At 72.1% G+C, this 57,166-nt stretch carries 55 protein-coding genes, 1 tRNA gene and 1 pseudogene (2 of these 57 running past the window's edge); 31 read left to right on the top strand and 26 right to left on the bottom strand.

What is annotated here, in order from left to right; translation table 11 throughout:
* Positions 1-504 (top strand): IS3 family transposase gene (locus LCG91_RS09200; protein WP_411955802.1); it begins 668 nt to the left of the window's first position. Within the gene, positions 1-504 belong to an annotated coding region that runs on past the window's edge; the region does not span the whole gene.
* A gap of 716 nt (positions 505-1,220) precedes the next feature.
* Here LCG91_RS09200 and LCG91_RS09195 read toward each other — a convergent pair.
* Positions 1,221-1,493, bottom strand: coding sequence for a DUF4190 domain-containing protein (locus LCG91_RS09195; protein WP_224441189.1), 273 nt, complete (start codon positions 1,491-1,493; stop codon positions 1,221-1,223).
* A gap of 83 nt (positions 1,494-1,576) precedes the next feature.
* Between LCG91_RS09195 and LCG91_RS09190 the strand changes: the two genes are divergently transcribed.
* Positions 1,577-2,161, top strand: a complete 585-nt coding sequence (locus LCG91_RS09190) for a recombinase family protein (protein WP_224441188.1) — start codon at positions 1,577-1,579, stop codon at positions 2,159-2,161.
* Positions 2,162-2,628: 467 nt separating this feature from the next.
* Positions 2,629-3,399, top strand: a complete 771-nt coding sequence (locus tag LCG91_RS09185; protein ID WP_224441187.1) for a hypothetical protein — start codon at positions 2,629-2,631, stop codon at positions 3,397-3,399.
* Positions 3,400-3,575: 176 nt separating this feature from the next.
* Here LCG91_RS09185 and LCG91_RS09180 read toward each other — a convergent pair whose 3' ends face one another.
* From LCG91_RS09180 to LCG91_RS09160, 5 genes are all read right to left on the bottom strand, one after another.
* Complete coding sequence (locus LCG91_RS09180) at positions 3,576-4,109, bottom strand: GNAT family N-acetyltransferase (protein ID WP_224441186.1); 534 nt, start codon at positions 4,107-4,109, stop codon at positions 3,576-3,578.
* A 245-nt stretch (positions 4,110-4,354) separates the two neighbouring features.
* Entirely contained in the window at positions 4,355-4,858 is a 504-nt protein-coding gene (locus LCG91_RS09175; RefSeq protein ID WP_224441185.1) for a ribonuclease E inhibitor RraB, read from the bottom strand.
* Positions 4,827-5,003, bottom strand: coding sequence for a DUF695 domain-containing protein (locus tag LCG91_RS09170; protein ID WP_224441184.1), 177 nt, complete (start codon positions 5,001-5,003; stop codon positions 4,827-4,829). The genes LCG91_RS09175 and LCG91_RS09170 overlap by 32 nt, the downstream gene beginning before the upstream one ends.
* Before the next feature lie 158 nt (positions 5,004-5,161).
* A complete protein-coding gene (locus LCG91_RS09165) occupies positions 5,162-5,524 on the bottom strand; it encodes a GNAT family N-acetyltransferase (RefSeq protein ID WP_224441183.1) in 363 nt (120 codons plus the stop codon).
* A 90-nt stretch (positions 5,525-5,614) separates the two neighbouring features.
* Complete coding sequence (locus LCG91_RS09160) at positions 5,615-6,136, bottom strand: DUF4265 domain-containing protein (protein WP_224441182.1); 522 nt, start codon at positions 6,134-6,136, stop codon at positions 5,615-5,617.
* A gap of 434 nt (positions 6,137-6,570) precedes the next feature.
* Here LCG91_RS09160 and LCG91_RS09155 point away from each other — a divergent pair, with 434 nt between their 5' ends.
* Genes LCG91_RS09155 through LCG91_RS09145 form a run of 3 tightly spaced genes read left to right on the top strand, consistent with a single transcriptional unit; the run spans position 6,571 to position 8,698 of the window.
* Complete coding sequence (locus LCG91_RS09155; RefSeq protein WP_224441181.1) at positions 6,571-7,164, top strand: NAD(P)H-dependent oxidoreductase; 594 nt, start codon at positions 6,571-6,573, stop codon at positions 7,162-7,164.
* Positions 7,161-7,862 (top strand): HAD family hydrolase, encoded by a 702-nt coding sequence (locus LCG91_RS09150; protein WP_224441180.1) that lies wholly within the window; start codon positions 7,161-7,163, stop codon positions 7,860-7,862. Before LCG91_RS09155 ends, LCG91_RS09150 begins: the two co-directional genes overlap by 4 nt.
* Before the next feature lie 20 nt (positions 7,863-7,882).
* Positions 7,883-8,698, top strand: a complete 816-nt coding sequence (locus LCG91_RS09145) for an ornithine carbamoyltransferase (protein WP_224441179.1) — start codon at positions 7,883-7,885, stop codon at positions 8,696-8,698.
* Between the two features lie 8 nt (positions 8,699-8,706).
* On the opposite strand, the gene LCG91_RS09140 is transcribed toward LCG91_RS09145, so the two are convergent.
* The 3 genes from LCG91_RS09140 to LCG91_RS09130 are packed head-to-tail and all read right to left on the bottom strand — an operon-like array spanning position 8,707 to position 11,724.
* Positions 8,707-9,375, bottom strand: a complete 669-nt coding sequence (locus LCG91_RS09140; protein WP_224441178.1) for a response regulator — start codon at positions 9,373-9,375, stop codon at positions 8,707-8,709.
* On the bottom strand, positions 9,372-10,754 hold the full coding sequence (locus LCG91_RS09135) for a sensor histidine kinase (RefSeq protein WP_224441177.1): 1,383 nt from the start codon (positions 10,752-10,754) through the stop codon (positions 9,372-9,374). Before LCG91_RS09135 ends, LCG91_RS09140 begins: the two co-directional genes overlap by 4 nt.
* Positions 10,741-11,724, bottom strand: coding sequence for a CPBP family intramembrane glutamic endopeptidase (locus LCG91_RS09130; RefSeq protein WP_224441176.1), 984 nt, complete (start codon positions 11,722-11,724; stop codon positions 10,741-10,743). The genes LCG91_RS09135 and LCG91_RS09130 overlap by 14 nt, the downstream gene beginning before the upstream one ends.
* Before the next feature lie 121 nt (positions 11,725-11,845).
* Between LCG91_RS09130 and LCG91_RS09125 the strand changes: the two genes are divergently transcribed.
* Entirely contained in the window at positions 11,846-12,760 is a 915-nt protein-coding gene (locus tag LCG91_RS09125) for an NmrA family NAD(P)-binding protein (RefSeq protein WP_224441175.1), read from the top strand.
* 11 nt (positions 12,761-12,771) lie between these two features.
* Positions 12,772-14,211: an amidase gene (locus LCG91_RS09120; RefSeq protein ID WP_058729852.1), complete on the top strand. Its 1,440-nt coding sequence runs from the start codon at positions 12,772-12,774 to the stop codon at positions 14,209-14,211.
* Between the two features lie 181 nt (positions 14,212-14,392).
* Here LCG91_RS09120 and LCG91_RS09115 read toward each other — a convergent pair whose 3' ends face one another.
* The 6 genes from LCG91_RS09115 to LCG91_RS09090 form a co-directional block, all read right to left on the bottom strand.
* On the bottom strand, positions 14,393-15,175 hold the full coding sequence (locus LCG91_RS09115; RefSeq protein WP_224441174.1) for an ABC transporter ATP-binding protein: 783 nt from the start codon (positions 15,173-15,175) through the stop codon (positions 14,393-14,395).
* The gene (locus LCG91_RS09110; RefSeq protein ID WP_058749179.1) at positions 15,172-15,984 is read right to left on the bottom strand and encodes an ABC transporter ATP-binding protein; all 813 of its coding nucleotides are present in this window, start codon (positions 15,982-15,984) and stop codon (positions 15,172-15,174) included. Before LCG91_RS09110 ends, LCG91_RS09115 begins: the two co-directional genes overlap by 4 nt.
* A complete protein-coding gene (locus LCG91_RS09105) occupies positions 15,981-16,904 on the bottom strand; it encodes an ABC transporter permease (protein WP_224441173.1) in 924 nt (307 codons plus the stop codon). Before LCG91_RS09105 ends, LCG91_RS09110 begins: the two co-directional genes overlap by 4 nt.
* Positions 16,901-17,854: an ABC transporter permease gene (locus LCG91_RS09100; RefSeq protein WP_137767499.1), complete on the bottom strand. Its 954-nt coding sequence runs from the start codon at positions 17,852-17,854 to the stop codon at positions 16,901-16,903. The genes LCG91_RS09105 and LCG91_RS09100 overlap by 4 nt, the downstream gene beginning before the upstream one ends.
* 97 nt (positions 17,855-17,951) lie before the next feature.
* On the bottom strand, positions 17,952-19,475 hold the full coding sequence (locus LCG91_RS09095; RefSeq protein ID WP_058749181.1) for an ABC transporter substrate-binding protein: 1,524 nt from the start codon (positions 19,473-19,475) through the stop codon (positions 17,952-17,954).
* A 60-nt stretch (positions 19,476-19,535) separates the two neighbouring features.
* On the bottom strand, positions 19,536-20,480 hold the full coding sequence (locus tag LCG91_RS09090; RefSeq protein WP_058749182.1) for an alpha/beta fold hydrolase: 945 nt from the start codon (positions 20,478-20,480) through the stop codon (positions 19,536-19,538).
* A gap of 83 nt (positions 20,481-20,563) precedes the next feature.
* Here LCG91_RS09090 and LCG91_RS09085 point away from each other — a divergent pair, with 83 nt between their 5' ends.
* The gene (locus LCG91_RS09085) at positions 20,564-21,493 is read left to right on the top strand and encodes a siderophore-interacting protein (protein WP_058749183.1); all 930 of its coding nucleotides are present in this window, start codon (positions 20,564-20,566) and stop codon (positions 21,491-21,493) included.
* A gap of 32 nt (positions 21,494-21,525) precedes the next feature.
* A complete protein-coding gene (locus LCG91_RS09080; RefSeq protein ID WP_411955839.1) occupies positions 21,526-22,314 on the top strand; it encodes an ABC transporter ATP-binding protein in 789 nt (262 codons plus the stop codon).
* Positions 22,315-22,529: 215 nt separating this feature from the next.
* On the opposite strand, the gene LCG91_RS09075 is transcribed toward LCG91_RS09080, so the two are convergent.
* The 5 genes from LCG91_RS09075 to LCG91_RS09055 all read right to left on the bottom strand — a co-directional run bounded on the left by LCG91_RS09075 (position 22,530) and on the right by LCG91_RS09055 (position 28,191).
* Positions 22,530-22,886, bottom strand: coding sequence for a hypothetical protein (locus tag LCG91_RS09075; protein ID WP_058750713.1), 357 nt, complete (start codon positions 22,884-22,886; stop codon positions 22,530-22,532).
* Positions 22,887-22,888: 2 nt separating this feature from the next.
* Positions 22,889-24,292 (bottom strand): dihydrolipoyl dehydrogenase family protein, encoded by a 1,404-nt coding sequence (locus LCG91_RS09070; RefSeq protein WP_058730164.1) that lies wholly within the window; start codon positions 24,290-24,292, stop codon positions 22,889-22,891.
* Positions 24,293-24,427: 135 nt separating this feature from the next.
* Entirely contained in the window at positions 24,428-25,249 is an 822-nt protein-coding gene (locus LCG91_RS09065) for an arginase family protein (RefSeq protein WP_224441171.1), read from the bottom strand.
* A 45-nt stretch (positions 25,250-25,294) separates the two neighbouring features.
* A complete protein-coding gene (locus LCG91_RS09060; RefSeq protein WP_058730162.1) occupies positions 25,295-26,020 on the bottom strand; it encodes a PspA/IM30 family protein in 726 nt (241 codons plus the stop codon).
* Between the two features lie 125 nt (positions 26,021-26,145).
* On the bottom strand, positions 26,146-28,191 hold the full coding sequence (locus LCG91_RS09055; RefSeq protein ID WP_224441170.1) for a TPM domain-containing protein: 2,046 nt from the start codon (positions 28,189-28,191) through the stop codon (positions 26,146-26,148).
* A 205-nt stretch (positions 28,192-28,396) separates the two neighbouring features.
* Here LCG91_RS09055 and LCG91_RS09050 point away from each other — a divergent pair, with 205 nt between their 5' ends.
* Entirely contained in the window at positions 28,397-28,600 is a 204-nt protein-coding gene (locus LCG91_RS09050) for a hypothetical protein (RefSeq protein WP_058729997.1), read from the top strand.
* 43 nt (positions 28,601-28,643) lie between these two features.
* Entirely contained in the window at positions 28,644-29,285 is a 642-nt protein-coding gene (locus LCG91_RS09045; protein ID WP_224441169.1) for a 4'-phosphopantetheinyl transferase superfamily protein, read from the top strand.
* On the opposite strand, the gene map is transcribed toward LCG91_RS09045, so the two are convergent.
* Entirely contained in the window at positions 29,266-30,036 is a 771-nt protein-coding gene (gene map / locus LCG91_RS09040) for a type I methionyl aminopeptidase (protein ID WP_224441168.1), read from the bottom strand. The two genes, LCG91_RS09045 and map, sit on opposite strands and share 20 nt — an antisense overlap.
* Positions 30,037-30,081: 45 nt before the next feature.
* Here map and LCG91_RS09035 point away from each other — a divergent pair, with 45 nt between their 5' ends.
* Complete coding sequence (locus tag LCG91_RS09035) at positions 30,082-30,387, top strand: helix-turn-helix domain-containing protein (RefSeq protein ID WP_224441167.1); 306 nt, start codon at positions 30,082-30,084, stop codon at positions 30,385-30,387.
* On the opposite strand, the gene LCG91_RS09030 is transcribed toward LCG91_RS09035, so the two are convergent.
* The 4 genes and pseudogenes from LCG91_RS09030 to LCG91_RS09015 all read right to left on the bottom strand — a co-directional run bounded on the left by LCG91_RS09030 (position 30,384) and on the right by LCG91_RS09015 (position 36,826).
* On the bottom strand, positions 30,384-31,709 hold the full coding sequence (locus LCG91_RS09030) for a M1 family metallopeptidase (RefSeq protein WP_224441166.1): 1,326 nt from the start codon (positions 31,707-31,709) through the stop codon (positions 30,384-30,386). The genes LCG91_RS09035 and LCG91_RS09030 overlap by 4 nt on opposite strands.
* Positions 31,706-35,670 (bottom strand): annotated as a pseudogene (locus LCG91_RS09025) (Pls/PosA family non-ribosomal peptide synthetase). Before LCG91_RS09025 ends, LCG91_RS09030 begins: the two are co-directional and overlap by 4 nt.
* 376 nt (positions 35,671-36,046) lie before the next feature.
* A tRNA-Arg gene (locus tag LCG91_RS09020) sits at positions 36,047-36,118 on the bottom strand.
* Between the two features lie 135 nt (positions 36,119-36,253).
* Positions 36,254-36,826: a hypothetical protein gene (locus LCG91_RS09015; protein WP_058749847.1), complete on the bottom strand. Its 573-nt coding sequence runs from the start codon at positions 36,824-36,826 to the stop codon at positions 36,254-36,256.
* Positions 36,827-36,998: 172 nt separating this feature from the next.
* Between LCG91_RS09015 and argS the strand changes: the two genes are divergently transcribed.
* The 9 genes from argS to prmC all read left to right on the top strand — a co-directional run bounded on the left by argS (position 36,999) and on the right by prmC (position 49,219).
* Entirely contained in the window at positions 36,999-38,570 is a 1,572-nt protein-coding gene (argS, locus tag LCG91_RS09010) for an arginine--tRNA ligase (protein WP_224441165.1), read from the top strand.
* A gap of 541 nt (positions 38,571-39,111) precedes the next feature.
* On the top strand, positions 39,112-39,867 hold the full coding sequence (locus tag LCG91_RS09005; protein WP_224441164.1) for a DUF2993 domain-containing protein: 756 nt from the start codon (positions 39,112-39,114) through the stop codon (positions 39,865-39,867).
* A 78-nt stretch (positions 39,868-39,945) separates the two neighbouring features.
* Positions 39,946-41,346, top strand: a complete 1,401-nt coding sequence (gene lysA, locus LCG91_RS09000; RefSeq protein ID WP_224441163.1) for a diaminopimelate decarboxylase — start codon at positions 39,946-39,948, stop codon at positions 41,344-41,346.
* Between the two features lie 55 nt (positions 41,347-41,401).
* A complete protein-coding gene (locus tag LCG91_RS08995; RefSeq protein WP_058729225.1) occupies positions 41,402-42,721 on the top strand; it encodes a homoserine dehydrogenase in 1,320 nt (439 codons plus the stop codon).
* A 50-nt stretch (positions 42,722-42,771) separates the two neighbouring features.
* Entirely contained in the window at positions 42,772-43,851 is a 1,080-nt protein-coding gene (gene thrC / locus LCG91_RS08990) for a threonine synthase (RefSeq protein ID WP_058749850.1), read from the top strand.
* 32 nt (positions 43,852-43,883) lie between these two features.
* A complete protein-coding gene (thrB, locus tag LCG91_RS08985) occupies positions 43,884-44,840 on the top strand; it encodes a homoserine kinase (RefSeq protein ID WP_058729247.1) in 957 nt (318 codons plus the stop codon).
* 120 nt (positions 44,841-44,960) lie between these two features.
* The gene (gene rho, locus LCG91_RS08980; RefSeq protein ID WP_411955801.1) at positions 44,961-47,228 is read left to right on the top strand and encodes a transcription termination factor Rho; all 2,268 of its coding nucleotides are present in this window, start codon (positions 44,961-44,963) and stop codon (positions 47,226-47,228) included.
* Positions 47,229-47,231: 3 nt separating this feature from the next.
* Positions 47,232-48,314 (top strand): peptide chain release factor 1, encoded by a 1,083-nt coding sequence (gene prfA / locus LCG91_RS08975; RefSeq protein WP_224441161.1) that lies wholly within the window; start codon positions 47,232-47,234, stop codon positions 48,312-48,314.
* 14 nt (positions 48,315-48,328) lie between these two features.
* The gene (prmC, locus tag LCG91_RS08970) at positions 48,329-49,219 is read left to right on the top strand and encodes a peptide chain release factor N(5)-glutamine methyltransferase (RefSeq protein WP_411955838.1); all 891 of its coding nucleotides are present in this window, start codon (positions 48,329-48,331) and stop codon (positions 49,217-49,219) included.
* A gap of 51 nt (positions 49,220-49,270) precedes the next feature.
* On the opposite strand, the gene LCG91_RS08965 is transcribed toward prmC, so the two are convergent.
* Positions 49,271-49,924 (bottom strand): HAD-IA family hydrolase, encoded by a 654-nt coding sequence (locus LCG91_RS08965; protein ID WP_224441160.1) that lies wholly within the window; start codon positions 49,922-49,924, stop codon positions 49,271-49,273.
* A gap of 37 nt (positions 49,925-49,961) precedes the next feature.
* On the opposite strand from LCG91_RS08965, the gene LCG91_RS08960 reads away from it, so the two are divergent.
* The 9 genes from LCG91_RS08960 to LCG91_RS08920 all read left to right on the top strand — a co-directional run.
* The gene (locus LCG91_RS08960) at positions 49,962-50,636 is read left to right on the top strand and encodes an L-threonylcarbamoyladenylate synthase (protein WP_058729230.1); all 675 of its coding nucleotides are present in this window, start codon (positions 49,962-49,964) and stop codon (positions 50,634-50,636) included.
* Positions 50,633-51,859 carry an MraY family glycosyltransferase gene (locus LCG91_RS08955; RefSeq protein ID WP_058749855.1) on the top strand — a complete coding sequence of 409 codons (1,227 nt, stop codon included), beginning with the start codon at positions 50,633-50,635 and terminating at the stop codon, positions 51,857-51,859. Before LCG91_RS08960 ends, LCG91_RS08955 begins: the two co-directional genes overlap by 4 nt.
* Positions 51,856-52,335 (top strand): hypothetical protein, encoded by a 480-nt coding sequence (locus LCG91_RS08950; RefSeq protein ID WP_224441159.1) that lies wholly within the window; start codon positions 51,856-51,858, stop codon positions 52,333-52,335. The genes LCG91_RS08955 and LCG91_RS08950 overlap by 4 nt, the downstream gene beginning before the upstream one ends.
* A 179-nt stretch (positions 52,336-52,514) precedes the next feature.
* A complete protein-coding gene (gene atpB, locus LCG91_RS08945; RefSeq protein WP_111226179.1) occupies positions 52,515-53,300 on the top strand; it encodes a F0F1 ATP synthase subunit A in 786 nt (261 codons plus the stop codon).
* 56 nt (positions 53,301-53,356) lie between these two features.
* Positions 53,357-53,593: an ATP synthase F0 subunit C gene (gene atpE / locus LCG91_RS08940; RefSeq protein ID WP_027465781.1), complete on the top strand. Its 237-nt coding sequence runs from the start codon at positions 53,357-53,359 to the stop codon at positions 53,591-53,593.
* A gap of 9 nt (positions 53,594-53,602) precedes the next feature.
* Positions 53,603-54,157: a F0F1 ATP synthase subunit B gene (locus tag LCG91_RS08935; protein WP_058729233.1), complete on the top strand. Its 555-nt coding sequence runs from the start codon at positions 53,603-53,605 to the stop codon at positions 54,155-54,157.
* Positions 54,158-54,159: 2 nt separating this feature from the next.
* Positions 54,160-54,954: a F0F1 ATP synthase subunit delta gene (locus LCG91_RS08930; RefSeq protein WP_224441158.1), complete on the top strand. Its 795-nt coding sequence runs from the start codon at positions 54,160-54,162 to the stop codon at positions 54,952-54,954.
* Positions 54,955-55,064: 110 nt separating this feature from the next.
* A complete protein-coding gene (gene atpA / locus LCG91_RS08925; RefSeq protein WP_058729235.1) occupies positions 55,065-56,693 on the top strand; it encodes a F0F1 ATP synthase subunit alpha in 1,629 nt (542 codons plus the stop codon).
* Positions 56,694-57,166, top strand: the 5' portion of a protein-coding gene (locus LCG91_RS08920) for a F0F1 ATP synthase subunit gamma (RefSeq protein WP_058729236.1). 430 nt of this gene lie beyond the right edge of the window; the window shows 473 of its 903 coding nt (coding positions 1-473); the start codon lies at positions 56,694-56,696; the stop codon falls past the right edge of the window.

Raw genomic sequence — 57,166 nt, 5'->3', positions numbered from 1 at the left:
GATCTGGACCGGTTGTGGTTGACGGACATCACGGAGCATCCGATCGGTGAGGGCAAGCTCTACCTCTGCGCGGTTAAGGACGCGTGCTCACGGCGCATCGTCGGGTACTCGATCGGTGACCGGATGCGGTCCTCACTTGCGGTCGCGGCCTTGCAGATGGCAGTGCATCGCCGGAACCCGGCCGGGACGGTTGTGCACTCGGATCGAGGGAGTCAGTTCCGGTCGAAGAAGTTCGTCCGGGCGCTCGATGACGCCGGCCTGCTCGGATCGATGGGCCGCGTCGGTGCGTGCGCGGACAACGCGGCGATGGAATCGTTCTTCGCACTCCTCCAGAAGAACGTCCTGAACCGGCGACGATGGGCCACCCGGGAAGAGCTCCGGCTGGCGATCATCACCTGGATCGAGGGCACGTACCACCGGAGACGCCGTCAACGTGGTCTCGGGAAGTTGACCCCGATCGAGTACGAGACGATCATCAACCCACGGGTCGCACTCGCGGCCTAGACGAATGAGTCAACTCAACCTGCAGCAGTCCCGGAGAACAGCCGCACGCGAGACGGCAGCCCCTGGATTCAGTCAAGATAACGGTCGGGCAGTCGACCTGTCACCGAAATCGCTAGCGTGTGACAGGTCGGGTCAGGAACACCGCCACCATCGGCGTACTGGTCGGCTGCGTCGTGCTCCTGGCCGCCGTCGCTGCCGTCGCCTGGGCAGCAGGCGCTTTCCGGTGTTGGACGAGCGACCGTTCACCGCTGCATCGACCGCCAAGCTCACCCCGACCACTGACTGGCCGATTCGCTCTCGGACACACGAGTCCGAGAGCGGATCGGCCATCGGAGTGAGGCCAACTACGCCTCACTCGCATCAAGTCGATCTGGTTGGGTGGAGTCCATGTGGATCCCCGGACTCATCGCTGGGCCGGCAATCGTTTCGGTAGCGGTCGCCACGTTCGTGCGTCCGGCGCCGATCGCGCAGTACTTCGTTGACACACAGCGGAGCAGCCGCGGTCCGCAGAGTGCCATGACTCCGGGGCTGGTCCGTGTGCTCGCTGTAGGGCTGGCGATGATCGGCATCGTCTGGGTACTCCTATCCATCTTCGGTCACCCCGAGTGACTGGAGAGTCGCAGGCGCGACCGAATCGAGTCCGGTAGGCGATCGGTTACCGGACTGGTCCTGGCGGCGCAGCCGCACACACCCAGGTGACCGCGCGGGGTCGAGGATCAGCAAGGGTAGGTGCAACCCTGCTGATCGATGATCGAGAAGAAGATGGCGACCGCCACGCCGACGAAGGCGATGGCGAGGATGCTTCCGATCACGATGGCCGCCATCGCGAGCTTTCGACCGCGCTGACCCGTCTTCGTGATCTGGTGAAGCGCCACAGCACCGAGAACGACCCCCACTATGCCCGTGACGAAGGCCAGAACGAATGCGAGGACCGCAAGCTCGTTGAAAGGCGCTTGCTCGCTTGAGTCTGGCACTGCTGTCGACGTCACCGCTCGAACCTATCGGCCTGTTCCCGATCAGCAATGGGAAGTGAGACGACGCAAGCCCGACGCAGCAAGCCGATCCTCTCGCCATGAATGATCTCCTCATCGGGTACGCCCGCGTCTCAACCTACGAACAAGACCTCACCGCCCAGCGCGTCGCGCTCGAACGGCTTGGAGTTCTTCCGACCAACATCCACACCGACCACGGCTTGACCGGCACAAATCGTTCACGACCCGGTCTCCGCGAAGCGCTCGCTTCCTGCCGTGATGGAGACACGCTGGTTATTGCGAAGCTGGACCGGTTGGCCAGGAGCCTCCGCGATGCGAAGGACATCGTCGACGAACTCACCGCGAAGAACGTGAAGCTCAACATCGGGGGCTCAGTTCACGATCCAAACGACCCCGTGGGCCGGCTGCTGTTCAACGTTCTCGCAATGGTGGCTGAGTTCGAATCAGACCTGATTCGAACCCGAACGCGCGAGGGTATGCAGATCGCCAAGGCCAAGGGGCACCTCCGCGGCCGACAGCCCAAGCTCAGCGCCGCTCAGCAACGACATCTCCTCGAGGTACACGAAGCCGGCACGCACTCGGTCGCCGAGCTCGCCGAACTGTTCGGAATCGGACGAGCAACCGTCTACCGATGCATCGGCCGCCAAGCTCACCCCGACCGCTGACCAGGCCGATCCGCTCTCGGGCCAACGCGTCCGAGAGCGGATCGCTCTCCGGGACTTGTGCTTGAGAGGATGACAGCGTGCGCACCGCTCCTTGGCCCGCTCAGAGCGGGGCCCTCCTCCTCCGCGACCCCGGCCCGAGGACGCAGACCAGCTCGTCGCGCTGCGCAACAACCCGGTCGTCGACCGGTTCATGCTCCGTACTCGCGTCGACCCGGACGCTCACGCCCGAGAGTGGGCGAGCATCGGCTATCAAGACGGCTGGAGCTCGACAGCGGCCCCGCGAAGACTCTGGAAAGGGCGCGTCTCGTGGGAGCAGCTCCGGTCGGTGTGGTCCTTGTGGCAGGCCTCCGGGCCGTGATCCTGCTCGCGACGGTGCCCAGAATCATCGCGGGAAGAGAACTCAAAGGTTTGGGGATCTTCCATTGCCTGCGAGCGCGATGCGGCTGGTCAGGTGGTCAGGTCCGGATGTGAGCGAACAGCTGTCGGTTCCCGAACTCGCGGCACGGATCGGTGCTGACCCGAAGCAGATGCGCGGTTGGATGCGTCGCCAGGGCTGGCGGCACCCAAGCCAGAGCGGACAGTCGTGGAGCCTCACTTGCGAGCAGATCGCGATCCTGACAGCCCGATTCTCGGAGAGCACTGACGCATCCACCACAGAGCCGATCCTGCGGACGGAGAGAGAACCAGCATCGTCGGCGGGGACAGAAGACCTCGGTGGCATGGACGGCGAGGAAGAGACGCCGCTCGCCCGCCTGAGCGTCGGGGAGTTACTCGGCACGTACACGAGTGTCCTCGCCGAGCTTCGCACTCGGCACCTCATTCGAACGAACAACGCACCCATCGGGGACCTCGCCGAGTACTGCGCCGCGATCGTCTGCGACGGGCTGCTCGCGCCGAACTCGGAGAAGTCCTACGACCTCACCGCTGCCGATGGGCGCAAGGTGCAGGTGAAGGTGCGACTGGTTCGGCCCGGCGCGGCAAGCGGCGCCGTCTTCTCGCCGATCCGATCGTTCGACTTCGACGTTTGCGCCTTCCTCGTCGTTGATGACGAGACTGGGGGAGTCGTTGCGGCCCGGGAAAGGACGCCGGATGAAGTGCGCGGGCACGGGTCCTTCAAGAAGCACACCAACGGCACGGTCGTCACCGTGTCCCAGGTGCGCTCGTCGAAGGCCCGCGGACTCGACCGGACCGCAGACTTCGACGCAGCCTGGCGCGACTTGCTCAGCCAGACCCGGTGAGCGCTGAGTCTGGGGCAGCCGCGGGCCACGAGATGCGATGATCCCGGGGTTCGTCCATGTGCTTGCAGGAGAGCTCGCGATGATCGGCATCCTCTGGACGCTCTTGTCGATCTTCGGTCATCCCGAGCGACTGAAGAATCGCAGGCGCGACCAAGCGCGGTCGGGTCGCCGTTCGCCTAACGGGCGAGCGCGTCGGGCAAGGTGACGGCGAACTTGAACCCGACGTGGGAGTCGATGAAGCCGAGTCGACGGTAGAAGCGATGCGCGTCGGTACGCGCAGCGTCAGAAGTCAGCTGCACCAGCGGAGTCCTGAGTTCGACCGCGGCCTGCTCGACAATCCATCGCATCAAGGCCGTTCCGACGCCGGAAGACCGCTCTGCGCTGGCGACGCGTACTGCCTCGACCAGCAGTCGGGCACTGCCTCGTCGAGCCATCCCCGGGATGGTCGTCAGCTGCAGCGTGCCGATGACGGCTGTGTGATCGTCTTCCACGACGAGTACATCATTGCTCGGGTCGTCGATGATGCGTTGCAGCGCTTCCGCGTAGGCCACCTCGTCCGCAGTGCTCGCTACGTCGCCGCGCCCGGCGCTGATCGGGTCGTCCGACAGGAGCCGGACGATCGAATGCAAATCCGCGGCTGTGGCCCGTCGGAGCAGCAGCTCGTCGTCACGGGAGGTGATGGTGACGGGAAGGTTCAATCCAGAGATCACACCGCATTGTCGCTGACGTTCGAGGGTCAGGAGGTAGACCGCCGATGTACGGGCCGGGTAGGGGTGAAGGGTGCAAGGCGGCCCGCTCGGCGAAGAGTCGAGCCACCTGCGTCTCGATGCCGGACTGGCCGGATGCCGATCGTTCGGCGGGGAAAAACGCCCGCCGAAGTCCGTACTCCCTGTCGTTGAGCCGCAACGACGACGAGTACCCGCGCGATCCGGGCTGGCTCGGATCTCGACGCTGGTCAGCGCCCGACCGCACAACCCCATCCGTCGTACACACCATCGTTCGGCTCGATGGCCTCGAGGATCTCAGCGGTGAAAGCGTCGGGGCGGCCGCCGTCGCAGCGCTCCTTCCGGTGGAAGCGCAACGCCCAGGAGCCAGACTCGTCGGATCCTTCGAGTTCGTCGATCCTGAACCCTCGGCGCCGCAGTGTCCGCGCCGCCTCCTCGGCGGACACCGCTGCGCGGAAGAGCGCGACGTGGTCGATGACGCGGCGTCTCTTCAACCGGTCACCCATCCCTCGGAGTTCTGCCTGGAGAGCCCGATTGGTCATCGTGTGCTCGTGGAAGGCGCTCGGGTAGTGCTGTCTGTAGAGCTCCCACTCCGGGTCAGATCGGAACTTCGGTTCGACGGTGTACCCGGGTACGGACAGGAACGGCCGCAGTTGTTCGAACAGCGCAGGGCCGGCTTCACCCTCGAGTTGGAAGATGAAGTCAGTCGCGCCGCGGGAGATCTGCCGCCCCAAGTATCGGTACGTGGAGGAGCATGACGGTGGGGTGCGATGCGACCGGCGCGTGCTCGAGCGCCGCCATGTCGACGACCACCGATGCGGGCCAGCCGTCGTCCACGGCGATGTAGAAATCGAACTGCTGCGTCCACGGCGCTCCCACGCCGTGAGGCTACTGCGTGGAACGCCGAGGCGCATCGCTCACGAGACTCCGTCCAGATCGAGGCTGCCCCGCTTCGTCTCCCCATGCGCCGTCATCGGCATGACGTTCCGTCTCAACGCGGCCACTCGCACAGGTCGCGTCGCCCCGTCGGGGATCGACTAGTGGATACGCATCATCAACTTGGACGGATCAGCGAGGGGTGCGAAGCCGTACTGCGCGTAGAGCCCGTGCGCATCCCCTGTCGACAAGAGTGTGCGCTTCAGGTCGAGAGGTTCAAGGTCCTCGATCACGGCAGCGAGGAGCATCTTGCCCAAGCCTCGCCCACGAACTTCCGGCGCTACGAAGACGTCACAGAGCCACGCGAAGGTCACGCCGTCGGTCACCACGCGGGCACAAGTGAGCCGAACACCGGTGTCCTCGTCGTAGACGCCGTAGTTCCGCGACCCGTCGATGGCGGCGTCCTGCGTCTCACGGGAACGTCCCCGCGCCCAGTACGACTGCTGACTCAGCCAGGCATGCACCCGCGTTCGATCCACGCGCGCCGTGTGGGCAGAGGTGCCGTACCGCTCAGTCCTGTCTTCACCGTAGTGACCTGTTCGCTCGCCGATCAGCTATTGGACGGGGTTGGTATGGGTGCTGTCTTCCCAGATCAGCGCTGTCGTCTGCTCCTCGTGGACGAGCAGGTCGCGGATCAGCGGTGCGTTCTCGACTGGGCAGGACAGGGCGATGAGGTTCGTCGAGATCGCGTCGACGAGGCAGCCGCGCTGCCCGTAGCGTCCGGCGATCGACTGCCATGCCGCGGCGAGGTCCGGGTCTTCGCCGAGCCAGAGTCGGAAGGTGGCCTGGTTGCCGCGCTGACTGACGTTCGTTGCCACGATCGATCCTTCCGCGGATCTGACGGTGGCCACTGTGTCGTCGAAGTTCACCCCGTACACCCACGCGGGTACTGCACGGATCTGCACCAGGTCCGGCCCGATCGTCTCCGCGTGCAACGCTTCCCAGAGCACATCACCGGAGTCGGAGGGAACCGCGAACCAGACCTCAGTGTCTGCGTCGGATGCCGATTGTGTCGGCACGAGCGAGGATCCCGCCCATTCGGCCGTCCGACTGGGGTGCTGCCGGTACTCACTCACGGCGGCAATCTATCCCTCGCTCCGCAACCCACCGCTCTCGGCTTCGGTCAGAGAGGCGTCGAGACAGAACGCCACCACGGGGTCGATCCCCAGCGACACTGCGTGACGCAGCACTCCACCGAGCGCCCACGTCGCCACACCTCGCCCCCGCGCGGACGGGCGAAGTCCGGTCCGATGTGACCGAGGCGCCGCACGCGCTCGTCATGAGCAGCACGGAGCGCGTCACCACCGAGGACTTCCCCGTCTTCGACGATCCGCCACAGCTCGGTCGGGCCCCGCTCGATCCGGGCCACCCCGTCTCGGTGACCGAGCGGCAGCAGAGTCAGGAACGATGGTTCCTGAGCAGCTGGACCGTCCGGTCCGACTCGCGGAGCCGGACGCTGTCCAGAACGCAGTGCCGGTTTCCGCGCACCTGCTGCTGGCAGGATCGAGCCGTGTCGACGCTGATCGTGACCGCCCACCCGGACCCCGCTTCGCTGACGCTCGCCGTCGCCCACCGTCTGCAGGCGGCGCTCGCCGCCGACGCGGGACCGGTGACGGTCGCGGACCTCGCCGCCGAGGGCTTCGACCCGCGGTACACCGCCGCCGACCGGCAGACCTACCGGACGGGGACCGACCCCGCACCGGACGTCGCGGCGGAGCAGGCGCGTCTCGACGGGGCCGAGCACCTCGTGCTGGTGTTCCCGGTGTGGTGGTGGTCGCTCCCGGCGCTCCTCAAGGGCTGGCTCGACCGGGTGTTCGTGAACGGGTGGGCGTTCGGCGTCGGGGAGGACGGCCGCATCGACCGCCGACTCGGGCGGCTCACCGTGCACCTCGTGCCGATCGCCGGCGACGACGCCGGGGTGTACGAGCGGCACGGGTACGAGCACGCACTGCGGACGCAGCTCGAGCACGGCGTGGTGGACTTCTGCGGCGCGGTCCGCGGCGCGACGGCGTTCGTCCACGAGTCCGAGCACGAGGACCCTGCAGTCCGCGAGCGGGCGGTCGCGGCCGCGGTCGAGCGGGTCGTCGCCGCGGTGCGGGGATGACCTCTCCCGTCCGTGCCGTGGTCTTCGACCTGGACGGCACCCTGTTCGATCACGCCGGAGCGTCGGCGCGGGCCGTGGACGACTTCCTCCGAAGCGTCGGTGTCGCTGCGACTCCGACCCTGCACGCCGCCTGGGCCGAGGCGGAAGCGCGACACTTCGAGCGGTGGCGGCAGGGGGAGGTCAGCTTGGCCGAGCAGCGTCGGGCCAGGCTCACCGAGGTCCTGTCCCTTGCCGGGATCCACCCGCCGCGTGACTCGGACGAGCTCGACGTGCTGTTCGGTCGGTACCTCGCGGCGTACCGCGCCGCCTGGTCGCCGTTCCCCGGGAGCGCGTCGCTCGTCCGCGAGGTCGCTGATCTCGGGATGGCGGTCGGTGTCCTGACCGACGGGACCGAGGAGCAGCAGCACGACAAGCTCGCGGTCACCGGGCTCGGCGACCTCGTCGACGTGGTGTGCACGTCCGAGCGCATCGGGGTGGCGAAGCCGGACCGGCGCGCCTTCCAGCGGGTGGCCGCCGAGCTCGGTGTCCCCGTCACCGCATGCCTCTTCGTCGGCGACGACCCGCAACGCGACGTCGCCGGTGCACGCGCTGCCGGGATGCACGCGGTCCTGGTCGACCCGGCTCGCGACGGCGATGCCGTGGTCCGGACCCGCGTGCTGTCTGCCCTCGGCGGGGAGTCGGAGACGGGTCCGCGGTGACGCACCCCTAGCGTGGCGGGGTGCGCCACCTCCTGCGACTCGACGACTGGACCACCGACGACGCCGAGGCGGTGTTCGGACTCGCCCGTGCGTACGAGCAGGGGTCCGGGCCTCTGCTGGACGGGGCCGCAGCGATGTTCTTCCCCCCGACGAGCCTGCGGACCAGGACTTCCTTCGAGCGCGGCGCGGCGCTCGCCGGGCTGCAGCCGATCGTGTTCCCGCCGGAGTCGCTCGACAAGGACGAGGCGCACGACGATGTCGCCCGGTACCTGGCGGACTTCGTCGACGTGCTCGTGGTCCGCCACCCCGACCTGTCCGTCCTCGAGGCGCTCGCCGGTGCGGACGCCGTCCCGGTCGTGAACGCGATGACGAGCGAGAACCACCCGTGCGAGGTGCTCGCGGACCTCTGGACCCTCACGCGCGGGCACGAAGTAGGCTCGCTGCGGGTGCGGTTCGTCGGTGCCGACGGCAACATCGCCCGAGCGTGGGCGGAGGCCTCGCGGCTGTTCGGCTTCGACCTGGTCCAGTGCTGTCCCGATGGGCTCGCGGCGCCCGACGTGCGGTGGACGGACGACCTGACGGGAGCGATGGCGGACGCGGACGTCGTCGTGACCGACGGGCCCGGTCGGCACGCCGCTGCGCTCGCGCCCTACCGGGTGACCGCGGACGTCCTGGCGCTCGCCCTTGCCGGTGTCCGCTTCGCCCCGTGCCCGCCGTTCGTCCGCGGGCGCGAGGTGAGCGCCGATGCGCTCGCGAGCCCGGCCTTCGTGGGGCACGACGCGAAGCGAGCGCTGCTGCCGGTGCAGCAGGCGGTCCTCGCGCACTGCCTCGCCTGAGGCCGTAGCTACCCCTCGGGGACCGCCACGACGCGGTTCTGGTACGCCCAGACCACGGCCTGCAGGCGCGACCGCACCCCGAGCTTCGGCAGCATCCGCGCCAGGTGCGACTTCACCGTGGAGACCTCGACGACGAGCGCAGCGGCGATCTCCTCGTTCGACATGCCCTGCGCCAGGAGCAGCAGCACGTCCCGTTCCCGGGCGGTCAGCACCTCTGACGCGCGGTCACCAGTCACCGGCTGCAGGCTCCGCCGCGACACGAACTCCCGCAGCACCCGCCGCGTCAGGCTCTGGTCGATCGTGCCGTTCCCCGCCGCGACCTGGCGCACGGCGTCGACGATCACGTCCGGTTCGGCGTCCTTGAGCAGGAACCCGGACGCGCCGGCCTCGAGCGCCCCGAACACCAGGTCGTCGAGGTCGAACGTCGTCAGCACCAGCACGGGGACCGCGGGGTCGGCGTCCGGCGCACAGAGCTCCCGTGCGACCTCGATGCCGTTCCGGACCGGCATCCGGATGTCGAGGACCGCGACGTCGGGCCGGGTGCTCCGCGCCAGCGCGAGCGCCTCGCCGCCGTCAGCAGCGACCGCCACGACGTCGACGTCCGGTTCGGCGGCCAGCAACGCGGAGACCCCGGCTCGCACGAGCGGCTGGTCGTCCGCCACCAGCACCCGGATCACGGGGCCACCTCCGCAGCCTGCCGACCCAGGCCGAGCGTGACGGACCAGCCACCGTCGGCCGTCGGACCGGTCTGGAGGCGCGCCCCCACCAGCTCCGCCCGCTCACGCATGCCACGCAGTCCGTTCCCACCCGCTGCCGGGCTCCCCAGGACCGGGTCGCCTGCGCCGGCCCTCGCCGAGGGGTCCCGCGGCGCGGTGTTCTCCACGTGCAGTTCCAGGTGGTCGGCGGCGCGGTCGTCGATCGTCACCGTGACGACGGCGCCCGCAGCGTGCAGGGCGGCGTTCGCCAGGGCCTCCTGCGCGGTCCGGTAGGCGGCGAGCTGCGCCAGGGGTCCGATGCCGTCCGCGAGCGGGTGCTCGCCGGGCAGGACCTGCAGGCGCACGTCGGACCGGTACCGGGCGCGCTCGACCAGGTCGACGATCCCCGCGACGGTCTCCACGGCGCGTTCGGCGGGGGCGTCGTCGCGGAGCAGCCCGACCAGGCGCCGGAGGTCCTCGAGCACGGCGGTGCTCTGCTCCCGGACCTGCCGGACGCCCTCGTGCGCGGCCACCGGGTCGGTGTCGATCTGCCGGTCGATGACGGCCGACATGAGCGCGATCCCGGACAGGTGGTGCGCGGCGATGTCGTGCAGCTCCCGGGCCATCGCCGCCCGCTCGCGGGACACGGCGGCGTCGACGCGGGCGTCCTGCTCCCGGACGACGGCGGAGGCCTCGGCTGTTCGGGCCACGAGCTCGGCGTCGCGTGCGGCGCGGACCTCGCGGCGGGACCGCACCACGAGGGTGACCACGAGGGGGATCCCGACAGCGCCGACCGCCTGCGTGATGCCCTGCGCGGTGCCGTCCGCCAACCCTCGTGCGACCTGCCCGCCGCGGAACGCCCCGTTCGCCACCGCCCAGTGCCATCCGGTACCGAGCGCGACCAGTCCCGCGGTGAGGACCACGCACGGCCACGCCCGCACCAGGGGGACCCGGAGGGCGACGAGGACGACCGCTACGACGACGGGGAGTGCGCTGAGGCCGAAGAGGTCGAGGACCTGCGGTGGCAGCACCGCGACGACGACCGGCAGCGCTGCGGCGACGACGGGGACTGTCCGTGGTGCCCGTCGTGCCGCCAGGAGCGTCGCGGACTGGGCCAGGAGGACGAGCGCGAACAGGATCCACGCGGGACTGCCGACCGCGGGGGCGACGAGGGCGCGGCCCAGCGTGTCCGGGTCGACGGCGTCGAGGTACGGCAGGCCGAGCAGCAGCCCCAGCGAGACCACCGCGGTCGCGACGGCGACCAGGACGTCGGTGCGGCGCGTGCGGCGGTCGCCGTCGACCTCCCGTGCGGGACGAGGGTCGGCGGCGACGCGAGCCGCACTCGCATCAGCGGGTGCCATCGTCCGATCCTACGAGGCGGGCGGCAGCCGGTGCGGGGAGGCGATCCGTGCCTCCCGGCCGACGGTCGTACCCGAGCCGACCCCGGGTCGCGACCAGCAGGACGGCCGCGGCCACGGTCGAGACGATCGCGAGCCCGTGCATCATCGTGCCCGCCGTCATCCCCGGGTACATGTCCGCCCACAGGGTCGAGATCGTGTTGTTCACCCCGACGTGCAGCAGCAGTGCGATCGGCAGGCTCTCACCCGTGCGGTTGAACACCCAGGTCATCACGACGTTGAACGTGATCGTGAACAGGGCGAACACCAGCGGCTCCGACCAGTGCGCCTCGGGCCACCCACCCCAGTCGGACAGGTACAGCGGCATGTGCCACAGCGCCCAGAGCGGGCCGAGCACCGCCGCCGCCCCGAGGGGGCCGTAGCGCTCCTGCAGTCGGGGGAGTGCGAAGTCGCGCCAACCGGGCTCCTCCGACAGCCCCGTGGTGAACAGCTGCACCACGAGCCCCGGCACGAGCGCCAGCAGGGCGAGCGTGCTCGGTGCCTGGACCTGACCGCCGGAGAACGGCAACCCGGTCACGACCACCAGCGCGGGCACACCGACCAGGGCGAGCGCGTACCAGTACCAGGACACCCGCCAGCGCCAGAGCCGTCCGACCCAGCGGCGCAGGCCCGGTCGCCCGTCCGCCAGCGCGGTGACGATGAACGCGCCGCCGAGCGGACCGAGGAGCGCCCCGGGCAGGATGCCCGTGAACTGAGCGGTGCCGAGGAACTCGGGGAAGTGCAGGTCCCAGACGCCCAGGCCGTGCGGGCTCAGGACGTACGGGATCCACGCGAGCCAGCTCAGGCCGAGCGCGAGGGTCGCGAAGGATGCGAGGGGGTGCCGGGACACCACGCCCCGGACCCCCGTCGCACGGGGTGCAGCGGTGCCGGCAGCGGTGTGGTCGCCGGGCCGGACGTCGGTCGTGTTCGTCATGACACCGACGCTAGGAACGATGGCGCCCAGGGACGACCGGCGGAGGGACGCACCACGGGGAGTTCCCCCGAAGGATGCAAGGGCCGGACCGGACCGACCAGCCGTGCGTAGCGTCGGGGGCATGACCAGCAGCACCGTCCTCGTCGCCGGCGCCACGGGGGACCTCGGCTCCCGCGTCGTCCGCGCGCTCCTCGACGCCGACCCGGGCGTCCGGGTGCGCGCCCTCACCCGTGCCGCCACCGGCCCCGCAGCGGATCGCCTCACCGCGCTGTCCGACCGGGTGTCCGTCGTCACGGCCGACTACGACGACCACGACGGACTCGTCACGGCGCTCGCCGGGAGCGACGTCGTCGTCTCCGTGCTGAGCGGCACGAGGTCCGTGATCGTCGACGCCCAGACCGCCCTGCTCCGAGCCACGGTCGCCGCCGGGGTGCCCCGCCTCGTCCCCTCCGACTACTCGGCCGACTACCGGGCGATCACCCCGGGCACCAACCGGAACTTCGAGCTCCGCCGCGAGTTCGCCGCCACGCTCGACGCCGCACCGGTCCGCGCCACCTCGGTGCTGAACGGTGCCTTCACCGACATGCTCACCGGCCAGGCCCCGATGATCTTGTTCGACCGCCGGAGGGTCCTGTACTGGTCGTCCCCCGACCAGGTGCTCGACTTCACCACGAAGGACGACACCGCCTGGGTCACCGCGCGCGTGGCCCTCGACCCGGACGCCCCGCGCGTCGTCGAGATCGCCGGGGACCGGGTGACAGCGCGGAGCGTCGCCGACACCCTGTCACGGCTGACCGGCACCCGCTTCCACACCCAGTGGGCCGGGACCGCGGGGACCCTCTCCGCGATGGCCCGCATCGGGCGACGGCTCTCGTCGGCCGACGACACCGAGCCGTTCCCCGCCTGGCAGGGGATGCAGTACTTCGTCAGCATGTTCAGCGGCGAGGCCGAACTCCACCACGTCGCGAACGACCGCTACGGGCCGCACGACTGGACGACGGTCGACGACGTGCTCGCCGCGCACCTGCGGGCCTAGGCTCGGGGACCGTGTTCGAACTCCACCACCTCTCGGCGCAGGAACTCTGGGACTGGATCCGACGGGGGGACACGACCGCGCTCGAGGTGACCGAGCACTACCTCGCCCGCATCGAGCGGCTCGACCCCGCACTCGGCGCGTTCGTCACCGTCACCGCCGACGCCGCACGGGAACGCGCGTCCGCCCTCGGGTCGCTCGTCCCGACCTCCCGGCCGCTGTGGGGACTCCCGACCGCCGACAAGGACCTGTACGACCGCGCCGGGGTCCCCACCCGCCACGGCTCGACCGCGCTGCCGGTAACGTCAGCGACCGTCGACCACCCGCTGGTGGCAGCGCTCGCCGCAGCCGGCACCGTGAGCCTGGGCAAGACGTCCTCGCCCGAGTTCGGCATGTCGTCGTCCTCGGAGACCCGGATCGGCACGACCCGGAACCCGTACGACACGACGCGCGCGCCCGGCGGGTCGTCGAGCGGCACCGCCGTGGCCGTCGCCGCCGGACTCGTGCCGGCGGCGGTCGGGACGGACGGGGGCGGGTCCGTGCGGATCCCAGCCGCGGCCACGGGTCTGGTCGGACTGAAGCCGAGCCGGGGCCGCGTGCCGTCGATGCCAGGACGGTCGGGCGTCGGCGGGCTGGGCGTCGCCGGGCCGATCACCCGCAACGTCGCCGACGCCGGGATGCTCCTCGACGCCCTGGTCGCACCGACCGGGTTGCCGGAACCGTCGCCGTACGCGCTCGTCACGCCCGAGGTCGGCGAGGGACCCTTCACCGCGGCGGCCGTGCGGGGCGAGGGACGGTTCGTCGTCGGGTTGCTCGACGGGTCGCCCTGGGACGAGGCGGTCGACGTCGTGGTCGACCCTGCCGCCCGGGCCGCCGTCGAGACCGCTGTGCGGGTGCTCGGCGAGGTCGGGCACGGGGTCGAGGACCTCGCGATGCCCCGGCTGCCCTACGCCGACGCGTTCCGGGTGGCGTGGGAGTCGAGCGCCGCCGGGCTGCCCCGCGTGCCCGGCATCGACCTGTCTGCGCTCACCCCGCTCGTGGCGTGGTTGGTCTCACGCGCCGAGCACCTGACGGCGACCCGGGTGCTCGATGCGATGACGACGCTCGACGCCTTCTCGGTCGGGCTCATCCGGGCCTTCGACCGCTTCGACGCCGTGCTCACCCCGACCCTGGCGCTGACGCCGCGGCCGCTCGGCTGGTACGGCGACGACCCCGAGGAGGACTTCCGGCGGCAGTGCGCGTACTCGCCCTGGACCTCGATGGCGAACGTGTCGGGGTTGCCCGCGATCACGCTGCCGGTCGGGGTCACCGAGGACGGGCACCCCGACGGCGCGGGCCTGCCGATGGGCGTGCAGCTGATCGGGCGTCCGGGTGGGGAGCGTGTGCTGCTCGCGATCGGGGCGCAGCTCGAGCGACGGCTGCGGTGGCAGCGGCGGCACCCGGCGGTGTGGTGACGCGGGGCTGAGGCCGCGCGGGTCTGACGCCGCGCGCGTGGCTCGCGACTGCGACAAGACACGCGTCGATCGACCGGTGTGACGTCGCTCGATGCGCACGCACCGGATGCAGGCGCATCGGACGACACCGCACGCGTCGATCGACGGGTGCGATGTCGCGGACGGCGCGCAGCCCCGGGCGCTACGGCAGCGTCGGCGCCGCCGCCACCAGCGCGCGCGTCACCGGGTGCCGCGGATCGTCGAGCAGCGACACCGGCCCCTGCTCCACGATCCGCCCCTCGGAGAGCACCGCGACGGTGTCGCACAGCCGCTGCACCACGCCGATGTCGTGCGACACCAGCACGAGCGTCAACCCGAGGTCGTCGGCGAGCGAGCGGAACAGGTCGATCACGCGGGCACGGACCACCACGTCGAGCGCGCTCATCGGCTCGTCCCCGAACAGGATCCGCGGCGCGTGCACGACCGCGCGGGCGATCGCGATGCGCTGCCGCTGCCCGCCGGAGAACTCGTGCGGGTACCGGTCGGCGGCGTCCGCGGGCAGGTCGACGCGCTCCAGCACCGAGGCCACGAGCACCCGGTGATCGCCGGGGACCTGCAGTGCACGGAGCGGCTCGGCGACGATCGTCCCGACGCGCATCCTCGGGTCGAGGGACGCGTACGGGTCCTGGAACACCACCCCGGTCTCGCGACGGAACCAGCGCATCGCACGTGCCGATGCCGACGCGACCACGGGACGACCGCCGGCCGACACGGTGCCGGCGGTGGGGGCCTCCAGGCCGGCGAGCAGCCGCACCAGCGTCGACTTGCCGGAGCCGGACTCGCCGACGATCCCGAGCCGCGCTCCGGAGGCGACCGTCAGGTCGACCCCGTCGACGGCGGTCCGCACCGGGCCGGGCTCGAAGGGTCCGCGGCGCGGGAGGCGGTAGGTGCGGTGGAGTCCGCTGGCGTGCAGCGCGTCGGTCATGCGGGGCCTCCGGTCCGGCGGGCGGTGGCACGCGCGGCGTCGACGAGGGCTGCCGTCGCCGGGTGCTGCGGGGCGTCGAGCAGCGCGCGCACGGACCCCTGTTCCACGACCCGGCCGTGGTCGAGCACGACGGCCGTGTCGGCGATCCGTGCGAGCACCGCGAGGTCGTGCGTCACGAAGAGCATCCCCGTGCCGCGCTCGGTCGAGAGCCGTTCGAAGAGCTCGAGGATGCGCGCCTCGGTCGTGACGTCGAGCGCGGTCGTCGGTTCGTCGGCGACGAGGTACGCGGGGGAGCCGGCCATCGCCATCGCGATGCAGATGCGCTGCCGCTGCCCGCCGGACAGCTGGTGCGGGTACTGCCGGAGCAGGGCTGCGGGATCGGGCAGTCCGACGGCGTCGGCCAGCGCGACCGCCGCGGTGGCGGCCGCACGGCGGTCCAGACCGCGGTGCAGTCGGAGCGGCTCCGCAACCTGCGCGCCGACGCGGCGGAGGGGGTCGAGGGCGGTCGCGGGCTCCTGGAACACCATCCCGATGCCCGAGCCGCGGTGCCGTGCGCGGTCGCGGTCCCGCAGGCCGACGAGCTCGGTACCGTCGAGGCGGATGCTCCCGCGCACCTCGGCGCCCGTCGGCTCGAGGCCCATCAGGGCGAGCGAGGTCATCGACTTGCCGGAGCCGGAGGCGCCGATCACGCCGACGCGGCGGCCGGGAGGCACGGTGAACGTCACGTCGTCGAGCACCGTCCGCCCCGCGATGCGTACCGTCAGGCCGGTCACCTCGAGTCCGTCGCGTCCGGTCCGATGGTCGCTCACGCCGTCACCCCCGGGGTCGTGGTCGTCGTCGTGCCGTCGGGCCCGCTCCCGTCCGCGGCCGCCCGGTCACCGGTGTCTCGGTCCCCGCTGGCTCGGTCGCCCGTGGTCAGGCGCGGGTCGGACGCGTCGCGCACGGCGTCGCCGAGCAGCGAGAGCGCGGCCACCACGAGGGCGATCGCGGCGCCCGGCCAGGTCGCACTCCACGGGTGCACGCCGATGTACGTCTGCAGGTCCGCGAGCAGGTTCCCCCACGACGCCGTGTCCGACCCGGCGCCGTAGCCCAGGTAGGACAGGCCGGCCTCGGCGAGGACCGCCGTCGCCATCGCGAGCGACAGCTGCACGGTGAACAGCGGTGCCGCGTTCGGCACCAGGTGACGGGTGAGCACGCCGAGCGGCCCGACGCCCGAGGCCCGGGCAGCGACGACGTAGTCGCTCCGGGCGATGCGACGGATCTCGCCGCGGGCGACGCGGGCGATCGTCACGCCGAAGGAGAGCCCGACGCTCACCACGACGATGCCCAGCGACCCGCCGAACACCGCCGTCAGGAGCATCGCGGTCAGCAGCGTGGGGAACGCGACGAGGATGTCGAGGAGCACGGCGGTGCCCTCGCGGACCCACCGTGCGGTCAGCGAGCCGACGGCGGTCAGGACGATGCCGACGACGCTCGCGACGACGCCGGACCCGACCGCGACGAGCACGGTCGTCCGGGTGCCGGCGAGCAGGTAGCTGGCGATGTCCCGGCCCGAGGCGTCGGTGCCGAACCAGTGCGCCGGGCTCGGTGCCGCCCACTGCCGGAACGGGTCGGCGCGGAACGGGTCCTGGGGCGTCCAGAGCAACGAGACCGCGGCGAGCACGACGAGGAGCGCGAGCACCACGACGGCGAAGCACCCGGTCGGTCGGGAGACGATGCGGCGGATCACTCGCCCACCTCCCGCTGCCGGGGGTCGAGCGCGCGGTGCACGACGTCGACCGCGAAGCCGACGACCAGCACCAGCCCCGTGAGCACGAGGAGCTCCGACTGCACCTTCGTGATGTCGCGTCGTCCGACGTCGGTGACGAGCATGCGCCCGACCCCGGGGAGCGAGAACAGTTGCTCGACGACGACCGCGCCCACCAGGAGGCCGGCGATCTGCACGCCGAGGACCGCCAGCACGGTGAGGGCCACCGACGGCAGGCCGTGCCGCAGGAGCGCGCGCGTCCGGGTGAGGCCGATCGCCGCCGCGGTGCGGACGTGGTCGGCGTCGAGCACGGCGAGGGTGGCGGAGCGGGTGAAGCGCAGGATCACGGCGCCCTCGACGGCACCGATCGTGAGCGCGGGGAGCACGAGCGACGAGAACGCCCGTCCGGGTTCGTCCCACCCGTCGAGCGGGAAGCCCTGCGTCGGCAGCCAGTGCAGCGTGACGGCGAACAGCGCGATGAGGAGCATGCCGGCCCAGACCACGGGGACCGCCGCGACCGCCTGGGCGACGAAGCCGATCACCGCGCCGCCGGCCCGGCGACGGAGCACCGCGGCGAGCACGCCGAGCGGGACACCGAGCACGAGGGCGGCCACCAGGGACATCCCCGCGAGCGGCAGCGTGACGGCGAGCTTCTGCGCGATCTCCGGTCCCACGGCGCCGTTGGTCACGAGCGACCGGCCGAGGTCACCGCGGAGCACGCCGCCGATCCAGTCGAGGTACTGCACGACGACGGGCCGGTCGAGGCCGAGCTGCTGCCGGAGCTGCTCGACCTGCGCCGGCGTCGACTGGGTGCCGGCGACGATCTGGGCGACGTCGCCGGGAAGCACGCGCAGCGTGGCGAACACGATGATGCTCGCCACGAGCAGGCCGACGACGAGCAGCAGCAGTCGCCCGACGAGGAACCGGGTCACGCGTCCGATGCTACGGGGGCGGCGGCGCGAGCCCGGACCGCAGCGCCGGGCGGCGCTCCGACCCGGGACGGGCCCGCGGCAGCCGCGCGGGCCGAGGTCACCGGACCGCCAGCCCGGCCAGGTCGAGGCGCGAGTTGCCTCCGTCGACGGGGAACCCGGTCACGCCCTTCCGCACGGCGGTGATCTCCGTCGCCGTGTACAGCCACTCGCCGGCGGCGTCCTCGCTGACGATCCTGGCGGCCTCGCGGAGCGCCTGCTCCTTCTCGGTCTGCGAGGTCGCGGCGATCGACTCGGCGTAGAGCCGCTGCACCTCGGGGTTGTCGTACCCGAAGTAGTAGTCCGGGTTCGCCCAGTTCCCGAAGTCACGTGCCTCGACGTGGTCCACCATCGAGAGCTGGAAGTCCTTCTTCGTGAACACCTGGTCGAGCCACGTGGCGAAGTCGACCCGCTCGACCTTCAGTGTGATGCCGACCTCGGCGAGCTGCGACTTCAGCACGTCGCCGATGGTCGCCGGGTACACGTTGGCGTAGGTCAGGGTCAGGTCGAGGTCGGACTGCCCGGCCTCGGCCAGGAGCTTCTTCGCGTTGTCGGGGTCGTACGCGTCGATCGACGTCAGGTCCTGGTACCCGGGGTCGAGCTCGGGGATGGGGCCGCCCTGCTCGACGCCGGTGCCACCGATGGCCTTGATGAGCGCCTTCGGGTCGATCGCCTGCCGGATGGCCTGCCGCACCCGCTTGTCCGTGAACGGCGCCTGGGCGTCGTTGAACGCGAGCGTGTACTTGTCGGTCGTCTTGCCGCGGTGCAGTGTGATGTCCTGGTTGCCCTGCAACTGGCTCGCGAGGGTGCCGTCGACGGGGTTGAGCACGTCGAGGTCGCCGTTCGCCATCGCGTTCACGGCCGTCGACGGGTCCGTGATGTACCGGAACACGATCTTCGCGACCTTCGGCTCGGTGCCCCAGTAGTCGTCGTTGCGGCTGAAGGTGAGCGAGTCGCCCTGCTTCCAGGACGACACCTCGTACGGGCCGGTGCCGTTGGCGCTGTCGGACAGGTCGTTCTTCGCGGCCTGCTCGAGCACGAGCCCGGCACGGCCGGTCAGGGAGAAGAGCAGGTCGGAGTCCGGCTGCGCGAGCTGCAGCTCGACGACGCGGTCCGACGGCGACGTGATCGACGTGACCCCTGCGAGCTTCGCCGAGTCGACGTACGACGCGTTGTCCTTGGCCTGCTGCAGCGACCAGACGACGTCGGCGGCGGTGACCGGCTTGCCGTCCTGGAAGGTGGTGCCCTCGCGCAGCGTGAACGTGTAGGTCTTCCCGTCCGCCGACACCTCGTGCCGCGACGCCAGCACGTCGCGGATCTCCCCGTCCGCGGTCCGTCCGACCAGGCCCTGGTACACGTTGTCGATGAGCACCTGGTCGAGTGCAGCGCCGGACTGCGTGCGGATGTCGAGGCTCGTGGGTTCGAGGACGAGGCCGACGCGCACGGTGGCGTCGTCGCCGCCGCGGTCGCTGCTGTCCGAACCGGAGCAGGCGGTGAGCGTCAGGGCCGAGGCGACGGCGACCGCGGTGGCGGCCAGTGCGACGCGCGCCGTGCGGCTGCCGCGTCGGGGGAGGAGCGGACTCATGGGTGTGGGTTCCTTCCGGGCGCGTGGGGGCGACGGTCGTCGCATCGCGCGGGGACGAGGTTACCGGCGATCAGCGCCGTGTGACGGTTGTTGGACCGGGTGCAACAACGTGTGACGCTCGCCCCATGCCCGGATGGCCGACGCCAGTTCGAGGGGTGCCTGGTTCTGCACCGCGTGCCGGGCGGTCACCGTGACGACCTCGGCGTCCGGCAGGCGCTCCGTGAAGCCCGCGTGCAGCTTCGGCGAGACGTAGCCACGGTCGCCCCGGACGAGCAGGAGCGGCACGTCCAGTGCCTCGAGGTCGGGCCACGCGTCGGCGAACCGACCGACCGAGGCCGTCCGACCCGCGGGCAGGTGCGGGAAGTGGTGTCGGCGGACGAGCCGGCCGTCCTCGCCGAGGCGGGTGGTGTGCCGGGCCTCGCGGAGGAGCACCGCCCGGTCGTCACCGACGCGGGCCTCGACGGCACGGTCGACGACCTCGTCGAGGGACGCGAACGGCGTCTCGTCCTCGAGCGCCCGGGCGATGCGGTCGACCGCGCGCTGCGCGAAGTCCGGGGACATGTCCACGAGCACCAGACCGGTGACGCGCTCCGGGGCCGTCGCGGCGAGCCGGGCGGCGAGGATGGCACCGAGCGAGTGTCCGACGACCACGCCCGGCCGGACCCCGAGGGCGTCGAGCGCGGCCAGCACCTGCGGGGCAGTCGTGCTCGCGCCGTAGTCGGCGTCGTCGCGCCAGGACGACCGGCCGTGCCCGGGCAGGTCGAGGGCGACCGCCGGTTCCCCGACCGCGATCGCCGTCTGGTCGAAGCTGTGCGCGTCGATGCCGAGCCCGTGCAGGTAGGTGATCCGTGCCTCCCGGCCGTCCGCCGTGTCCCACCGGATCGCCGCGGTCTCGCGTCCGTCGCCGGTGCGGACCACCTGCCGGGAGGCGCGCAGCGGCTCCGTCACGCCGCTCGCCGCGGCGAGGGCGGCGAGGTCCGAGAATTCGTCGTCGGGTTCGTGCACGGGTCCGATCCTCGCACCCCGCGCGGCATGCGGGTGCACCCGGGCGGGGTACCCCGGTGCACCCTGGAAGCCTTAGGTAAGGCATGCCATACTCGTACCTCGTGGCAGCCCGGTACCGAGTCTTCTCCGTCCGCGTCGCGGCCGTGTCGGCGCTCACCCCGTCGTTCGTCCGGGTGACGCTCACCGGTGACGCGCTCGCGGACTTCTCCGCGGTCGGGCTCGACCAGCGCATCAAGGTCGTCCTGCCGATCCCCGGGCACGGGTTCACCGACCTGCCCGACGGCGACGACTGGTACGGCGCCTGGCGCGCGCTGCCCGACGCCGAGCGCAACCCGCTCCGCACCTACACCGTGCGGTCGTTCCGCCCGGACGCGCATGAGCTCGACATCGACTTCGTGGCGCACGGCGACACCGGCCCGGCGTCGCGCTGGGTGTCGTCCTGCCGCGTCGGCGACGAGCTCCGCATCGTCGGGCCCGCCGTGCCGACCTCGCCGGCCGAGCTGCCGAGCGGTGCCGCGGAGTTCGCCCCGGGGAGCGCGACCCGGATCCTGCTCGCCGGCGACGAGACCGCCGCTCCGGCGATCTGCGCCATCCTCGAGGCGCTCGACGTCGCGACCGTCGGACACGTCTTCATCGAGGTCCCGACCGACGCCGACCGGTTGCCGGTCACCGCTCCCGCCGGGGTCGAGGTGCGCTGGATCGCGCGCAACGGCGCTTCCCACGGGGTCCGCATGACCGACCAGGTGCACGCGTGGGCGTCCGAGGTGGCTGCCGGTCCCGCGCGCGGCGACGGCACCGCGCGCGGCGTCGTCGAGCTGGCCGACGTGGACGTCGACGAGCAGGTGCTCTGGGACGTCCCCGAGGTCGCCGAGGAGCGCCCCGTCTACGCCTGGATCGCCGGCGAGGCCGGGTGCGTCAAGGAGCTCCGCCGCCACCTCGTGCGTGGCGTCGGGCTCGACCGTCGGCAGGTCGCCTTCATGGGCTACTGGCGGCACGGCAAGGCCGAGCACTGAGCGGGGCAGCACCCGCCCCGGTGGTGGGCGCGATCCCGGCGACCGCCCTGGGTGCGCGCGGCCTGACGCTGGCGTACGACGACCGGGTCGTGGTCTCGTCACTCGACGTCGACGTGCCCGACGGCGAGCTGACCGTCATCGTCGGACCGAACGCGTGCGGCAAGTCGACGCTGCTGAAGTCCTTCGCCCGGACCCTGAAGCCGAGCGCGGGGACGGTGTACCTCGACGGGACGCCGATCGACTCGCTGCGCCCGAAGGCCGTCGCCCGGCGGGTCGGGATGCTGCCCCAGACCCCGATCGCGCCCGAGGGCATCACCGTCCGCGACCTCGTGTCCCGCGGGCGCTTCCCGCACCAGGACCTGCTGCACCCGTCGTCGGGGTCCGACCGCATCGCCGTGCAGGCCGCGCTCGAGCAGACCGACACCGTCTCGCTCGCCGACCGCAGCGTCGGGGAACTCTCCGGCGGACAGCGGCAGCGGGTCTGGATCGCGATGGTCCTGGCACAGGAGACCGACATCGTGCTCCTCGACGAGCCCACGACGTTCCTCGACATTGCACACCAGTACGACGTGCTCGAACTCGCGTCGGCCCTGCACGCGTCGGGGCGCACGGTGGTGGCGGTGCTCCACGACCTGAACCAGGCCGCGCGGTACGCGACGCACCTCGTGGCGATGCGCGACGGGGCGATCGTGGCGCAGGGCACCCCGGCCGCGGTGCTGACCTCTGAGCTCGTCGAGGACGTCTTCGGACTGCCCTGCGTGGTCGTCCCGGACCCCGAGACCGGCACCCCGCTCGTCGTGCCGCGGCGCCGCGTCGCCTGACCGGCTGGTCGCGTCCGGCGTGTGGGCGGGACACGTCGCTCGCGTCCGGCGTGTGGGCGGGACACGCCGCTCGCGTCCGGCGAGCGGGCGCGTCCCGCCGGCGCGGGGTGGCGAGCGTGACGGTTCCGGCCCGCGCGGTGGACGACGCGACCGGCTGACGGACGGGAGGCGCGGTGCGGGCCCGCACCGCGCCTCCCGTCCGGGGGACCACCGGATCAGCGGTAGCCGCCGTCCTCGAGTCCGGCCTCGACCTCGAAGCGGTTGCGCGCGGCGTCGCGCCCCGCGAGCGCGTAGAGCAGCGGCATGAGCATGCCGTAGCGGCGCCACTGCGCGACGTGCACCCGCTCGTGGCGGAGCACGCGGGGTCCGTCGTTGTCCCGCGTCAGGTACACGGACCCGACGCACGTGCCGCCGCGCCGGAACGCCCAGCGCGGCATGCCGGTGCACACGACCAGTCCGTCCTCGACCCGGACCCGCCCGGTCGAGAACGGCAGACCGACGGCCAGCCCGACGGCGGTGGCGAAGAGCCAGCCCGCGCGCGAGACGGGGGAGTCGAGGAGCGGGTTGCGCACCCCTACTCCGGTCGGCCGTAGGTCTCGAGCAGGCGCAGCCAGACCTCGTTCATCGTCGGGTAGGCGGGGACGGCGTGCCAGAGCCGGTCGACCGGGACCTCGCCGACGACCGCGATCGTCGCCGCGTGCAGCATCTCGGCGACGTCCTGTCCGACGAAGGTCACGCCGACGACGACGCCGCGGGACTCGTCGACGACCATCTTCGCCCGGCCGGTGTACCCGTCGGCCTGCAGCGCGGACCCGGCGACCGCGCCGAGGTCGTACTCGACCGCGCGGACGTCGATGCCCTGCTCGCGTGCGGCCGCCTCGGTCAGCCCGATGCTCGCGACCTCGGGGTCGGTGAAGGTGACCTGCGGGACGGCCGCGTGGTCGGCCGTCGCGACGTGGGCGCCCCACGGTTCGGCGTGCACCGGTCGACCCTGTGCGCGCGCCGCGATCGCCTCGCCGGCCGCGCGTGCCTGGTACTTGCCCTGGTGGGTGAGGAGGGCGCGGTGGTTGACGTCGCCGACGGCGTAGAGCCAGTCGGTGCCCTGCACGAGCATCGTGTCGTCGACCTGCAGCCAGTCGCCCGGGGTGAGCCCGACGGACTCGAGGCCGAGGTCGGCGGTGTGCGCCTTCCGGCCCGTCGCGGCGAGGACCTCGCTGGTGACGACGGTGGTGCCGTCGTCGAGCGTCGTGGTGACCAGGCCGTGCTCGTCGCGGTCGACCCGGGTCGGGTTCACGCCGGTACGCACATCGATGCCGAGCTCGCGCATCGCGTCGGCGACGAGCTCGCCCGCGAAGGGCTCCATCCCACCGAGCAGCCCGTGGCGGGCGACCAGGGTGACCTTCGACCCGAGCGACGCCCACGCGGTCGCGAGTTCCGAGCCGGCGACACCGCCGCCGATGACGAGCAGGCTCTCCGGGACCTGCTGGGCGCTGGTGCCCTCGCGGGTGCCCCAGGGCTGCGCGTCGGCGAGGCCCGGGACGTCGGGCAGCTGGTGCAGCGAACCGGTCACGACGGCGACGGCGGACCGAGCGGTGTGCGTCTCGCCGCCGACCTCGACGGTCTTCTCGCCGGTGATGCGGGCGTGGCCGCGGACCAGGGCGATGTCCGCGGACTCGAGCCAGGCGACCTGGCTGTCGTCCTGGTAGTCGGAGGTGAACGAGTTGCGTCGGGCGAGGACCTTCGCGGCGTCGACCGCTCCGGTCACGGCCTGGGCGGCGCCGTCCACACGCTTCGCGGCCGCGACCGCGTGCCCGCTGCGGAGGAGCGCCTTCGACGGCATGCACGCCCAGTAGGAGCACTCACCGCCGACCAGTTCGGCCTCGACCACGGCGACCGACAGGCCGCGCTTGTGGGCGTAGTCCGCCACGTTCTCGCCGACAGCGCCGGCGCCGATCACGATGAGGTCGTAGTCCGTCATGTCCTCGAACCTACGCGGGGCGGCGGGGCACGGGCCGAGAGCGCACGGTGTCGGCGTGCCGGTCGTCAGCGCACGCGGAGCGCCGTCCGGCCGACGGGTCCGGCGCCGCCCGGTCGGGGGTTCCTGCGCTGTCCGTCAGGCCGTGCGCGACGCCGTGGTCAGGGCGCCGACCGCGCGGAGGATCACGCCCAGGTCGTCGACCGCACGGTCCGGGTCCACCGGCGCGAAGCCGGTCAGCGCGGCCCCGACGAGCCGCCGCCCGCGGGTCGCGGCCTGGATGCGCTCGACGAGCCCGGAGGCGTCGAGCCCGAACGGCACCGGTTCGAGCAGGCCGTCGACCTCGGCGGGGTCGAGCACGTCGAGGTCGACGTGGACGAAGACGCTGTCGGCGCCGGTGGACCCGACCGCTGCGGAGACCGCGTCGGGCGTCGCTGCGTCCACGTCGAGGTGGATGATGCCGACCCGGTCGAGGGCGGCGGTCTCGGCGTCCTCGGCGCCGCGGACACCGGCGAGCACGACCATCGCCGGGTCGAGGACCGGGAGGTCGGGGAACAGGTCGTCCGGTCGGTCCACGAGCAGGCGCAGCACCGCGGTCTCGGCCGCGACGGGTTGCGCTCGGTTCAGCGATCGGTAGCCGGTCGAACCGGCGATGCGCACGAACGCGGTGCCCGGGCGCACGAGCACGGTGGCGCCGAGCACGCTCGCCCCGTCCCCGCCGACCACGAGCACGGGCTCGCTCGCCACGCCGGTCTCCTCGGCCACGCGTTCGGCGACGGCGCGCACCGAGGTGTAGCGGGCGACGGCGGTCTCGAGGCGGTCGCCGGCGCCGGCCGGGACGTCGACGACGGTGGTGGCGGCACGGGGCAGGTCGGCCGCGATGGCCCGCGCTCCGTCGCCGAGGCGCATCGCGCGCGACGACGCCGAACCCTGCCACTGACCGACGACGAGGAACTGCATCGTCTCAGTCTGTCAGCACGGTCCGGCGCCGTCCGCAGGTGCGCGTCAGATGCTCGACGAGCCGCCGTTCTTCAGCGCGGCGAGCCGGGCCTCGACCTCGGCGTCGCGACCGACGTCCTCGAGGCTCTCGAACTGCGCGTCGAGGCTCGACGACTGCAGCTCCTGCTGGCCGAGGACCTTCGCCTCCTCGCGGCGGACCTTCTCCTCGAAGCGGGCGAGGTCGCTGGTCGGGTCGGTGATGTCGATGTTGCCGATGGCGTCGTTGACCTTGGACTGCGCCTCGGCGGTCTTCTGGCGTGCGACCAGCGAGTCGCGCTTGGCCTTGAGCTGCTCGAGCTTCTGCTCCATGCCGGCCAGGCCGGACTTGAGCTTCTCGACCTGCTCGTTCTGGGTCGCGAGCGGGGCCTCGTTGTCCTTGACCTCCTGCTCGGCCGCGATCTGCTTGCCGATCGCGATCTTCGCCAGGTTGTCGAACTTGTCCGCGTCGGCGGTCTTGCCCTCGGCGCGGTACTTGTCGGCGGCGGCCGAGGCGTTCGCGGCCTTCTGGCCCCACTCGATCGCGGCGCGCTTGTCCTCCTCGTTGTCCTGCTCGAGCAGGCGGAGGTTGCCGATGGTCTGCGCGATCGCCGTCTTGGCGTCCGCGATGTTGTTCGTGTAGTCCCGGACGAGCTGGTCCAGCATCTTCTGCGGGTCCTCGGCGTCGTCGATGAGCTGGTTCACGTTCGCTCGGATGAGCGACGAGATGCGGCCGAAGATCGTCTGCTTTGCCATTGCTTTCCCTTTCCTGGAAGGTCTGTGGTGGTGCTGCTGGTCGAGCGTCGTGCGGGTCGTACGTTCGTCGTGCGGGTCGTGCGGGTCGTGCGGGTCGTGCGTGTGTCGTGCTGGTCGTGGCCGGGTCAGAAGCGGCCGCCGCCGGAGAAGCCGCCGCCACCGCCGCCACCGCCACCGAAGCCGCCACCGCCCCCGAAGCCGCCGCCCCCGAACCCGCCGCCCCCGAACCCGCCGCCGCCGAACGAGCCGCCGCCGAACGAGCCGCCGCCGAAGCTGCCGCCGCGTCCGCCCAGCAGGCCGCCGAGCACGATCCCGGTCACGAGGCCGCCGAGCTGAGCGCCGTTGCCGCCGCCGCCCTGCCCGGGCCACCCGCCCATGTCGTCGTTCGCGGCGTCCATGGCCGCAGCGGCGTACTGCTCCGCAGCGCGCGCCGCTCCCAGGGCGCGAGCGGGGTCGCTCGTCGCGAGGTCGACCGCGTCGTCGAGGGCACGCTCGGCCTCGGACAGGCGCGTGCGGGCCGTGGTCCCGACGGCACCGCGGCGGAGGGAGATGAAGTCGCGGGCCTGACTGATGCGGGCCCGGGCGTCACGCAGGGCGTCGTCGAGGGCCCGTTGCGCACGCTGCTGCTGCTCCTGCGCCCCGCGCGCAGCGGCCAGCGCGGCGTCGATCTCGGTGTTCGCCTTCGTCAACGCGTCCACCGCGGCGATCGGGTCGCGCGGGTCGGACCCCTGACGGAGGACGGTGTCCGCGCGGGTGACCGCGGCGGCGAGGGCCGGGTCGACCGAGCGCATCGCGCGTGCCGCGGCGACGTCGCCCTCGATGTCTGCGCGCATCGCCTCGGCCCGCGCAGCCGCCTCGGCGAACGCCCGCTCGGCGCCCGTCGCGCTGGCGGTCAACTGCTGCACCTGCGCGAGGGCGTGCTGCGCGTCGCGCACGGCGATCACGGCTTCGCCCTTGTCACCCGACGCGACGGCGGCGGTCGCCGCCTGCGAGCGTTCCGTCGCGTACCCGAGCACCTGTTCGGCCTGCTCCACGTTTCCGGCGACCGTCGCGAGCGTCCGGCCGCCGTACGACCCGCGGACCCGTTCGAGCGCCCGGCGCGCGGCGTCGAGCTCCACCGGGGCCGCGGCGACCGCGGAGGCGAGGCCGGCCGCGGCGTCCTCGACACCGTCCTCGAGCGCGCGCAGCCGGTCGAACGCCTCGGTCTGCTCGTCGATGGACGCGTGCGCCTGCTCGCAGATCGCGATGATCTGGTTCGCCCACTGCGCGCGTTGCTGCGGGGAGTCCGGTACCTCGTCGTCGAGCTGCTGCTGGAAGGAGAAGGCCTGCCGCACGTTGCGCTTCGCGGTCGCGACGGCGTCGGCGAAGGGCTTCGCGGCGTCCTCGCCGAACTGCGCCGTGGCGAACCCGACCTCCTGCTCGGCGGTCCGGAGCTCGTCGTCGATGGTGACGAGCGCACCCCCGGCCTTGCGCTCGAGCCCGGCGAGCGACTCCTGCTGTGCCCGCTCGGCCTCGGCGGTCCGACGCTTGTTCCGGGTGCGGATCACCAGGACGGCGACGACCGCTCCGACCACGACGACGAGCAGCAGCACCCACAACCAGGTGAGGTCCGGCGGTGCCTGCGACGCGACGAGGCCGTTCGCCAGCGCGACGGCGGCGCCGGCCCAGTCGCCGTCCCGCAGCTGCGGTACCGCGTCCTGTTGGTACGCGGACTCGACGTCGGAGCGCGACAGTGCGGTCTCGTTGGTCTGCTGGATGTCGGCGATCCGGTCGTCGACGGCCACGGAGAGCACGATGGCGTCGGAGTCGATCTGGTTGCGCTCCCGCAGGGCGTCGCCCCAGGCCGCGTGGTCGCTCGGGTTCGTGAAGGTCGGGACGTAGACGACGTAGAGCTGCGTCTGCGTCTCGTCGTACAGGTCCTGGATCGCCCGTTCGACCTGCGTCCGCTGACCGCTGCTCAGGGCCCCTGCCTCGTCCACCACGTAGGCGCCGCCGAGGTCCACCGGATCGGTGGCGTGGGCTGCCGCGGCGGGCGCGAGCACGAGCCCGGCGGCGAGGAGCAGTGCACCGATGCGACCGACGGCCCGGGCTGCCACGGACGCCGCACCACCGCGGAGCCGCCGTCGTGCCGCTCGGTCGCCCGTGTCCGCTCCGTCGTGGACCGCTCGCATCCGTCCTCCATCCGTCGTCCGGGGACCCTGGTGCCGCCCCCGACGGCACCCGCACGGGTGCCGACGCCCCGATGCTATCCAGGCCACGCACACAGCGGGTGGATGCTCGGACGACCCCCGGTGACGTCCGTCATGTGGAGGACTTGTACCCCGGTCCGGGGTATGGTGGTGGTCATCGTTCGACGACGAACGGAAGGGGAAAGCGATGGAGCGTACGACGAGCACCGAGGTCGTCCCACTGGAGGACGGCTACCACCGCGTCTCGACACCGGCGAGCGGTGTCATCGGCTTCGTCCGCGAGCAGGACGGCCGGTACGAGGTCCTCCGCGGCCGGGTCCGACAGGCCACGCGGTCCGAGGGCGCCTACAGCACCATGAACGTCGCGCTCATCGCGCTCACGCACGCCTGACCCGACCCCGGCTCGACGCCGGTCGGCCCGCTAGGCTCGCCGCGTGGTCCGTCCGTCGCGAATCGTCCGGGTGACGGTCGTGCGGTCCGGTGCCGACCGGGAGGCCCTGCTCGCCGCCGTCGCGTCGGCCCACCACATCGACTCGGCCGCCGTGCGCGCGGGGCGCGTCTGTCCGCACTGCGGCTCGACCGAGCACGGACGCCCGTGGGCCACCGTCGAAGGCCGCCCGATCCCGGTGAGCCTCGCCCGGACCCCCGCTCGTGAGGCCGGCGGCGCGGGGACCACCGCGATCGCCGTGGTCGCCGGTGCGGAGCGCTCCGACGCAGTCGGCATCGACCTCGAGCGGGTCGACCGGGTGGCGGCCGCCCCGCTCGACGCCTTCACGCTCACCGAGCTCGCCCGGTTGCGGGACGACCGGGACCGCACCGCCGCCTGGGCCGTCAAGGAGGCGGTGCTCAAGCGGGACGGCCGGGGACTGCGCGTCGACCCGGCTGCGGTCGAGGTGGACCTCGCGCGCGTGACGGCCCGTTTCGCCCGCCGGGAGCATCCCGTGACGGTCCACTGGCTCGCGCCGGACACCGTGCTCGCCGTCGCGGCGGGCGGCCTGCCCGTGGCCGTCGACGGCCGGGTCGACAGTGGCACCGGTGGCCGGCCCGACGACGGGGTCAGCGGCTCGGCCGGGTGAGCACCTCGACGCCGTCCTCGGTGATCGCGACGGTGTGCTCGGTGTGGGCGGTCCGCGCTCCGGTCGCACTCCGCAGCGTCCAGCCGTCCGGGTCGGTGACGAGTTCGTCGGTGTCCGCCATGACCCAGGGCTCGAGCGCGAGGAGGAGACCAGGTCGCAGGGTGTAACCCCGCCCCGGCCGGCCGGTGTTCGCCACGTGCGGGTCCTGGTGCATCGTCGAGCCGATGCCGTGGCCGCCGAACTCGGTGTTCACCGGGTACCCCGCTGCGGTCAGCACGGCGCCGATGGCGTGCGACACGTCGCCGGTCCGGACACGCGGGCCCGCCGTGGCGATCCCGGCGGCGAGCGCGCGTTCCGTGGCGTCGATCAGGGCCGTGTCCGCGGGGTCGGCGTCGCCGACGACGAAGCTGATCGCGGCGTCGGCGGCGATCCCGTCGAGCGTCACCGCCAGGTCGAGGGTGAGCAGGTCGCCGTCGGCGATCGCGCGGTCGTGCGGCAGCCCGTGCAGCACCGCGTCGTTCACCGCGGTGCAGACGTGGTGCCCGAAGGGGCCGCGGCCGAACGAGGGTGCGTAGTCGACGTAGCAGGAGACCGCGCCGGCGTCCTCGATCATCGTCCGGGCCCACCGGTCGATCTCGAGCAGGTTCGTGCCGACCGTCGTCCGGTCGCGGAGGGTCTGCAGCACGGTGCCGACGAGCGCGCCGGTCCGGCGGGCTCGGTCGACCTCGGCGGGGGAGAGGATCTCGATCATCCAATGATCGTACCGGTACTGTTCGCCCGGTACTAGTATCGGGGCATGGTCCGACTCCCGCTCAGCCCCGACGAGCTCGAACGCGGTCGCCGTCTCGGCGCGCTGCTCCGGAGCGCACGCGATGACCGCTCGATCCTCGACGTCGCCCTGGCCGCGGGCATCTCACCGGAGACCCTCCGGAAGATCGAGACCGGACGGATCGCGACGCCGTCCTTCGCGAGCATCGCCGCCGTCGCCGGGGTCGTGGGACTGTCCCTCGACACGCTCTGGGCCGAGGTGCACCCGCCGTCGCCCACCGGGTCGACGGACGGCGGGCCGTCGGGCGCACGCGTCGGGGCCGTGCGCGGCTAACCCGCGACGGCCGTCGCGGGTCCGGGGACGCCCGGCTCGTCGATCCAGGGCCCCGTGACCCGGCGCACCGCGAGCTCCGTGGTGCCCGCGGCATGCGCGACGGCGGCGTACACGTCCGTCGGTGCGATCGTGCCGTGGCGGTGGTCGGCACCGAGGCTCCTGAGCGCCGCGGTGAACGCCGTGTCGCCGAACGTGCGGCGGAGTGCGTGCAGGGCCAGGGCCCCGCGCTTGTAGACCCGGTCGTCGAACATGTCCCGTGCGCCCGGGTCGGCGACGACGAGGTCCTGCGGTCCCGCGAGGAGCGCCTGCCGGTGCCGCTCGGCGAGCACGTCGGCGGAGTCGCCCCCGCGGTGCTCCGACCACAGCCACTCGGCGTAGCAGGCGAAGCCCTCGTGCAACCAGATGTCCCGCCACCGGGCGGCGGTCACCGAGTTGCCCCACCACTGGTGTGCGAGCTCGTGCGCGATGAGCCGGTCGGTCCCGTGCTCGCCGTCGACGTGGTTCCGCCCGAACACCGCGAGGCCGTGCGCCTCGAGGGGGATCTCGAGCTCGTCGTCGGTGACCACGATGCCGTACGACGAGAACGGGTACGGCCCGAACACGTCGCTGTACAGGGCGATCATGTCCGGCACCCGGCCGAAGTCCGTCCGAACCGCCGCGGTCATGTCGGCCGGGTGGTGCACGGTCACCGCCGGTGCCACGCGCAGCGTCGTGGTGCGGTACCGCCCGATCTGCACGGTGGCCAGGTACGTCGCCATCGGCTCGGTGACCGCGTACGTCCAGGTGGTGCCGGCACGCGCGCGCTCGCTGCCGAGCAGGTCGCCGTTCGCCACCACGTCGTACCCGCTCTCGGCGGTGACCTCGAAGCGGTACGTGGCCTTGTCGTCCGGCCGGTCGTTGCAGGGGAACCAGGAGGGTGCTCCGGTGGGCTGGGCGGCGACGATCACGCCGTCGGTCAGTTCCTCCCAGCCGATCTGTCCCCACGGACTGCGGAGCGGACGGGGTGCTCCGCGGTACCGGAGGTGCACCGAGAAGTCGTCGCCGGCGGCGATCGGCGTCGCCGGTGTCACGGTGACCTTGTGGGTGCCGGTGGAGACCTTCGCGGCTCGCGTGCCGTCGACGTCGACACGGTCGACCCGCAGCCCGTGCAGGTCGAGCACGATGCGGTCCAGCGCGACGACGGCGCGACCCGTGACGGTGGCGGTGGCGTCGAGGCGGTTCGTGGCGACCCGGTAGCCGAGACGCAGGTCGTAGTGCAGCGCGCTCCACCGCCGGTCGCCGCTGTGCGGGGTGTACGGGTCGGCGTCGGGGTTCGGCTTCACGGTGTCGTCGAGTCTGCCACGGCGGCGGACCCGACGGCGGTGCCGGTGCGTTCCGTGTCCGGAGCGGCGGGTGCGTCCGGAGCCGGGGGCGCGGACGTCCACGGGGCGATCGGGTTCCCCGCCCACCGCGTGCCGCCCGGGACCTGCTCGCCGCGCATCACGAGCGACCCGGGCCCGACGGTCGCACTCGTCCCGATCCCGGAGGCGGGCAGGGCGACGCTGTGCGGGCCCAGGGTCGCGCCGTCGTCGAGGCGCACCGTGTCGAGCTGCATGACCCGGTCGTGGAACAGGTGCGTCTGCACGACGGTGCCACGGGCGACCGCGGCGCCGTCGCCGATCGACACGAGGTCGGCCTCCGGCAGCCAGTACGTCTCGATCCAGGTGCCGCGACCGATCCGTGCGCCGAGGCTCCTGAGCCACGCGGCGAGTGCGGGCGTGCCGGGGGCCTGTTCGGCGAACCACGGGCGCGCCACCGTCTCGACGAAGGTGTCCTGCACCTCGTTCCGCCAGACGAAGGACGACCACAGCGGGTGTTCCCTGGCGTCGATCCGGCCGACGAACGCCCACTTCGCCACCGTGGAGACGACGGCTGCGACCGCACCCGCCACGATGAGCACCGGGCCGGCGAGCAGCACCGTCCAGCCGATGCCGACGGACGACCAGAGCGCGAGGAGGGTCCCGGCCACGCCGAGGGCGATCGCCCCGGACACCATCGGGGCGAGCAGGCGGAGCAGCTCCCAGCACCCGCGCGCGACCTTCAGCCGCAGCGGCGGGCGGAACGTCCGTGCCTCGTCGAACTCCGTCGTCGCACGGCGCAGCCGGACGGGCGGTGATCCGAGCCACGACGACCCGCGCTTCGCCTTCCTCGGCACGGCGGACAGCACGGCCACGAGCGCCTCGCGCGGCACCGACCGTCCGGCGCCCGTCATGCCGGAGTTGCCGAGGAACGCCCGGCGGCCCACCTTCGAGCGGCCGATGCGGACGTAGCCGCCGCCGAGCTCGTACGTGGCGACCATCGTGTCGTCGGCCAGGAACGCCCCGGACGCGATCTGCGTGAGCGACGGGATGAGCAGCACCGTCGAGATCTCGGTGTCCCGCCCGACGCGGGCGCCGAGCAGCCGCAGCCAGAGCGGGGTGACCAGCGAGGCGTACACGGGGAAGAGCAGCGTCCGGGCGGCGTCGAGCACGCGTTCGGTGCACCAGGCCTGCCATCCGGCACGGGACCGCACCGGGTGGCGTCCCTCGTGCAGCCCGAGTGCGAGGAGCCGCACGGCCGCGACGACGAGCACGGCGTACACGAGCCCCGCGACGAGCGTGGCCAGCGGGACCGCCGCCAGGCCGCGCAGCACGGCCGCGCCGAGGGTGCCCGCGGGACCGACGACGGTGACCGCGACGGCCAGCCCCGCGGCGACGCCGGCCACCGGCAGCCCGGCCACGACGAGGGACCCGACCCCGTACGCGACGAGCCAGCGACGTCGGGCCGGGGGACGCGCCTCCCGGCCGTGGTGTGCCGAGCCGACGCGCTCGGCGGGGGAGCCCGCCCAGCGTTCCCCGTCGGGCACCCGACCGGTGACGGCGGAGCCAGGCTCGAGCTCCGCGCCAGCGCCGACGTGGGCTCCCGGCAGCAGTGTGGAGCGACTGTGCACCACCGCGTCGGTGTCGACGGTCACGCGGCCGAGGCGGAACACGTCGCCGTCGACCCAGTGCCCCGCGAGGTCCACCTCGGGTTCGATCGACGCGCGCTTGCCGACGGTGAGCATCCCGGTGACGGGCGGCAGGGTGTGCAGGTCGACGTCGCGGCCGATGCTGGCACCGAGCGCACGGGCGTAGTAGCTGATCCACGGTGCGCCCGCGGTCGAGGGGCCGTCGACGGCCTCGGCGATGCGCTCGGCGAGCCAGACACGGACGTGCACCGAGCCGCCCCGCGGGTGGTCGCCGGGGCGGACGCCCACGAGCAGCAGGCGTGCGAGGACCACCGTGACGGCCATCTTGCCGATCGGCGTGACGAAGAGCAGCAGCGCGATGACGAGGGCCCACCACGGCAGGACCGGCAGCACCGGCAGGGTGGTCGCGTGCAGGACCGCCGCGACGAGCGCCGTCCAGGTGAGGACGCGCAGCCCCCGCAGCACCTGCACGGGCAGCCCGAGCACCGTGAGCAGCAGGCCGGTCGTCGGCGGGACCGGGCGGACCGGGTGCCGGGCGGCCGCGGCGGGACCGGCGTCGTCGAGGGCCTCGGCGAGGGCGCCGATGCGCGGGTGGTCGTACACGTCCGACACGGTCGTGGTGGGGAAGCGCTCCCGGATCGCCGACACGAGCTGCGCGGCGGTGAGGGACCCGCCGCCGTGCGCGAAGAAGTCGTCGTCGACGCTCGTCACCGGGACCCCGAGGATCGCGGACCAGCGCTCCGCGATCCACGCCACGGTGTCGGGCAGCAGTGCCGCGTCGGTCGTGCCGGGCAAGGGCCAGGGAGCGCGGCGCGGTCCACCTTGCCCGACGTCCGGGTGGGCAGGGCGTCGACGACGGCCAGGAGCGGCACCAGGGCCGCGGGCAGTTCCTCGCGCAGCCGGGCGTTCGCAGCGGCGGTGTCGACCTCGGCGCCCGCGACGGGGGCGACGTAGCCGACGAGCACCTGGTTGCCGGCCGGTGTGCGCTGCACGACGGCCGCACCACCGGCGACACCGTCGAGGCCCTGCAGCGCCGCGTCGACCTCCCCGAGCTCGATCCGGCGGCCGCCGAGCTTCACCTGGTCGTCTGCGCGGCCCTGGAAGACGAGGCCCTCGGGCTCGTAGCGGACGAGGTCGCCGCTCCGGTACGCCCGCTCCCACCCGAGCTCGGGGAACGGCGCGTACTTCTCCGCGTCCTTGGCCGGGTCGAGGTACCGGCCGAGTCCGACCCCGCCGATCACGAGTTCGCCGACCCCGCCGGGCGCGACGCGCTGCCCCTGCTCGTCGACGACCGCGAGGTCCCACCCGTCGAGCGGCAGACCGATCCGCACCGGCTGGTTGCCGTCCATCAGCGACCCGCAGGCGACGACGGTGGCCTCGGTCGGGCCGTAGGTGTTCCACAGCTCGCGGTCGCGCGAGGCGATGCGGGCCGCGAGCTCGGGCGGGCAGGCCTCGCCCCCGAAGATCACCAGTCGCACCTGCTCCAGCGCGTCGTCGGGCCACAGCGCGGCGAGCGTCGGGACCGTCGACACGACCGTGATCGTGTGGGCGATGAGCCACGGGCCGAGGTCGACCCCGGTCCGCACGAGCGACCGCGGTGCCGGCACCAGACACGCCCCGTGGGCCCACGCCAGCCACATCTCCTCGCACGACGCGTCGAAGGCGACGCTCAGGCCGGCGAGCACCCGGTCTCCCGGGCCGATCGGAGCGTCCTGCAGGAACATCCGGGCCTCGGCGTCGACGAACGCCGCGGCGGACCGGTGTGTCACCGCGACCCCCTTCGGCACGCCAGTCGAGCCGGAGGTGAAGATCACCCACGCGTCGTCGTCCATGGTCGGGGCCGCCGCGCGAGCACCGGGGTCGACGACGGGTGCGGGCGCGGCGTCCGGCGCACCGCTCGTCCGCAGGACCCCGCCGGCACCGAGCACGCCGACGACCCCGGCCTCCCCGAAGACCAGTGCGGCACGCTCCTCGGGGTCGTCCGCGTCGACGGGCACGTAGGCGGCCCCGGCGGCGAGCACGGCGAGGATCGACAGGTACAGGTCGCGCCCGCCCGAGGGGATCCGCACGCCGACCCGGTCGCCGCGACGGACGCCGCGCGCGGCGAGGTCGTCGGCCTGCTCGCGGACGAGTCGGAGGAGCGTCGCGTAGTCGAGGGTGCCCGCCGGGTCCTCGAGCGCGAGGGCGTCGGGCGTGGCGCGGGCGGTCGCCTCGAGGACGTCGACCAGCGTTCGGGGGGCGGGTGCGTACTGGCCGCGGGCGAGGGGTGCCTGGGTGTCCGTGATGCCGGTGCTCATCGGCGCGGATCATACCCACGCCGCGTGTCGCGCTCGGGAACACCCGGTGCCCCGCGAGCTGCGCGGCTCATCGAGCCCGACGTGACGGACGCAACCACGGGGGACGGTCGCCGCAGGCGACATCGCGCGCCGCAGACCGAGCCCAAGGTGGCGAATGCACCCACGGGGGACGGTCGCCGCAGGCGACATCGCGCGACGCAGTCCGAGCCCAAGGTGGCGGACGCACCCACGGGGGACGGTCGCCGCAGGCGACATCGCGCGACGCAGACCGAGCCCAAGGTGGCGGACGCACCCACGGGGGACGGTCGCCGCAGGCGACATCGCGCGCGGCCGATCGAGCGAAGCGAGAACGTCCGCTTGCGCGGGAATGTAACTGTGCCCCCAGGAGGATTCGAACCTCCGCCCCTGCCTCCGGAGGGCAGTGCTCTATCCCCTGAGCTATGGGGGCTCCTGGGTGACACCAACCGTAGCAGGTCCGGCGACCCGGTCCCGACAGCGCGTGTCGCGCCCGTGTCGCGACCACGACCGGACGGGAGGCGCGGCACCGGCCCGCACCGCGCCTCCCGTCCGACCGGTGGTGCCGTCAGCCCGCCGGGCTGGCCGAGGCGGACGGCTGCAGCACCGCGCGCACCGCGTCCACGACGGGCTGCGCTCCACCGGGCTCGGTGTAGAGCGTCGACTCGGTGGTGACCCAGTACGGGTCCGGGAAGGCGTCGGCGCGTCCGACGCCGTCGTCCAGCGCGTAGTAGCCCTCGACGCGGTAGGTGGGCACGGAGCCGCCGCGCTCGTAGAGGGCGTCCTTCAGGGTCGTGAGCGACTTCTCAGGCAGGTGCGCCACGGCGAGCGTGATCGTGGTCGACGGGTCGTCGGTCGCGACGAGGCGGCAGACCCGACCGCGCTGGCGCTCGATCGTCGCGGCTGGCGTGCCCTTCGCCGGCGTCCACGACGTGTCCTGCTCGAAGGTCTTGCCGTAGACGGCGAGGGCGCTCTCGGGTAGCAGTTCGGCGCACGTCTGCCGGACGGCGGTGCCGATCGGGGTGGGGCTCGCGCTCGGGGCGGCGTCGCCGGAGCCGCCCGTGCACCCGGCCAGCAGGACGGTGGCGGACACGGAGAGCAGGGCGACGGTGATCGCCCGGGCACGGCTGCGGGAGGTCATCCAGCCATGATGCTGCACGCCGTCCGGCACCGGCCCGCGAGGGACCTGGGCGTCCCGGTAGACTCGACCCTCGTGACTCCTGCCGAACTCTCCGCCGCGTACCTGTCGATCCTGACCGGGATCGTCGAGCGACGAGGCGCGTCCGACACCGTGACGATCGGGGGAGTCCCACGTGGCCCTCGAGCGGCCGAAGAACCGTGCGCACGGCGACTGGGCCTCGAACGCTGCCATGCAGCTCGCGAAGCGCCTCGGGACGAACCCGCGCGAGCTCGCGACCGAGATCGCCGGCGAGCTGACCGAGCTCGACGGTGTCGCCTCGGTGGACGTCGCCGGCCCGGGCTTCATCAACATCACGCTCGAGGCCGCCGCCGCCGGCGAGATCGCCCGCACCATCGTCGACCAGGGCGTCGCGTTCGGGCACGGCGACCTGTACGAGGGCGTGTCGATCGACCTCGAGTTCGTGTCCGCGAACCCGACCGGTCCGATCCACATGGGCGGTGTCCGTTGGGCCGCCGTCGGCGACTCGCTCGCCCGTGTGTTCGAGGCGCAGGGCGGGCTCGTCACCCGCGAGTACTACTTCAACGACCACGGCGCGCAGATCGACCGGTTCGCCCGGTCGCTCGTCGCCTCGGCGCTGGGGGAGCCCACGCCGGAGGACGGCTACGGCGGCGCCTACATCGGCGAGATCGCCGCGCGCGTGATCGCCACGCTGCCGGCCGGCACCGACGTGCGCGACCTGCCGCGTGACGAGGCGCAGGAGCTCTTCCGCCGCGAGGGCGTCGAGTTCATGTTCGCCGACATCAAGTCGTCGCTGCACGACTTCGGCGTCGACTTCGACGTGTACTTCCACGAGAACTCGCTGCACGAGTCGAAGGCCGTCGAGCGGGCCATCGAGCGGCTGCAGTCCCTCGGCAAGATGTACGAGGCCGAGGGGGCGCTCTGGCTCCGCACGACCGACTTCGGCGACGACCGCGACCGCGTCGTCATCAAGTCCGACGGCCAGCCCGCCTACATCGCCGGTGACCTGGCGTACTACCTCGACAAGCGCGAGCGCGGGTTCGAGCGGAACCTCATCATGCTCGGCGCGGACCACCACGGCTACGTCGGCCGCATGATGGCGATGTGCGCGGCGTTCGGCGACGAGCCGGGCAAGAACCTCGAGATCCTCATCGGGCAGATGGTGAACCTGCTCAAGGACGGCCAGCCGTTCCGGATGTCGAAGCGCAACGGCACGATCGTGTCGATGGAGGACCTCGTCGACGCCGTCGGTGTCGACGCCGGTCGGTACGCCCTCGTGCGGTTCGCCAGCGACACGTCGATCGACATCGACCTCGACCTGCTCACGAAGCGGACCAACGACAACCCGGTCTTCTACGTGCAGTACGCCCACGCGCGAACGCAGTCGGTCGCGCGGAACGCCGCTGCCTCGGGCGTGGAGCGCTCGGCGTTCGACGCGTCCCTGCTCACGCACGAGACGGAGAGCGCGCTCCTCGGGGCCCTCGCCGAGTACCCGCGCGTGGTGCGTCAGGCCGCCGAGCTCCGCGAGCCGCACCGCATCGCGCGGTACATCGAGCAGCTCGCCGGGCTGTACCACCGCTGGTACGACGCCTGCCGCGTGACGCCGCTCGGGGACGAGGCCGTGACGGACCTGCACCGCACACGACTCTGGCTGAACGACGCCACCGGGCAGGTCGTCCGCAACGGCCTGGGCCTCCTCGGGGTGAGCGCGCCCGAGCGGATGTAGCGCCGGCGGCGCGGCCGCGCCGCGCCGCGCCACGCCGCGCTGCCGCGCCACGCCGCGCTGCCGCGCTGCCGCGCCGCGCTGCCGCGCCACGCCGCGCTGCCGCGCTGCCGCGCCGCGCTGCCGCGCGCGACGGCGGTCGTCCGGCGCTCGTCCGCACAACCGGAAGCACGTCGCGCCACGTGATCACGCGGCGCGACGTGCTTCCGGTTGTTCGCGAGCACGTCGCGCCGCCCCGCGGTCGCAGCGGCGGCCGCGCCGCGTCGGCGGCTCTGGGTCTCGCGGCCGCGGCTGCCGGCTGCGGTCCGAACCACGTTCCCGACATCGAACCAGGCGGCCCGCCTGGTTCGATGTCGTCTTCGTGGTTCGACGCTGCACGGGCGCGGCGCGCGCCGCGGTCGCCGCGCCCGCCCGCCCGCCGCGCCGTTCCGCCCGCCGCGCCGTTCCGCCCGCCGCGCCGTTTCGCGCGCCCGCCGGGGCGCGCCCGGCGGGCGCACACCGCGCCTCCAGGCCGGCCACGGGGAGCACCTGGCAGGGTGGGACGATGTCCTCCGCCACCGCGCCCTCCCCGAAGCGCCGTCGCTGGCCCGTCGTCCTCGTCGTCGTGGTGCTCGTGCTCGCCGCGCTGGTCGTCGTCGCGGAGTTCGTGCTGCGCGGCGTCGTCGACCGGATCATCGCGGACCAGGTCGAGCAGTCCCTGCCGGAGGGCGCGACCGGCGAGGTCACCGCGCACGCCGATGGCATCGTCATCCCGCAGCTGCTCGCCGGCACGCTCGACCGGGTCGACATCACCTCGGACCGCCTGACGGTCGACGGGGTCCCGCTCGCCGCCGACGTCACCGCGCGCGACGTCCCGGTCGACGGCAAGGGTGACGTCCGCGACGTCGACGGCCACGTGACCCTCGCCGCGACGAGCGTGGAGGACCTGGCGAAGTACAGCCCGCTGTTCGAGCGGCTCCGGCTCGTCGACGGCGGCGTCGAGCTGTCCGGGTCGACCGCGGTGCTCGGCTACGACATCAGCTACGCCGCCACCGGCGACGTGGTCGCGCAGCAGGACGGTCGCGGCGTCACGATCACCCCGCAGAGCGTCCGCATCACGAACTCCGCGCTCGGGCTGCGCGTCGACCGCATCCCGGGCGTCACGGGCGTGCCGGTCCAGGTCTGCACGGCGCAGTTCCTGCCGGAGCAGCTCCGTGTCCGGTCCGTGGACGTCACCGCCGAGCAGGCCACCGTCCGGGTCACCGCGGACTCGCTGCCGCTCTCCGAGCAGGGCCTGGGCACGGTCGGCTCCTGCGGCTGACCCCGGCGCACCGCCACCGTGGCCGACGGGCGTAACACCGGCCGGGAGGCGCGTCCCGGCTCGGTAGGATCGGGTCCCGTGAGCGCCAACCCCCTTGCCCCGCCGCGGCTGCGGTTCCCCGCCGACGCCTCCGCGCTCACCGCGCGGATCTGGCCGGCCTCCGCGACGCGGACGGACGACGGCGAACTCGCGATCGGCGGCATCACGGCATCGGACCTGGTCGCACGGTTCGGCTCACCGCTGTACGTGGTCGACGAGCGCGACGTGCAGGCGCGGGCCGCCCGGGTCCGAACGGCGTTCACCGAGGCCTTCGCCCGGATCGGGACACGCGCGCACGTCTACTACGCCGCGAAGGCGTTCCTCACGACCCAGGTCGCCGCGTGGATGACCGAAGCCGGACTCCGGCTCGACGTCTGCACCGCGGGCGAGCTCGCCGTCGCGCTGGCCGGGGGAGCGGACCCCGCGCTCCTCGGCTTCCACGGCAACGACAAGTCGGACGCCGAGATCGCCCGCGCGGTCGAGGTCGGACTCGGCACGATCGTGCTCGACAGCCACGAGGAGATCGGTCGCGTCGCACGCGCCGCCGCCGACGCGGGCACGGTCCAGCGCGTGCGCATCCGGATCAACAGCGGGGTGCACGCCTCGACGCACGAGTACCTCGCCACCGCGCGCGAGGACCAGAAGTTCGGCATCCCCCTGTCCGAGGCCGTCGACGCCGCGGCCGCGGTCCGGGCCGAGCCGTCGCTCGCGTTCGTCGGGCTGCACTCGCACATCGGCTCGCAGATCTTCGACGAGTCCGGCTTCCGCGAGGCGGCACGGCGCCTGATGGACGTGCACGCCGAGCTCGTGGCGTCCGGTCCGGTCCCGGAGCTCAACCTCGGCGGCGGCTGGGGCATCGACTACACCGAGGCGGACGAGGCGTTCGCGCCGGAGGACGTCGCCGAGGCCCTCGCGACCATCGTCGCCGAGGCCTGCACCGAGCGGGGCATCCCGGTGCCGGAGATCGCCGTGGAACCCGGTCGGTACATCGTCGGTCCGGCCGGCGCGACGCTCTACCGCGTCGGCACGATCAAGCCCGTGACGCTCGAGACGGACGACGGTTCGTCGGCCACGCGCACGTACGTGTCCGTCGACGGCGGCATGAGCGACAACGCCCGGCCGGCGCTGTACGGCGCGGACTACACGGCGCGGCTCGCCCGCGCCTCGGACGCCCCAGCGGTGCTGACGCGCGTCGTCGGAAAGCACTGCGAGTCCGGCGACATCGTGGTGAACGACGAGTACCTGCCCGGCGACGTGCGCCGTGGCGACCTGCTCGCCGTCGCGGCCACGGGTGCCTACTGCTGGTCCCTGGCGAGCAACTACAACCACGTCGGCCGCCCGCCGGTCGTCGCGGTCGCGGACGGCACAGCCCGTATCCTCGTCCGTGGCGAGTCGATCGACGACCTGCTCGCCCGCGACACGGGGGTTGTCGCCGGCTGATGCCGCTGACCCCGACCGACCGGGCTACCGCCCGCCCCACAGGAATGCGCACCACATGATCGAATACCGCAACGTCCGCGTCGCGCTGCTCGGAGCCGGCTCCGTCGGTTCCCAGGTGGCGCGCCTGCTCCTCGAGCACGGCGACGAGCTGGCCTCGCGCGCCGGTGCCGGGCTCGAGCTCGTCGGCATCGCGGTCCGGGACCTCGACGCGCCCCGTGACGTGGACCTGCCGAAGGAGCTCTTCACGACCGACGCGCAGTCGCTCATCCTCGGCGCGGACATCGTCGTCGAGCTGATCGGCGGCATCGAGCCGGCGCGCACCCTGGTGCTCGAGGCGCTGCAGTCCGGCGCCGACGTCGTCACCGGCAACAAGGCGCTCCTCGCCACGCACGGCCCCGAGCTCTTCGCCGCGGCCGAGCAGGTCGGTGCACAGCTCTACTACGAGGCTGCCGTCGCCGGTGCGATCCCGATCATCCGACCGCTGCACGACTCGCTCGCCGGCGACCGCATCGAGCGGATCATGGGCATCGTCAACGGCACCACGAACTTCATCCTCGACCTGATGGACCGCGAGGGCTCGACCTTCGAGGCCGCCCTGGCGACTGCGACCGAACTCGGGTACGCCGAGGCCGACCCGACCGCCGACGTCGAGGGCTACGATGCCGCGCAGAAGGCCGCGATCCTGGCCTCGCTCGCGTTCCACACGTCGGTGCCGCTCGCCGCCGTCCACCGCGAGGGCATCACCTCGGTGACCATCGAGCAGGTCAGGGCCGCGCGCAAGGCCGGCTACGTCGTGAAGATCCTGGCGACCGCCGAGCGGCTCACCGACGAGGACGGCGTCGAGGGCGTCAGTGCCCGCGTCTACCCGGCGCTCGTGCCGGAGTCGCACCCGCTCGCGAGCGTGCACGGCGCGAAGAACGCCGTGTTCGTCGAGGCCGAGGCCGCCGGCGACCTCATGTTCTACGGCGCCGGTGCCGGTGGCGTCGAGACCGCGTCCGCCGTGCTCGGCGACCTGGTGTCGGCCGCCCGCCGGCACGTCATCGGCGGCCCGGGCATCGCGGAGTCGACCCAGTCGGCGCTGCCCGTCTTCCCGATCGGCACCGTCCGCACGCGCTACCAGATCACCCTGCACGTGGCCGACGCCCCCGGCGTGCTCTCGACCGTCGCCGGAGTGCTCGCGGCGCACGGTGTCAGCGTCGAGACCGTCGAGCAGTCCGCCGCGACCGACCCGGGTGACGGCACCGCGGGCACCGCGACCCTCGTCATCGGCACGCACCTCGCCCGCGAGTCGGACCTGGCAGCCACGGTCGTCGCGCTCCGCAACGAGGACGTCGTCGTCGAGATCACCAGCGTCCTGCGGGTGGTCGGGGCCTAGTCCCGCACCCTCCGCCCCCGACTGCACCAACACCGAACAAGGAGAGCCTGATGGCCCACCAGTGGCAGGGAGTCCTGCGCGAGTACGCCGACCGTCTCGACGTCACCGAGGCGACGCCCGTCGTGACCCTCGGCGAAGGCGGCACGCCGCTCATCCCGGCTCGACGCCTTTCCGAGCGCACCGGCGCCGAGGTGTACGTCAAGTTCGAGGGCATGAACCCGACCGGGTCGTTCAAGGATCGCGGCATGACGATGGCGATCTCGAAGGCCGTCGAGCACGGCGCGAAGGCCGTCATCTGCGCCTCGACCGGCAACACGAGCGCGTCGGCCGCCGCGTACGCCACCCACGCGGGCATCACCGCTGCGGTGCTCGTTCCCGAGGGCAAGATCGCGATGGGCAAGCTCAGCCAGGCCGTCGCGCACGACGCCCAGCTGCTGCAGGTCCAGGGCAACTTCGACGACTGCCTCGACATCGCGCGCGACCTCGCCGCGAACTACCCGGTGCACCTGGTCAACTCGGTGAACAACGACCGCATCGAGGGGCAGAAGACCGCCGCGTTCGAGGTCGTGGACGTGCTCGGTGACGCCCCGGACTTCCACTTCCTGCCGGTCGGCAACGCGGGCAACTACACCGCGTACTCCCGCGGGTACCGCGAGGACGTCGCAGCTGGCCGATCGACGCGGATGCCGCGCATGTTCGGCTTCCAGGCCGCCGGTTCCGCGCCGATCGTCTCGGGTGAGGTCGTCCGGCACCCGGACACCATCGCGTCCGCCATCCGCATCGGCAACCCGGCCTCGTGGCAGTACGCGCTCGAGGCGCGCGACGAGACCGACGGCTACTTCGGGGCCATCACTGACGAGGGGATCCTCGCCGCGCACCGCATCCTGTCCGCCGAGGTCGGCGTGTTCGTCGAGCCCGCGTCGGCGATCGGTGTCGCCGGTCTGCTCGAGCGTGCGGACGCCGGTGTCGTGCCGCAGGGCGCGAAGGTCGTCATCACCGTGACGGGCCACGGCCTCAAGGACCCGCAGTGGGCGCTCCGCACCGAGGACGGCGGCGAGGTCGCCCCGACGAGCGTGCCGGTCGACACGAAGTCGGTCGCCGAGGTGCTCGGACTGGTCGGCTCCGCGTGAGCGCCGACCGCTCGTCCGGACCGGGGGAGGGCATCACCGCCCGCAGTGCTGTACCGGCCGGACGGGCGGTCCGGGTGCGGGTCCCGGCCACCTCCGCGAACCTCGGGCCCGGCTTCGACTCGCTCGGCCTGGCGCTCTCGGTCTACGACGAGGTCGTCGTGCGCGTCCGCCCGGAACCCGGCGCGACCGTGACGGTCGAGGGCGTCGGTGCCGGCGAGGTCGCCACCGACGAGTCGAACCTGGTGGTCCGGGCCGTCCGCCGGGGCCTCGAGCACGCCGGCGTGGTGCAGCCCGGGCTCGAGCTGCACGCCGTCAACGCGATCGCGCACGGGCGTGGCATGGGCTCGTCGGCCGCGGCGATCGTGGCCGGGCTGATGGCCGCCCGCGGTCTCCTCGAGGGCGTGGTCGACCTCGACGCGTCGACACTCCTCACCCTGGCGACCGAGATGGAGGGCCACCCCGACAACGTCGCACCGGCGCTGTTCGGTGGTCTGACCATCGCGTGGATGACGGCCGAAGGCCCCGCGGTGAAGCGGCTGCTCGTCCACCGCGGTGTCTCGCCGGTGGTCTTCGTACCGACCTCGACGCTCTCGACGAAGCTCGCCAGGTCCCTGCAGCCCGCGAGCGTGCCCCACGAGGACGCCGCGTTCAACGTGTCCCGGTCGGCACTGCTCGTCGCCGCGCTCATCCAGAGCCCGGAGCTGCTGCTCGCCGCGACCGAGGACCGGCTGCACCAGTCGTACCGGGCCAGCGCGATGCCGGAGACCGACGCCCTGATCGGCCTGCTCCGGCAGCACGGCCTCGCCGCAGTGGTCTCGGGGGCCGGGCCGAGCCTGCTGGTGCTCGGCAGCGACCCGTCGCAGCGCCTGACCGCGGCCGACCTGGTGGAGCGACACGCCCAGTCCGACTGGCGGGCGCTCATGCTGGCCGTCGACCTCGGTGGTGCTACAGTGGTGCCGCACTCGGCGCTCGAAGCCGATCCAGCGTAGGCGCACAGGCCGATCCGAACCGGATCCGTCGGCGCTGGCGCAGGGTCCGGTGCGCGGGGGCACTCTCTTTCAGATCACCGAATCCCGGTCCGTCGTCTGAACGGCGGTCGTAGCGCACCCATGCGCCGGGACGGTGGAAACTCTCCGCGTTCTGCGGTTCGAAAGGAAACACCGACCTTGACGAACGTCAACGACTCCACCCCGGTGGAGATCCCCAGCGACCTGCGCGCACTCCGCCTGCCGGAACTGCAGCGCATCGCGTCCTCGCTCGGCATCACCGGGCTCTCGAAGCTCCGCAAGGGCGACCTCATCGCCTCGATCGAGGACAAGCGCCCCGTCGCGGACGACGCGGCTGCCGAGGCTCCCGCCGCCGAGCAGTCCGCGCCGACCGAGCAGACGCCGGTCGCCGAGCAGCCGACGCTGGCGACCCCGGAGTCCTCGCCCGCCGCTCAGGAACCCCGGCAGCAGCAGGCCGACGCCGAGCCGCAGCAGGCCGCTGCCGAGCAGCCCGGCGACCAGACGGGCGAGCAGCCCGCAGCCGAGCCCCGCGGTCGTCGCTCGCGCCGCGCCTCCTCGGCCGGCACCGTGAACGCCGCGCCGACCTCGGCCGCCGAGCACACCAACCACGGGCACACCGGTACCGAGGACCTGCTCGCGGGTCTCGACCAGGTCCGCGCCGAGAAGGACGCCGAGGAGGCCGCGCAGTCCGGTCGCCGTCGCGGCCGCCGCGGTGGTCAGGACACGGCGCAGCAGTCCCAGCAGGACGCGGCGCAGCAGGACGCCGGTCAGGCGACGCAGGGCGGCGCGGCCGAGCAGCCGACGTCCGCTCCGGAGCAGGACGACCAGGCGGACCAGCAGGGCGAGGGCGGGTCGCGTCGCGGCCGTCGCAGCCGTGGTCGTGGCCGCGGTCGCGGGCAGAACGCCGAGGGCACCGAGCAGCAGAACGGCGGCCAGCAGAACGGCGACCAGCAGAACGGTCAGCAGCAGAAGCAGGGCGGTAAGCCGGACGAGCTGAAGTCCGGCGACGCCAAGCAGGACGACCGGCAGCAGAACGGCCAGCAGAAGCAGAACGGCCAGCAGCAGAACGGCCAGCAGAAGCAGAACGGCCAGCAGCAGAACGGCCAGCACGGCGACGAGGCCGAGGCCGGTCGCGGTCGTCGGCAGCGTGACCGGAAGCGCGGCCGCAGTGGCCAGAACGACGAGTTCGAGCCGGAGATCACCGAGGACGACGTCCTCATCCCGATCGCGGGCATCCTCGATGTCCTCGACAACTACGCCTTCGTCCGCACGACCGGCTACCTGCCGGGGCCGAGCGACGTCTACGTGTCCCTCGGCCAGGTGAAGAAGTACCACCTGCGCAAGGGCGACGCGATCGTCGGCGCGATCAAGCAGCCGCGCGACAACGAGCAGCAGGCACGCCAGAAGTACAACGCGCTCGTCAAGGTGGACTCGGTCAACGGCCAGACCGCCGACGAGGCCGCGGCCCGCGTCGAGTTCCACGACCTGACCCCGCTGTACCCGAACGAGCGCCTGCGCCTCGAGACCGAGCCGGCGAAGCTCAGCACGCGGATCATCGACCTCGTCGCGCCGATCGGCAAGGGCCAGCGCGGTCTGATCGTCTCGCCGCCGAAGGCCGGCAAGACCGTCGTGCTGCAGGCCATCGCCAACGCGATCGCCAAGAACAACCCCGAGGCGCACCTCATGGTCGTGCTCGTGGACGAGCGGCCCGAAGAGGTCACCGACATGCAGCGCTCGGTGAAGGGCGAGGTCATCGCCTCGACCTTCGACCGTCCGGCGGAGGACCACACCACCGTCGCCGAGCTCGCCATCGAGCGTGCGAAGCGCCTGGTCGAGCTGGGCCACGACGTCGTCGTGCTCCTCGACTCGATCACCCGCCTCGGTCGCGCCTACAACCTGGCGACGCCGGCCTCGGGCCGCGTGCTCTCCGGCGGTGTCGACTCGGCCGCGCTGTACCCGCCGAAGCGCTTCTTCGGCGCCGCGCGCAACATCGAGGACGGCGGTTCGCTGACCATCCTCGCGACCGCGCTCGTCGAGACCGGCTCCAAGATGGACGAGGTCATCTTCGAGGAGTTCAAGGGCACCGGCAACATGGAGCTCCGCCTCAACCGGCACCTCGCCGACAAGCGGATCTTCCCGGCCGTCGACATCAACGCCTCCGGGACGCGTCGCGAGGAGCAGCTGCTCTCCGCCGACGAGGTCAAGATCACGTGGCGCCTGCGCCGTGCCCTCGCGGGTCTCGACCCGCAGCAGGCACTCGACGTCGTCCTCCGCAACCTCAAGGAGACGCAGTCGAACGTCGAGTTCCTGGTCCAGGTGCAGAAGTCGGTCCCCACGACCGGCGGTCGCCACGACGGCCACCAGGAGTAACGCGTGTTCGAGTCGGTAGCAGGGCTGCTGGCGGAACACGAGGACCTGACACAGCAGCTGTCGGACCCCGCGCTCCACGCCGATGCGGCCCGAGCCAAGAAGGTGAACCGGCGGTACGCCGAGCTCAGCCAGATCAAGGCAGCGTACGAGTCCTGGCAGGCGGCGGGGGAGGACCTCGCCGCCGCCCAGGAACTCGCCCGCGAGGACGAGTCGTTCGCCGACGAGGTCCCCGCGCTCGAGGGGCAGCTGTCGGAGCGCCAGGAGCGCCTCCGTCGGCTGCTCATCCCGCGCGACCCGGACGACGGCCGTGACGTCATCATGGAGATCAAGGGCGGCGAGGGCGGCGAGGAGTCGGCGCTGTTCGCGGCGGACCTGCTGCGCATGTACTCGCACTACGCCGAGTCGAAGGGCTGGAAGGTCGAACTGCTCGAGCGGACCGAGTCCGACCTGGGCGGCTACAAGGACGTCCAGGTCGCGATCAAGTCGAACACGACCGACCCGTCGCAGGGTGTCTGGGCGCACCTGAAGTACGAGGGCGGCGTGCACCGCGTGCAGCGCGTGCCGGCCACCGAGTCGCAGGGCCGGATTCACACGTCGACCACCGGCGTGCTCGTCTTCCCCGAGGTCGACGAGCCGGAGGAGGTCGCGATCAACCAGAACGACCTCAAGATCGACGTCTACCGGTCGTCCGGCCCCGGCGGGCAGTCCGTCAACACGACGGACTCCGCGGTCCGCATCACCCACTTGCCCACGGGCATCACGGTGGCGATGCAGAACGAGAAGTCGCAGCTGCAGAACCGCGAGGCGGCGATGCGCGTCCTGCGTGCCCGCATCCTCGCGAAGCAGCAGGAGGAGCTCGACGCGATCGCCTCGGACGCGCGCAAGTCGCAGATCCGCGGCATGGACCGCTCGGAGCGCATCCGAACGTACAACTTCCCGGAGAACCGCATCGCGGACCACCGCACCGGGTACAAGGCGTACGACCTGGACCGCGTGATGAACGGTGCGCTCGAACCCGTCGTCCAGTCCGCCGTCCAGGCGGACGAAGAAGCACGACTGGCCGCCATCGGCGACCAGGACGCGTAGCCCTGGAGGCACGGATCACCCCCGACACGCCCGTCACGGCTGCGTCCACACCGTTCGGCGCGGACCGCCTCCTGCGCGAGGCGGCCGCGGCGTTCGACGCAGCCGGCGTCCCGACCCCGCAGGTGGACGCCGAGCTGCTGCTCGCCTGGGCGACGGACACCTCGCGCGGCGCCGTGCAGGCCCGCGCACTGACCGGGGGAGCGATCGCGCCGGAGCACGTCGAGCGCTTCCGTCACGCGGTAGCCCGCCGGACCACCCGGGAGCCGCTCCAGCACATCACGGGCGAGGCCCACTTCCGCGCGCTGACCCTGTCGGTCGGGCGGGGCGTCTTCGTACCGCGTCCGGAGACCGAGGGCGTCGTGCAGTTCGGCATCGACGCGCTGCGGGCGACCGCGGTACCGGCGCCCGTCGCGGTCGACCTGGGCTCCGGCAGCGGGGCGATCGCGATCGCGATGGACACCGAGGTGCCGAACGCCGTCGTGTACGCGGTGGAGCGGTCGCCCGAGGCGCTGCCCTGGACGCGGCGCAACGTCGACGCGCACGGCGGGACGGTCCGACTCGTCGAGGGCGACCTCGCCGACGCGCTGCCGGAGCTCGACGGCACGGTGTCCGTGGTTGTGTCGAACCCGCCGTACGTGCCCGACGACATGGTGCCGGTCGACCCGGAGGTCCGCGACCACGACCCGGCGCTCGCGCTGTACGGGGGAGCCGACGGCCTCGACGCCGTCCGGGCGCTGACCGAGACCGCCTGGCGGCTCCTCGTACCGGGAGGCCTGCTCGTGATCGAGCACGCCGAGCAGCAGGGAGCGGGCGTGCGCGGCGTGCTCGCGCGGCGGGGGTTCCGGTCCCCTGAGACGCACGTCGACCTGACGGGACGCGACCGCACGACCACCGCGACCCGTTAGGCAGCGTCGCCCCGAGCCTCCCGGCCGCTCCGTTCCTCGAGGAGGGTCCGTTCAGGCGACGGGCGCGGCGGCGGTCTGCTGGGCCGCGACGAAGGCGCGGACCGCCTCGCGCAGGTCGGTGTGCTCCTCGACCAGGACGGCGTGGATGCCCACCGACCGGGCCGCCTCGACGTTCACCGGCATGTCGTCGGCGAAGAACGTGCGCTCGGCGGGGACGCCGTGGTGCGTGAGCGCGCGCGCGAAGACCTCGGGCTCTGGCTTCCGCGCACCGAAGTTGCTCGTCGTGTCGAGGTGCTCGCCGAAGAGCGGTGGCAGCGATGGCGCCCACCGACCGATCCACCGGCCGGCGAGCGGGCCGTTGTTCGTGAGCAGGCCGACCCGGCCGTGGTCGGCGGCGATCCGGACCGCCTCGATGCGGTCGGGCAGCTCGGTCATCGCGGCACCGCGGATCCGGGCCCAGTCGGACTCGGGGACGTCGCACCCCATCGCCGCGGTGAACGCCGCCAGGTAGGCGTCGCCGTCCGGGAAGTGCCCGGCCTCGGCGCGGGCCTCGTCGCCGCAGTCCCACCAACGTCGGCGGAGCTCCTCGAAGGTGTGCCCGGTGTACTCGGCGAGGGCCGCCATCCGCACCCGCCAGTCGTAGCGGACGAGCACCTCGTCCATGTCGAAGAGGAACAGGAGTCGGGGCGCGGGCGTCTCGTTCACGATGCCGTCCATTGTGTCGCACTATCATCGTCGAGTCATGGCCTCCCGATACGACTGCACCGACCCCGACGGGCTCCTGACCGGGATGCGGCTCGCACGTGCCGCGCTCGGACGGGGGGAACTCGTCGTCGTCCCCACCGACACCGTCTACGGCGTCGCCGCGGACGCCTTCAGCGCGACCGCCGTCCAGCGCCTGCTCGACGCGAAGGGCCGTACCCGTCAGTCACCGCCGCCGGTGCTGATCCCCGGCCCGCCGACGCTCGAGGCGCTCGCGACCGAGATACCGCAGCAGGTCCGTGACCTCGTCGACGAGTTCTGGCCCGGCGGTCTGACCGTGATCCTGCGCGCCCAGCCCTCGCTGGACTGGGACCTGGGGGAGACCCGCGGCACCGTCGCGCTCCGCATGCCCGACTCGCGCATCGCGCTCGAGCTGCTGCAGGAGGTCGGACCGCTCGCGGTGTCCTCCGCGAACTCGACCGGGGACCCGGCCGCGATGGACGTCGACCAGGCCGAGTCGATGCTCGGCGACGGTGTGTCGGTGTACCTGGACGGTGGCCCGCTCGCGGTGCACGACGGCTTCGCCGCGTCGACCGGGTCCACGATCGTCGACGCGACCGGCCTGTCGACCGGCGGGAAGCTGACGATCGTCCGGCACGGGGTGATCGCCGACGAGGACATCGTCCGGGTCGTCGGAGCCGACCTCGTCACGTGAAGTACTACCTGCTCGCCGGTGCCATCGCCGCCGTGGTGAGCTTCGTCTGCAGCTGGGCCGTGTGGAAGCTCGGCCTGCGCTACGGCTGGTACCCGAAGGTCCGCGAGCGGGACGTGCACCGCACGCCCACTCCGCGGCTCGGCGGGATCGCGATGTACATCGGCGTGATCGTGTCGCTGCTGGCCGCGTGGTTCCTCTTCCCGTCGATCGCGGGGACCGACTACTTCCGGCTGGTCTTCTCGGAGCCGGGGCGGGTGATCGCGGTCCTCGCGGGTGCCACGATCATCGTGGTGCTCGGCGTCGCCGACGACATCTGGGACCTCGACTGGATGACGAAGCTCGCCGGGCAGATCATCGCGGCGGGCATCCTGGCCTGGCAGGGCGTCGCGATCGTGTCGCTGCCGATCGGCAACACCCTGGGCGTCGGCTCGTCGTACATGAGCCTGATCTTCACGGTGCTCGCCGTCGTGCTCGTGATGAACGCGGTGAACTTCATCGACGGGCTCGACGGACTCGTCGCCGGCGTCGCGATCATCGCCGGCGGGGTGTTCTTCCTCTACACGTTCTTCATCAACCGCGTGGTCGTGCAGACCGAGTTCTTCTTCAACCTGCCGTCCCTGCTGACGGCGGTCCTCGTCGGGGCGTGCTGCGGGTTCCTCGTGCTCAACTGGCACCCCGCGAAGCTCTTCATGGGCGACGCCGGCGCACTGCTCGTCGGCTTCCTGATGGCCACGAGCGCGGTCTCGGTGACGGGCAACATCGACCCCGCGGTCATCTCGACCCGCCAGGCCCTGCTGCCCGCGTTCATCCCGATCCTGCTGCCGTTCGCGATCCTGATCGTGCCGATCCTCGACTTCGGGCTCGCCGTAACGCGCCGGCTGAGCGCGGGCAAGTCGCCGTTCTCGGCCGACCGGAAGCACCTGCACCACCGCCTGCTCGACATGGGGCACTCGCACTTCCACGCCGTGCTGATCTTCTACGCGTGGACGGCCACCGTCGCCGTGGGGTGCCTGTTGTTCCTGTTCGTCGAGTGGTACTGGGTGGTCACCGTCGTCGCCGTGGGCTTCGCCGTCTGCGCCGTCGCCACCTTCGCCCCGCTCGGCCGGAAGCGCGCCGAGTTCGCCGCGCAGGCCGCCACCCGCTCGAACACCGTCGTCGACGCCAGCCTCGACCCGCTCGACCGGGCCGCCAACGACCGATCGATCCCTGGAGACCCATCGTGACCGCACCGAACGCCCTCGACCACGTCCGGCCGGTGTTCCGCCGGATCCTCACCTGGGCGGCCCTCCTCGCCGTCGGCCTCGCCGTCGTGGGGGGAATCGTGGGCCTCGTGGTCGCCGGGACGCCCGGACTCGTCGGGGGCCTGCTCGGCGCCGTGCTGAGCGTGGTGTTCCTCGGGCTCACCGCGGTGTCGGTGCTGGTGGCGCTGCGGGTGTCGAAGGGGCAGATGATCTCCGGTGCCTTCTTCGGCATCGTGATGGGCACCTGGTTCCTGAAGTTCGTGCTCTTCCTCGTGGTCCTGATCGCGCTGCGCGACCGTGCGTGGGTGGACTTCCCGGTCCTCGCCGTCGTCATCATCGTCGGTGTCGTCGGGTCGCTCGTGATCGACGTCGTCGCGGTCGCCAAGGCCCGCATCCCGATCGCCGTGCGCCTGCCGGGCGACACCGTCGATCCTGGGAACGACACCCCACGCCCCTGAGAGCCCGAGAAGCCTCTCGCACCTGATAGGCTTCCCGATGTCCGCGTCCGGAGCCTCGCTCGGAGCGGACGAGCCTCCACAAAGTCCACCATCGCGTGCCGTGTGTGCGCGCGCCGACACAGGAGACAGCGCTGCTATCCCACGCTCTTCCCCTGTCCCTCACCGCCGCGGCCAACACCGTGGCGGCGGGGAGCAGCAAGGCCGCCGAATTCCATGGTCCGTCGATCAACGAGTTCTTCCCGGACCCGATCTTCTTCGCCGGGACCCCGATCGAGATGGACCGCATCGTCCTCATCCGCCTGTTCGCGGTGGCCGTGCTGCTCGTCTTCGCGTTCGTCGGGACGCGCGCGCTGAAGCTGGTCCCGAACCGCGGACAGGCGTTCATCGAGTACGCGTTCGACGTCGTCCGTCGCAACACCTTCGACAACCTCGGTGAGAAGGACGGCAAGCGCTTCCTGCCGCTCCTCGCCACCATCTTCTTCGGTGTGCTCTTCATGAACCTGACGGGTCTGATCCCGTTCATGAACATCGCCGGTACCAGCCGCATCGCGATGCCGATGATCCTCGCGATCGTCGCCTACGTCGCGTTCATCTACGCGGGTCTGCGCAAGCACCCGGGCACGTTCCTCCGCAACGCGCTCTTCCCGCCCGGCGTTCCGTGGTACCTCTACATCATCGTGACGCCGATCGAGCTCGTCTCGACCTTCGTGCTCCGTCCGGTGACGCTGACGCTGCGTCTCCTCATGAACATGGTCGTCGGTCACCTCCTCCTGGTGCTCTTCTTCTCGGCCACCTGGTTCTTCTTCTTCGACGCCGAGAGCCTCTTCAAGCTCTTCGGTGTCGGGACCCTGGCGTTCGGCATCGCGTTCAGCTTCTTCGAGATCCTCGTCGCGCTGCTGCAGGCGTACGTCTTCATGCTGCTGACCGCTGTGTACATCCAGCTCGCGCTGGCTGACGAGCACTGACCTATTGACCCCCATACGGCACGACATCCGTCGGGCCGCACTCGAAAGGAAAACACGTGGACGCAACGACCGTTCTCGCGGAGATCAACGGCAACATCGCAACGGTTGGCTACGGCCTCGCCGCGATCGGTCCGGCCATCGGCGTGGGCATCGTCGTCGGCAAGACGATCGAGTCCGTCGCTCGCCAGCCGGAGCTCCAGGGCCGTCTGACGACCCTCATGTACATCGGTATCGCCTTCACGGAGGCCCTGGCCTTCATCGGTATCGCGACGTACTTCATCTTCACCAACTAAGGCTTCTCGATGCAGACTGCACTCATCATCGCGGCGGAGGAGACCCACAATCCGCTGATCCCACCGGTGTACGACATCGTGTGGTCCGCGGTGGCCTTCGTCATCATCTTCCTCGTGATGTGGCGCGTCGTGACGCCGCGCATCACGAAGATGCTCGATGAGCGCACCGAGGCCATCGAGGGTGGCATCAAGAAGGCGGAGGCCGCTCAGGAGCAGGCCGCCGCTGCACTCGACGAGTACAACAAGCAGCTCGCGGACGCGCGTGCCGAGGCCTCGCGCATCCGTGAGCAGGCCCGTGCCGACGCCACCGCGATCGGCAACGAGGTCCGCGAGCAGGCACAGGCCGATGCAGCACGCATCACCGCCAACGCCCAGGCGCAGATCGAGGCCGAGCGGCAGAGCGCGCTCCAGTCGCTGCGGAGCGAGGTGGGCACCCTCGCCCTCGACCTCGCCTCCGGCGTGATCGGGGAGTCCCTCAAGGACGACCAGAAGTCGGCCGCGGTCGTGGACCGCTTCCTCGCCGACCTCGAGGCGTCGCAGGGCCAGTCCGCCGGGGAGCGCTGAGCATGCGCAGCGCCACCAGGGAAGCGCTCGCGTCGACGCGGGCGGTGCTCACCGACCTCGGTGACGCCGTCCAGCTCGACACGGGTGTCGAGATCCTCGCCGCAGGGCGTGCGATCGCCGGGGCGCCCCAGCTGCTCGGTCTGCTGGCCGACCCGACGGCGGACGTCGTCGGCAAGAAGTCGGTCATCGGCCGGGTCTTCGGCGGCCAGTCCGACGCCACGCGTGCGGTCCTGACCGCGGTGGCCGGCTCGCGCTGGTCCTCGCAGCAGGACCTGCTCGCCGGCATCGAGGACGCCGGCATCCGTGCCGTCGCCCGGACCGCGTCGGCGGAGACGTCGATCGAGGCCGAACTGTTCTCCTTCGAGACGGCCGTCCGTTCGGACGCCGCGCTCGAGCTGGCGCTGGGCACCAAGCTCGGCAGCCCGTCGGAGAAGGGTGCGCTCGTCCAGCGGCTCGTCGGGGCCAAGGTCTCGCCGCAGACCACCGCGATCCTGGAGCACCTCGTGCAGCAGCCCCGTGGCCGCCGCATCGGTGAGATCGTCCGCGACGCCTCACGCATCGTGGCCGACCAGGCCGGCAAGGTCGTCGCGACGGTCATCACGGCCTCCCCGCTCTCCGACGGCCAGGCGGCCCGCGTCGCCCGCGGCATCGCGGAGCGCTACGGCAAGGACGTCAGCGTGAACCAGGTCGTCGACCCCGCGGTCGTCGGCGGGGTCCGCGTGCAGGTCGGTGGCGACGTCATCGACGGCACGGTGTCCACGCGCCTGTCGGAGCTCCGGCTCCAGCTCGCCGGCTGAGCGTACGGTCGAAGCCGACTCCTCCAAGTCCACAACGGGAACTGTCCCTCACCGGGGCAGCATCACCCTCTCGGAGCCGAAGGGCCCCGGAAACCAACAAGGAAAATCCCATGGCAGACATCACCATCAGCCCCGATGAGATCCGTGATGCCCTGAAGGACTTCGTCTCGAACTACGAGCCGACGAAGGCCTCCACGGCCGAGGTCGGGCACGTCACCGACGCCGGTGACGGCATCGCACACGTCGAGGGCCTCCCCGGCGTCATGGCGAACGAGCTCATCCGCTTCGAGGACGGGACCCTCGGTCTCGCGCAGAACCTCGACGAGGACGAGATCGGCGCCATCGTGCTCGGCGAGTTCGGCGGCATCGAAGAGGGCCAGGAGGTCACCCGCACCGGCGAGGTCCTCTCCGCCCCCGTCGGCGACGGCTTCCTCGGTCGCGTCGTCGACCCGCTCGGCAACCCGATCGACGGTCTCGGCGAGATCCAGGCCGAGGGTCGTCGTGCCCTCGAGCTCCAGGCGCCGGGCGTCATGTCCCGCAAGTCGGTCCACGAGCCGCTCCAGACCGGCATCAAGGCCATCGACGCGATGATCCCCGTCGGCCGTGGTCAGCGCCAGCTGATCATCGGCGACCGCCAGACCGGCAAGACGGCCATCGCGATCGACACGATCATCAACCAGAAGGCCAACTGGGAGTCGGGCGACGAGGACAAGCAGGTCCGCTGCATCTACGTCGCCATCGGCCAGAAGGGCTCCACGATCGCCTCCGTCAAGGGTGCGCTCGAGGACGCCGGCGCGATGGAGTACACCACCATCGTCGCCGCCCCGGCCTCCGACCCGGCCGGCTTCAAGTACCTCGCCCCCTACACCGGCTCGGCCATCGGCCAGCACTGGATGTACGGCGGCAAGCACGTCCTGATCATCTTCGACGACCTGTCGAAGCAGGCCGAGGCCTACCGTGCGGTGTCGCTCCTCCTGCGTCGTCCGCCGGGCCGCGAGGCCTACCCGGGTGACGTCTTCTACCTGCACTCCCGTCTGCTGGAGCGTTGCGCGAAGCTGTCCGACGACCTGGGCGCCGGTTCGATGACGGGTCTCCCGATCATCGAGACCAAGGCGAACGACGTCTCGGCCTACATCCCGACCAACGTGATCTCGATCACCGACGGCCAGATCTTCCTGCAGTCGGACCTGTTCAACGCGAACCAGCGTCCGGCCGTCGACGTGGGCATCTCGGTGTCCCGTGTCGGTGGTGACGCACAGGTGAAGTCGATCAAGAAGGTCTCCGGCACGCTCAAGCTCGAACTCGCGCAGTACCGCTCGCTCGAGGCGTTCGCGATGTTCGCGTCCGACCTCGACCAGGCGTCGCGTCGTCAGCTCGACCGTGGTGCCCGCCTGACCGAGCTCCTCAAGCAGCCGCAGTACTCGCCGTACCCGGTCGAGGAGCAGGTCGTCTCGATCTGGGCCGGTACGAACGGCAAGCTCGACGAGGTCCCCGTGCCGGACGTGCTCCGCTTCGAGGCCGAGCTGCTCGAGCACCTGCGTCGCAACTCCGACGTGCTCACCACGCTCCGCGAGACGAACCAGCTCAGCGACGAGACCGTCGCCGCGATGGACCGCGAGATCGACGCGTTCACGAAGGGCTTCCAGACGAGCGACGGCAAGACGCTCGGCTCGGAGCAGTTCGACGCGGCGGACGCCGAGGACGTCGACCAGGAGCAGATCGTCAAGGGTCGTCGCTAGATGGCAGCACAGGTCCGGGTCTACCGACAGCGCATCAAGTCGGCGAAGACCACGAAGAAGGTCACTCGCGCGATGGAGCTGATCTCGGCGTCGCGGATCCAGAAGGCGCAGGCCCGCATGGCCGCGTCCGGCCCGTACTCGCGGGCCGTGACGCGGGCCGTGTCGGCCGTGGCGACGTTCTCGAACGTCGACCACGTGCTGACCACGGAGCCCGAGTCGTCGACGCGTGCCGCGGTCGTCCTGTTCACGTCCGACCGCGGCCTGAACGGCGCGTTCAGCACCAACGTCCTCAAGCAGGGCGAGGAGCTCGCCTCCCTGCTCCGCAGCGAGGGCAAGGAGGTCGTGTTCTACCTCGTCGGCCGCAAGTCGGTCGGGTACTTCGCATTCCGCGAGCGTCCGTCCGAGCGGCAGTGGATCGGTGGGACCGACCAGCCGGAGTTCTCGACCGCGAAGGAGATCGGCGACGCGGTCGT

This window comes from Curtobacterium sp. TXMA1 (assembly GCF_020162095.1).
Classification (GTDB): domain Bacteria; phylum Actinomycetota; class Actinomycetes; order Actinomycetales; family Microbacteriaceae; genus Curtobacterium.
Note: the sequence above shows the minus strand (reverse complement) of the source record. Positions and strands in the feature narration are given on the sequence as shown.

What these genes read in the sequence shown, in the direction of transcription:
- LCG91_RS09190 (WP_224441188.1), top strand. Translation starts at nt 1,577, where the DNA reads ATGAATGATCTCCTCATCGGGTACGCCCGCGTCTCAACCTACGAACAA.
- LCG91_RS09150 (WP_224441180.1), top strand. Translation starts at nt 7,161, where the DNA reads ATGACCTCTCCCGTCCGTGCCGTGGTCTTCGACCTGGACGGCACCCTG.
- LCG91_RS09135 (WP_224441177.1), bottom strand. Translation starts at nt 10,754, where the DNA reads ATGGCACCCGCTGATGCGAGTGCGGCTCGCGTCGCCGCCGACCCTCGT.
- LCG91_RS09130 (WP_224441176.1), bottom strand. Translation starts at nt 11,724, where the DNA reads ATGACGAACACGACCGACGTCCGGCCCGGCGACCACACCGCTGCCGGC.
- LCG91_RS09125 (WP_224441175.1), top strand. Translation starts at nt 11,846, where the DNA reads ATGACCAGCAGCACCGTCCTCGTCGCCGGCGCCACGGGGGACCTCGGC.
- LCG91_RS09115 (WP_224441174.1), bottom strand. Translation starts at nt 15,175, where the DNA reads ATGACCGACGCGCTGCACGCCAGCGGACTCCACCGCACCTACCGCCTC.
- LCG91_RS09095 (WP_058749181.1), bottom strand. Translation starts at nt 19,475, where the DNA reads ATGAGTCCGCTCCTCCCCCGACGCGGCAGCCGCACGGCGCGCGTCGCA.
- LCG91_RS09085 (WP_058749183.1), top strand. Translation starts at nt 20,564, where the DNA reads ATGCCATACTCGTACCTCGTGGCAGCCCGGTACCGAGTCTTCTCCGTC.
- LCG91_RS09070 (WP_058730164.1), bottom strand. Translation starts at nt 24,292, where the DNA reads ATGACGGACTACGACCTCATCGTGATCGGCGCCGGCGCTGTCGGCGAG.
- LCG91_RS09065 (WP_224441171.1), bottom strand. Translation starts at nt 25,249, where the DNA reads ATGCAGTTCCTCGTCGTCGGTCAGTGGCAGGGTTCGGCGTCGTCGCGC.
- LCG91_RS09060 (WP_058730162.1), bottom strand. Translation starts at nt 26,020, where the DNA reads ATGGCAAAGCAGACGATCTTCGGCCGCATCTCGTCGCTCATCCGAGCG.
- LCG91_RS09055 (WP_224441170.1), bottom strand. Translation starts at nt 28,191, where the DNA reads ATGCGAGCGGTCCACGACGGAGCGGACACGGGCGACCGAGCGGCACGA.
- LCG91_RS09050 (WP_058729997.1), top strand. Translation starts at nt 28,397, where the DNA reads ATGGAGCGTACGACGAGCACCGAGGTCGTCCCACTGGAGGACGGCTAC.
- map (WP_224441168.1), bottom strand. Translation starts at nt 30,036, where the DNA reads ATGATCGAGATCCTCTCCCCCGCCGAGGTCGACCGAGCCCGCCGGACC.
- LCG91_RS09035 (WP_224441167.1), top strand. Translation starts at nt 30,082, where the DNA reads ATGGTCCGACTCCCGCTCAGCCCCGACGAGCTCGAACGCGGTCGCCGT.
- LCG91_RS09015 (WP_058749847.1), bottom strand. Translation starts at nt 36,826, where the DNA reads ATGACCTCCCGCAGCCGTGCCCGGGCGATCACCGTCGCCCTGCTCTCC.
- LCG91_RS09005 (WP_224441164.1), top strand. Translation starts at nt 39,112, where the DNA reads ATGTCCTCCGCCACCGCGCCCTCCCCGAAGCGCCGTCGCTGGCCCGTC.
- LCG91_RS08995 (WP_058729225.1), top strand. Translation starts at nt 41,402, where the DNA reads ATGATCGAATACCGCAACGTCCGCGTCGCGCTGCTCGGAGCCGGCTCC.
- thrC (WP_058749850.1), top strand. Translation starts at nt 42,772, where the DNA reads ATGGCCCACCAGTGGCAGGGAGTCCTGCGCGAGTACGCCGACCGTCTC.
- rho (WP_411955801.1), top strand. Translation starts at nt 44,961, where the DNA reads ATGCGCCGGGACGGTGGAAACTCTCCGCGTTCTGCGGTTCGAAAGGAA.
- LCG91_RS08960 (WP_058729230.1), top strand. Translation starts at nt 49,962, where the DNA reads ATGGCCTCCCGATACGACTGCACCGACCCCGACGGGCTCCTGACCGGG.
- LCG91_RS08935 (WP_058729233.1), top strand. Translation starts at nt 53,603, where the DNA reads ATGCAGACTGCACTCATCATCGCGGCGGAGGAGACCCACAATCCGCTG.
- LCG91_RS08930 (WP_224441158.1), top strand. Translation starts at nt 54,160, where the DNA reads ATGCGCAGCGCCACCAGGGAAGCGCTCGCGTCGACGCGGGCGGTGCTC.
- atpA (WP_058729235.1), top strand. Translation starts at nt 55,065, where the DNA reads ATGGCAGACATCACCATCAGCCCCGATGAGATCCGTGATGCCCTGAAG.